Here is a 57,671-nt window from a genome sequence, read left to right on the forward strand (position 1 = left end):
AGAAAATAAAGCATTGAATTATTTGTGGACGATGACGAGTGTTTCAATTTCAGCTCAATTAGCCACATTTCCGCTTTCTATCTATTATTTCCATCAATTTCCTAATTACTTTCTGATCGCCAACATTCTTGTCATTCCAATTGCTTCAATAATTTTATTTGGGGGAATCTTACTTCTTGGGGTTTCGTTTATTCCCAGTTTAGCTGGATTAATAGGATTGTGCTTAACAAATATTATCGATCTTATGAACTGGATTTTGCTAAAGCTTAGCCACCTGCCTTTTGCAACTTTCAATGGAATATGGATAAACAATTATACCTTATTACTCTTAACCTTAATTGTCTTTAGCATTGGCTATCGTTTATCTGAAAAATCAAAAACTGCACTGAACCTAAGCTTTATTTTGATCATCTTTTTTATCATTTCTTTTAGTTTCGAAAACCTGATGAAATTTAAGGAAAATGAATTGGTAATATTTTCTGTCAAAGGGAAAACAGTCATTGCTTGTAAGGATCAAAACCGATTGCAACTAATTGCTGATCCAGAAAATCTTAGCAAGAGCTACGCCTTTTCAATTAAACCTTATATCGAACATTCAAACTCACAGGTTAGTATCGACTCATTGGGCAGTAATTTAAAATCGGCACATCTTGTTAAACATAAAAATTATCTACAGTTTTATGATATTAGAATCGGTATTGTAGATGAGGGTTTTATTGTTCCTGAGTCTTCCCAAAAATTAAAAGTTGATTATTTACTCATTTCAGGAAAAAAACGTGTGGATGTTAAGACACTACTCAACATATTTGAATTTAACACTTTACTGATCGATAAGTCTATTTCTGAATACAACGCAAATAAAATTATGGCTCAGTGTCAAATGCTTGGGATAAACAGTATTAACATTTATCAATCAAACGCATTAAGAATATCTATTTAAATGGAAGAGCTGGTAAAATTTAATGTTGAAGATCGGATTGCCTATATAACGCTAAATCGGCCTGAGAAACGAAACGCGCTTAATGAAGAATTAATTAAGCAGTTAAAGCAAGCTGTTTACAAGGCGGAGAAAAATGAAAACATAAAAATCATTGTTTTAGCAGCCGAAGGTGATGTTTTTAGTGCAGGAGCTGATTTGGCTTATCTCCAAAAACTACAGCAAAATTCGGTTAATGAAAATATTGCCGATAGTCATCAATTACGTGAATTATTTAGTGCTATCTATTTTTCGAGTAAAATAACCATTGCCAAAGTTCAGGGGCATGCTATTGCCGGAGGTTGTGGATTGGCTACTGTTTGTGATTTTGTATTTGCTGCGCATGAAGCTCAGTTTGGATATACCGAAGTTAAAATTGGCTTTGTTCCGGCTATTGTTGCGTTGTTTTTGATCAGAAAAATTGGCGAAGGAAAGGCTAAAGATCTTCTGCTAAGTGGACGTTTAATTTCATCAATAGAAGCAAAAGAAATAGGACTGATCAATGAAATGGTGGACCATAATGAACTTGATGAAGTAGTAAAAACCTTTGCTTTAAAAATGTGTAATGAAACATCAGCAAATTCTATAGCCATTACCAAAGATCTGATTCAAAAGGTTCAATCTATGAAAACTGAAGAAGCCTTAATATTTGCAGCTGAGACAAATGCAAATGTTAGAAGTACTGAAGATTTTAAAAAAGGAGTAGATTCGTTTTTAACGAAAACCAAGCTGAAGTGGTAAAGGAAATTGTTTTATTGTTTTATTGCTTTATTGTTTTATTGTTTTTACCAAAACCCTTAATTGCTCATCCAAAGGTTCTTCGCCATTTATCCAATTGATCGTCAATCCATCTTTTTCCATCTTCCGAAAATAGGTCATTTGGCGTTTGGCAAATTGGTGAATAGCTGTTTCCAGCCGTTCCAGCATCGTTTCATAATCTAGTTCAGCATTTAAATACTGGGCAATAAACTTATATTCGAGGCCATAATAAACAAGGGTTTCCATCGAAACTCCTTTTGCTAAAAGTTGTTGTACCTCCTCGATCATACCCTCACTTATTCGTTTAAGTAAACGTTCCGAAATACGCTCACGGCGTAGTTCTCTGGAAATATCAATTCCAAAGATGAATGCATTAACCTGAGGTAACGAATGAAAATCATGTGCGTTTTTATTTAGATATGTACTAATCTCTATTGCCCTGATCAGCCGTTTTATTGTTGATGTATCAGCCAAGCCTGAATAGGAAGAGGTTAATTGTTGATGAATAGTAGTAAGTTCTTCCTTCGATTTAAAGGCTAATTCGACCCTTAAATTCTCATCAATAGGAACAGATGTGTATTGAAAATCTTTTAAAACTGATTCGATATATAAGCCTGTACCACCACATAAAACCGCAACCTTTCCTTTTGCTTTTATTGATGTGTATGCACGTTCAAAATCCTGTTGAAATTCGAAAATATTGTACTTCTCTCCTGCTTCGCGAATATTTATTAAATGGTGAGGAATAGATGTTCCATTAATTTCGAACTCATGTAAATCTTTACCGGTGCCAATGTTCATATCCTTATAAACCTGGCGTGAATCCGCGCTGATAATTTCTCCGTTAAGCTCATAGGCCAGCCTAACCGCTAACCGCGTTTTACCCGAGGCTGTGGGACCTAAAATCACTATTAAATCTGTTTCGCCCATTACTTTATCACTAAACGGAATTTTAAATTACCCTGATTTTTTATGCGAACATAACCCAAGCGTATCATGAGTTGCTCTTCTGATTCATTGGACTCGGCCATCGACAAAATAGACAGCGGAAGCTTATGAGCATAATAGCGTAACCATTCACCTTCTTTCACCCAAAACTGCTGCGATTCTGTTATCCCCTCTTTTTTAAATCCCAATTTCACATAACCTTCGCCGTTAGACCATTCCAGATCGGCATACGTCATGATATCACTTGGTTTCACTTCCTCAATAAAAAACTTAATAAGCTTGCTTAACCCTCCAACCACTGTATGATCTTTTAAATTTGCAAAGCGGATCAATTCATACGATCGATAATTTTCACCTCTTGAAGGCATTGGCTTTCCGGCACTGAAAGAAGCCACTGCCACCAGTTCATCTTTAAAAAAAAGGCCATATTTATACTTAGCAGTGGTTATGACATTTAAATGGTGGGTGGCTAGAAAGTTATTGAGCTGATGAATATCTATGCGTTTAACTTTTGTGGCTCGACCGTGAATTCGTATAGTTTGACCTAACAGTGAACTAATTCTTGATCGAATAACCTCATTGCTTTGAATCCATTGATCTTCCCAAACTGAGATCAACTGAAAACCTTCATTTGAAGAGTAAAACAAGTCGATCATTTTTGAAACGATCTCATTGTCCTTTAATTTGATAAAAGCAAAAGAAATGGCCTTTTCTGGTATTATTACAATTGAAACACCCTCAATTTGAGAAAGCTTAAGGCTGAAATTATTTTCAGCAGCAAGGTGAGATATCCAATCGAAAAAGTTGGTTGAGATCAAATTATGCATTATTGATCCTCAAAAATAAAAAAGAAGTTCGAATCAATACTGACCGGTTAAATTCAACAACTCTTAAAAGCTTTAAATAAACCTAAAATGATTCTCCCGCATTTAAATAGAATGCTTTTGAGCGGTTTGCCCAAGCATAATTAAATATCAAATTGGTTCGGGTTGCCTTATCCAGTAAAATCCTGAAACCAACACCTACGGCAGGTTGTATGGTTTCAAAAAGCTTTACACCCCTATCTTTATCACTTGCAGTGGTAAAATCACCAAAAACGGTTCCGCTGAAAAGTTGATTTTTACTGATCGGAAAGCGGTATTCAGTTTCTAAATAAAGCATATTATCTCCACGGAACACGCCTTGTGTATATCCTTTACCACTTCGGCTCCGTTGATCCCAGCCAATTGAAGGTAAATTCAGATAAGGAACTTTTCCTGAAGTAACAAACTGACCAAAGGCCCAAATACCCCAAACATGTTGCAAATTGCGTTTGCTTAATGGCCTGAAGTAGCGCATCTCAGCAAATAACACATTACTGGAAGCCTGGTTTTTACCCAATTTCGGATTAATTCTAAAGTTAACATTCCCATACCATCCGCGATTGGGGTTGATCTGATTGTCGCGCGAATCATAGAGCAAGTTTAGACTAGCACCATTCACTGAATAATTTTCCGGATCAAACCCGTATTTTACATTATAATTATAATGAGCCGTATAGATATGATTAGCCGTATCTAATTTTTTATCATCAATGCTTGAATACCCGTCGAAATGCACACCTGCTCCCACATAAAAATGCTCACTTACTAACCACGATGCCGTTTGATGGAATTTTAAATAGTTATAATCCATCGGTTCAGACAAATCATCCAGACTGAAATCCGGGTCTTCATCCCTTGGAGGAATAATATCGGTACCTAAGCCGTAATTGGGCTGCGAAAAAATATAGAACCGCCAGTCGCCGCTTAAAAAAATCTTGTTGTTTGAAAGCAACACATTATTTTTCATATTAATAAGCAACTGATTTTTAGTGGTATAGGTAGCGCTTAAATTTACTGTAGAGTATTTATCGTCAGGTTTGGGTCCTTTAAATGTGTATTGCCCGGTAAGGCCAAACATAAAGCCAGTTGCAGGCTGTGAGCCAATAACTGGAATCGCAAGGAAAAAACTGTTTTTTTGAGGCTTCGGATTCTTTCCTTTTTTCTTTTTAAATAATACGTCTCCAATATCTTTCACTTGGTATTCGGCTGAATCTGTTGCAAGTTTGATTGAATCTGTTTTCAATTTGACGGAATCTGCTCCTAATCTAGTTGAATCTGTTTTTGACTGGGCCAAACCTGTCGCACAGTTAAGACAGACCACAGCAATCACTACTGCAATAATTTTAAACAAGTATTTATTGAATATTTTTATCATGAGCGTATTAGTAAATATTGTTACATATGATTACCATTTAGATTTTAAGCAATTGTTTAAACTATAAACGGTGAATTACAATTTAAGGGCATCTTTTGAAGCCACATAAATTTCCAATCTTGCCTCATTCCCCTTTTCTGAAAATATTTTCATAGCAAAAGCCAATTACAAAATCAGACATTCATCTGATAATCAATACACTTATGAACATTAAGCATATTCGTTATTGGTATAAAAAATAATCCTGAAAAAATAACTTGTAGTAAATACCAGGCAAATGGTGGTGAATTGAGAGGTTTTCATTGAGCGTATATAGATTGGGGTTTCAACTATTAATTTAAAGTTTTAATACTTGAAATACAATTTGTTAAAGCTATTCTATTAAGAAAAAATGAAAACATGAATCAATAGGTTAAAGCAATTGAACACCAAAATTCTAAGTAAATCCTGTTATTTTTGCCGCTCAAACTTTAAGCATGATTGAAATATTTACCGATGGCGCATCAAGTGGAAATCCTGGACCGGGTGGTTACGGAGTTCTATTAAGGTCGGGAAAACATTATAAAGAACTTTCGGCCGGATTTCGCCGAACCACCAACAATCGGATGGAATTGCTTGCCGTCATTGTTGGCTTGGAGGCTTTAAAAGCCGATAATCAACAGGTTTTGATTTATTCAGATTCGAAATATGTAGTTGATGCTGTAGAAAAAGGTTGGGTGTTTGGTTGGCAGAAAAAAGGCTACAAAGACAAAAAAAACCCTGATCTATGGGAACGTTTTCTAAAAATTTACCGTAAACATCAGGTTAAATTTCAATGGATACGGGGTCATGCTGGCCATCCGGAAAATGAACGATGTGATGAATTGGCCGTTGCCGCTTCTAAAAATCATCAATTTGTAGACACAGCTTTTGAACGCGAAGAAAGTTTAAATAAATAGTTTGGAAGCCACCTTTACTGATAAAATTAGCTTTAGAGAAATCAACCGATTGGCAATACCCGCTTTACTGGCTGGCGTTGTTGAACCTGTTATTTCACTTACCGACCTTGTGATTGTGGGTCGAATTCCGTTCGACAAAACCGAAATTATTGCCGCAGTAGGTATTGCTGCCTCGTTAATATCAGCCATCACCTGGATCTTGGCCCAAACCAGTTCGGCCATTTCTTCGATCGTATCGCGCTACCTCGGTTCAAAACGTCTTCATGAACTCGATAGTTTGGTGATACAAACGTTCATTTTCAGCTTAATGATGAGTTCAGTGGTAGTTATTGCAACTCGCTACTTTTCTGTGGAAATATTTAAACTCTATAATGCCAATGGAAAAATACTGAGTTACGCGGTTGATTATTTCAGGATTCGCATTTGGGGCTTCCCTTTTAGCTTGATTACGTTTACGCTTTACGGAGTTTTTCGGGGTTTACAGAATACCATTTGGTCAATGTATATTGGATTGATTGGTGGTTTCCTGCATATTTTCCTTGATATTTTATTGGTTTTTGGAGTTCCGGGGATCATTCCGGCAATGAACATAGAAGGGGCTGCTTACGCCAGTTTAGTTACGCAGGTACTTATGTGTATGGTAGCCATTTATTTTTTCATTAAAAAAACACCATTTAAACTCAATCCAGGCAAATCAATTAATCCTGAATTATATAACCTGATCAGCCTGAGTGTCAATCTATTTCTAAGAGCTGCTGCCCTAAACTTCTCATTCTATTTAGCTAATCGTTATGCTACCGGATACGGAAAAGAACAAATTGCTGCCCATGCCATTATTGCCAATATCTTTTTACTCATTGCTTTTGTAATCGATGGATATGGAAATGCAGGTAATGCCATTTCGGGTAAATTACTGGGATCAAAAGATTTTAAAAAGCTATGGCTATTAGGTATTGACCTGTCAAAAATAGTGCTTGTAGTAGCGCTGGTTATTATGGTCTTTTGTGGTGCGGGCTATTTTTACATTGGAAAGATGTTTACTTCGGATGTTCATGTGTTAAAATTCTTCTACCAAACTTTTTGGATATTAATTCTGATGCTGCCGATAAACGCCCTAACCTTTTCGTTTGATGCAATTTACAAAGGGCTCGGGGAAGCGGTCTTCTTACGCAACTTATTGATCGGCTCAACTTTTCTGGCCTTTATTCCATCCCTTTGGTTTTTCGATCATTTAAACATGCAGCTTTATGGTATTTGGACGGCCTTTACCATCTTTATGCTTTATCGTTGCATTGGTTCCATCTGGAAATTTAAAGCTAAATACCAGTAAAGTACGAAGTACGATTTTAGATGTACGATTTTAGATGTACGAATAAATAATCAATGACCAAATGGCCAAAACATCCAAACTCGTATCTGAAATCCGAAATCAACAATCTTAAATCTCAAATTTTTAGACTTCTCTAAATTTTATTTTCAATATGGCTAATAAAATTTTACATTTGATCAAACATTACTCAAATGATCAGATCTATCTACTTTTTAGCTACTCTAACTTTTATATTTCTTGCAACCTCTACCTATGCACAAACAGGAACAATTAAAGGTAAAATCAGTTCAGAAAAAAAACCTTTAGAAAATGTACAGATTAGCTATAACGGGACTAAAAAAGCTTTTTTCTCTTCGGCTGATGGTTCTTATTTAATAGATAGCTTGCCAATTGGTAAAATCAAACTGTACTATAGCTTATTTGGATATAGTGATGCGTTTAAAATTGTAGAGGTAAAAGCGAATGATACAGTAATTGCCAACATCAGTTTAGTGGCTGAAACTACTCATCAACTAAACGAAGTGGTGGTGAGCGGAACCATGAAAGAAGTTTCGAAGTTAAACTCACCTATCCCTGTTGAAGTTTATACTCCTACATTGTTTAAGAAAAACCCAAGTCCTAGCTTATTTGAATCGTTGGGGATGATAAATGGTGTTCAACCGCAATTAAACTGCAATGTGTGCAATACTGGCGATATTCATATTAATGGCATGGAAGGCCCCTACACCATGATTTTAATCGACGGAATGCCCATTGTAAGTAGCCTTGCAACAGTTTACGGTTTATCAGGAATTCCTAACAGTATGGTTAAACGTATTGAAGTGGTAAAAGGCCCAGCTTCTACCCTTTATGGCTCCGAAGCTGTTGGTGGTTTGGTAAATATTATTACCAAAGAACCCGCATCTTCTCCCCGATTAAACACTGATTTATCAGGCACCGGTTATGGAGAGTACAATGCGGACATTGCCGGAAAACTAAAGGTAGGAAGATCGAGCACCTTGGTTGGTATTAATTATTTCAATTATTCAGGCAGATACGACAAAAATCAGGATGATTTTACAGATGTGACCTTGCAAAATCGAGCTTCGATATTTAATAAATGGAGCATTCCATTAGCACAGAACCGAATGGCGAGTTTGGCAACCCGTTACGTATTTGAAAATCGCTGGGGCGGCCAGGTGAATTGGGACCAAAACTTTCGTGGTAGCGACAGCATTTATGGCGAATCAATAAAAACCAATCGATTTGAATTATTAGGAAATTTTGAGCTGCCAAAACAGTTTGTGATCGATTATTCTTATAACTACCATTTACAAGATTCTTATTATGGTATAACCAAGTTTTATGCGAACCAACAGGTTGCCTTTTTGCAATTACGCTGGACAAAAACATTAGGAAAACATGAGTTACTTTCGGGTTTGCCTCTACGATATACCTATTACGATGACAATACCACCGGAACAAAGAATATCGATGGTGCTAATGCTCCTGCCAAAACATTTTTGCCCGGAATTTTTCTTCAGGATGAATGGAAAAGTAGCGAAATGCTTAGCGTTTTAGCCGGCTTAAGATACGACCACCACAATGAACATGGTAGTATTTTTACTCCCCGGCTGAGCTTTAAATATTCACCGAATAAGCGCAATACGTTTCGCTTAAGTACGGGAAATGGATACCGTGTTGTGAATCTGTTTACGGAAGATCACGCTGCCTTAACCGGTGCAAGAGAGGTAGTTATCAACAATGATCTGTTGCCGGAACGGTCATGGAATGCAAATTTTAATTACTCTACCCTCATTAGTCATCGAAACGGTTTTATTAGTTTGGATGGAACTATATTTTACACATACTTTACTAACAAAATCACTGGCGACTTTTTAACGGATCCACAAAAAATTATTTATGATAATTTGTCGGGGTATGCCATTTCCAAAGGGCTTACTTTGAATACCGACTTCAGTTTTACTAATGGTTTTAAGGTAATGATTGGCGCCACCTATATGGATGTTTATCAAAAAGACAAGGATGCCGAAGGTAACCGGAAAACCACTCCTCAATTATTTGCTCCAAAACTATCGGGAACCTATGCGGTGAGTTATACCATTAATCCATGGAAATTATCAATTGATGTAACCGGAAAGGTAAACGGTCCAATGTATCTACCAGTGGTACCTAATGATTATAGAACCGAAAAATCACCTTGGTATAACCTGATGAATTTACAACTTACCAAGAAATTGGAGAACGGCTTAGAGATTTACGGGGGATGTAAAAACCTGTTGAATTTTCTTCCTAAAAATCCAATTCTTCACCCCGACGATCCATTCAATAAATCAGGTGGTAAATATTTCTTGTCAGACGGAAGTCCTAACCCAAGCACCAATCCGTATAATTACACCTTTGACCCATCATACAATTATGCTCCAATGCAGGGCATTAAAGGTTTTTTAGGCGTTCGGTACAATTTGAAATAAAGTAGATGATATGACACTCTTTGAATTTGTAAATAATTAATATAAAAAACGTATAGTCCTATCTATTTAAAATATTGTGCATGCTTGTAATCCATTATGAATTTAAACTTATCTTGAGCAATGGAAAAATCTGACCCTATCATTTCGAGAATTAGCACAACTGATGGAGAAGAACTTTCGGTAGCTAAAGGAAAATACAGAATACTAATAGGTGGAGAACAAACAAATGGCAGTTACGCAGTAATTGAAATGAGGGTACCTCCCAATGGTGGCCCAGCCCCACATTCACACAATCAGATTCAAGAAAGCTTTTATGTTGCCGAAGGTGAAATAGAGTTTAGTACAGAATCAGGAAAGTTATTGGCTGGGAAAGGAGATTTTATAAATATTCCGTTGGATGGTGGTGCCCATGCATTTAAAAATATTTCGGATACTGATGCACTATTAATTTGCACCGTTATACCGGCTGGACTGGATAGTATGTTTAAAGAAATAAGCAAAGTTGCTAGTCCAGAGGACGCAAGATCCATTGGTGAGAAAAAGTATGGTATCCGGTTTTATCCACCAAATTTCCTTGATTAACTAAATTTATTTCTTCTTACCAGGCTTAGGCAATTTAATTCCCTGGGCAATATTATTAATTGCATTTGCCATTCGTTGAATTTGAATTTCCTCTGATGCAGATGAAAATATCCATTGAACATATTGAGATCGCTCATCAATAGTAAACTGTTGAAATTTGGACCAGGCAACAGGGTCGTCTTCTAAACATTCCAAAAAAGTATCAGTGGACACATCGTTATCCAAGAACTTATAAAGCACAAGCTTTACCCAATCTCCTACTTCCTTCTTGATCTTCTTTCTGATTTCAGCTTTAACCGGCAGAAACAATTTACCATTACCTAGGGGCATTATATGGCTTTCTACAATCTCAAAATCATCAATAAAGCCCTTTACCTTTAAATAATTAAAAGGTTTGGTATTAATCACTTCAAGTTCAATTGGGGCAAAGGTCCAACCGCCCTTCGTCGGAAACTTTTGAAGCTGAACATTGGTATCAATTATAGGGTTGAAATGCGCCATCAGAATTTCATTGTTATAGATCTTAAATCTAACTAGATGTTTGTCCTTCTTTATTCAATCTTCAGCCTACTACAATCGTAAATCTAAAATCTAAAATCAAACTTTATTTCACTTCCCCACCTGTACTATATGCTTTTTGATACCAAACTTGGTTAAAATCACTGATCATTACTCCTTTGCTGGTTGAAGCATGTACAAATCGGCCATTTTTTAGGTATACACCCACGTGTGAATTCTTCTTACCATCGTAATTCATAAACACTACATCTCCTTCTTTTAAACTGGTGTAAGGTTTTACATCGAGTTCCTTGTAAATTTCTCCGGTTGTTCTTGGAATCACAATATGATACACATTTTTATAAAGCAAGTTCGTAAAGCCAGAACAATCAATACCTGATTTCGTATTTCCACCAATTCTGTACGGCACTCCGATCCATTCATCAATAAAGCGAAACAGCAACACATTGTTTAAATCTCTTTCCTTTACGCCCAATTCCTGAGCGTAATAGCCAATAATGTATTTGTCTTTAACACTTGAGTAATTAGAGGCATTCAGTTCGGTTACATATTGATTACCGCCATTTTTCAAATAGGCATTGGTCACATTTTTTTTTGTAGAGCAGGCAGAAAAAGAAACAAGGCAAATAAATACGTACAGTTTGGTTTTTACGTTTTTCATTCTAGATCTAATTAATATTTTTGATTCATGAGTAAAATCAACGTGAAAATAGCGCAGTTCAGTTTAATTTCTTGCCTTTTAATTTCCACATTTCAACTTAAGGCACAAAAAGCAGAACCCAAAACCTTGGTAGATATCCCCTTAGAAGCCGATAAAACCTTGTTTTATAGTTCGAATAAAACCGGTACTTATCAGATCTATAAGAAAAACGATTCGGCAGAAGTTAGAATTACCCAAGATGATGCCTTTAACTATTGGGGTGTTAAGGTTGCGCCTGACAAGAAAAAGTTCATTTGTTACCGAGCACCACAAGGTTTAATTGTTAAAGACAATAATTCGCGTAATTCAGAGCTTTGGTTATTTAATATAGATGGCAGTAAAGGGCAAAAACTGATTAGTTTGAGTGACTATAAATGGCGCTCGCAAGGTTCGGCAAGTTGGTCTCCGGATGGGAAACACCTTATAATGGCAGCCGAAGTTAGTGACAAGGATAATTTCAACCGCAACCATTGGCATTTATTCTTGACTGACTCCATGGGAAAAAAACCGGTTCAGCTTAGCACTCGCTCAACTTCGTTTTCAGATCCTGTATTTTCTCCAAATGGTAAATACATTACCTATTCGGCCCTACCAACAGGAACGCCGTACAGTTTATGTCCGACAAAGTTTATGGAGATTTATGTAGCTCAAATTGATTCGGCAAGTCAAAAGATTAAAAACGAGCGTAAATTAACTTCTAATGAATACCTTGATGGAAGGCCAAGTTTTTTAAATGATAATGAGCACATTGCTTATAGCATTTCGCCAGGCTGTGTAAATGAGGTTGAATACGTTGATTTGCAATTGGTAAGTATAAATGGAAAATCATACGATTTAAAAACCGATAAATCAGTTAAAACAAATGCGATGTGTGGTGAAGATGGCTTTATCTATTTTCAATACCGCCCAGGCTTAACCGGTAATTCTTGTATAGCTCGTATAAAATCAGATGGTACCGGCTTTACAATCGTTTATCAGGGTAGCAATTTCAGCATTATTAATCCACAAATGATTGTTGAATAATATCCAAGCTGATACTGAAGAATATACTATAAAACAAAAGCCCGTGAAAACTATTATTTTCATGGGCTTTTTATTAAGGTCTTTTACCTACCATTTTTCTCTTTTTTAATCTTAAACTCCGTTAACTAAACTTTTTTCCGGGATGTTGCCGAACATCAAAAAAAGTTAAAACTATAATTTTATTTTTTCCAACTCTATAAAGTATCCTTGTTTGTGGTGATAATTGGAATCCTCTAATGTCTTCCTGCTCTATTTGGCCAATTGAAGGAAAACTCTTTAAAAGTTTGAAAACCTGATCTGTCTTTTGAATAAATTCGTTCGCTGTCTTTTCACCCCATTTATTTTTGAGGTAAGTTACAATAGAATAGAAGTTGCGTTCGGCTCTTGCAGTAAGAAAAACCTGCATCAATATTTTTTCTTAATATCATCCCAATTTAAGAGCTTACTTTCGTCTTCCGACTCCTCATAAGATAAATACACTTCCTTCTTTTGCTCTTCCGTTAATGTCTTCCAGATCTGCCCCTCTTCCGTATTCTCACCATGTTTCAGAAAGTCATAAATTGTTCGAAGCAATTGTTCATTATCTATTCTTTCTACTATTTTATGCAAGTTCAATTTTAGTTCAGCGGTTCCCATATCATTTTTCTTTGTATCAAATTTAATTATTTATTGGAGCTTTGTTTTTTACAAATTGAATGAAGTCAAAAGTGTTTTTGATTTTTAACTTAACGGACCAATCGTCAATACTTTTATTATGCTCTTTAAATTTTTCACTAACATTATCTTCAGTTTTTGTAAAACCATCATTTATAGGATGGGATAACCAATTAATCACATATTCACTCTTGTATTCAACCTTGCCTTCACTTGTTTTATACGGTGTTTTATATTTAACTATCAATTTATCATTAATACACTCTTCCACACTTTTTTATTGGGCTACTACAGCTTTCTGTTTGAGAGTTTTTAGTGTAAAAATCAGCTTTACTTTCAATTACACAACCCGACCATTCTTGCTTGCCTTCAAGATTATGAGCATCAACAATAACATTACCTATTATTACTTGATTTGTAAACTTTTCATCACCAATCGAATTTCTTTCAAATGAAATCACATCCATTTCTCCATAAGAAATTGCTCCCCGCAATGGGATCCCAAAATTATAGCTGATAGCTAATAAAGCCCTTATTCCCATTAATAAATCAATAAAACTTGAACATGCCTCTTTTTCGGTCCAACAAATAACACTATCTGAAATACTTATAAAATTATACTTTTTGTTGTTGAGATTCGCTTTGATTTGAGGGATTCCTTCAGAATTGATAGGATCTAACGCTCCGCCCGTTTGACCTAATCCAAAAGCAAGGTTAAATACATTTGTATAAAGATCTAGCAAAATACTATGACTGTTATTTTCAGGTTTAACAATCTGTTTAAATCCTAAAATATCTAAGGAAAGCAACATATCTATTCATTAGGCATTTATTTTAAGTGATATTTAAATATATTCATTTTGTTACTTAAGCTTTCTTGCAATCTTACTAAGTTTAATTTCTATAATCCACAACTATAATAATATGAAGAGAGTTTACAAATTAACATTATTTCTGTTCGTTGCCGGTTTATCCACGGCATTTGCGCAGGATGAGAAAGTCGACCTGGAGGTAATCGACAAGATCAGAAATGAAGGCATGAACAATTCGAAAGTAATGGACATTGCCTTTTACCTTACCGATGTTTCGGGGCCCCGTCTATCGAATTCAACTGGTTTAAAAAATGCTCAAAACTGGGCTGTAGAATCATTTAAGCAATGGGGGTTAACCAATCCGCATAAAGAAGAATGGGGTGAATTTGGCCGTGGCTGGGAGATTGAAAAATCATACATCGCCATGACTAAGCCTTATTACCAGGTAATGATTGGTTCTCCAAAAGCCTGGACCACTGGAACCAATAAGCAAATTAAGGGTAACGTAATGTTGGTTAAAATCAAATCGGATAGTGATTTTGTAAAATATGCCGGACAACTGAAGGGTAAGATTGTGATGATGGATGTGCCTAGCACTATTAAAATTGGTTTTGAAGCTGATGCAAAACGTTATACAGATGAAGACCTGGCGAAAATGGCTTCTTATTCTGATGAAAACCCAGCGGCAAAAGACACCTATTCTCCTAAGATGATCCAAGAATATCGTGCTCGTGCAGCAATGGCCAACAAGTTTAGAGAGTTTTGTTTGAATGAAAAAGCAGCCTTGATCATCAGCTATGGCCGTGGAAATACCGGAACTTATTTTACGAGCAATGGAGCATCATATGCAGTTGATGCCAAACCTACTCTACCGGAAATGGAAGTTTCGGCCGAGCACTACCAACGAATGATCCGTTTATTAAACGCTAATATTCCTGTAGAGCTGGAGATCGATACTAAAACCCGCTTTGTTCAAGACGATTTAAAAGGCTATAATGTTATTGCAGAAATCCCAGGTACTGATCCAGTGTTGAAAGATGAGGTTGTAATGTTGGGAGCTCACTTAGATTCATGGTTTGCAGCGACCGGAGCTACAGATAACGCCGCAGGAAGTGCAGTTGTTATGGAAGCTGTTCGTATCATCAAATCATTGGATCTGAAACCTAAAAGAACAATCCGGATTGCTTTATGGTCATCGGAAGAACAAGGTTTGTTTGGTTCAAGAGGTTACGTCAAACAACATTTTGGAGATAAAACAACCATGGCTCTTTTACCCGAACATGAAAAACTGTCGGCATATTATAACCTGGATAATGGTACTGGAAAAATTCGTGGTATTTACACTCAAGGAAACAAAACCATTGTGCCAATCTTTACTAAATGGCTTGAACCATTTGCCAATTTAGGCGCAAGCACCGTTACGTTGAGCAACACCGGCGGGACCGATCACTTATCGTATGATGCCCTTGGATTACCTGGTTTCCAGTTCATCCAAGATGAGATGGATTACAATACCCGCACTCACCATACCAATATGGATACATACGACCGCTTGTCGGCTGAAGACTTAAAACAAGCTTCGATCATTATGGCAGCGTTTGTTTACAACACGGCTGTTCGCGAGGCGAAAATACCAAGAAAGGAATTGCCGAAAGCTCAAGAAAAAGCTACTGGTAGTAAGTAAAAAAGAAAAAGTGGGTATTCCTCTATGGAAAAACCCACTTTTTAATACTTTAAATAGCGTCAGTAAGCCTTCAAACTCTAACTTTACTGCATTATATACGGATAAGGATATAATAGAGTTTTCCAAGTTGTCCCTCCATCATTAGTTAAATATAAACTATTACCACCATATGCTATACCTTGTTTTTCATTTATAAATGAAATCTTGTCTGTATACCTTGGTGTGTTTTTCGAACTTTTAAGCTCCCATGAACCTCCACCGTTATTACTTTCAAACAAACCGACATCATTCAGGGTTAAAAGATGCATACTATCAAATCCAACGACATTGTATATACTCATCGGGCTAAGTTTCCAGGTTTCACCGTAATTATTTGAGTAAAAAGTTTTTTCACCATTAAAAATAAAAATGGTTCCATATTTGGTCACAATCAAGTTCTTATAGGGAGCTGATCCATCAACAAATACAGGTTCACTCCAGGTTTTTCCGCCATCTTTTGTTCTTGCAATAAATGCATTTCTATCTGTTACTTGGTAATTATTCAATGGAACAACTTTATTAAGGAGCACCCATCCATTGTTTTCATCAATAAATTCAATGATTATTGGGTAATAATCTTCAATTTTTGACAATAATTCGGCTTTACCAGTACCTAAATCTATTTTGTGTAATAAAGCACTTCTAGTTCCTTCGATACTGTAGGGTTTACTTTTTCCTTCTAAATAATATATTAAATTTTGATCATGAAATTTAATACTTACCGCACGGTACTCGTAATTATAGATATTTTCATCCCTTTCTAATTGAGGCACTAAATGTTCCCAAGATTGTCCTTTGTTTAATGAATAAATAATCTGCTGAGGTTGAGTATAATAAGTCGACTTCCCCAAAAAATTATTGCCTTGTATATCTGTTATTTGAAGTTCATAAGGTTTGCTATAGGTTAAATAGTTAAAAGATTGAAAATAATCATCAGTATCAAACAAAAGTGATTCTGAGACTCCTTCTATTCTATTGCTTTCAAATAACTCAGCTTTTAGGAAATAGCCTGATTTAACAATGACCTTGCTATTTGGATTAACAATTGGAGTAATTTCCAATTTATCGATTAATAAACTTTCCTTATCACCACAGCTACTTAATAATATAAAAGATACTATTGCGGGTAGGTGTTTTTTAACTATGTTTTTCATTATAAAATATTAGTAAGGTTAATTCCTACGCTTAACGTTAAACTATTGAAGTTAAAATATTGGTTATTGTTTACAATAAACCCTTGTTCTGCCATTTCATTAACATACTTATCCGTCAATTTCAAATTTGGGCTATAAATCAAATAGCTTGCTTTTATATATGTTTTATTAAACTTAAAAATCAATCCTAAATCATAGGAAATATCCTTTCCGGTTAAAAGAGTTGAAGATGATGTTGTATTTGTTGTCTCTCCAAAGACATTAGTTTCATCAGCGGTGAAATAGTTACTGCTCCAATTGTAATCTATGCGTGCGAATGGAGAAAAAGTAAACCTTGTTTCCTTTGAATGAAATAAATCGTACTGAAATTCCATTCCAGCCTTAAGAATCCTGAACTTTTCACTTACACCATCTTCCATTGGCTTAATATACCATAACCCTCCAATTGATGGTTTCATGCCCAACTTAGCTTGTTTTAAAATTTTAATTTTGGGACCAGCACTTGCTGAAATTCCTCCTTTGAAAATTTCGTTAATACTACTATTAGTCGTTAAGGCTCCTCCAATATCAATATCAAAACTTAGTCGATCAGAAAATGTAAGGTTAGTTTTTCCTTGTCCAAATGAGGATAAAGTCATTAAGACTAAAATCATAGTTTTAAAGACTTTCCAATAAGCTTTATAGCTTAATTGATTTAATAAAAACATATAGGTAAAAATTTAATATAGCTAGCAACAAAATAGGTAGAGTGATTTATTCTAATTATTTAGCTCATTGCTGGTTACTTGATCAACTTCTGAATCTCATTCAATTTAATCAGCGCCTCCACCGGAGTCAACACGTTTACATCCAAATCAGCCAACGAATCCCTGATCTTTATCAAAATCGGGTCATCCAGCGAGAAGATGTTCAACTGCATTTGGTCTGATTTCTTTATTTTCTTCACTCCATTTCTGATACTTGCGGCACCTTCACCGGAACTGCGTTCGTCTTCCAGTTTCTTCAACACTTCTTCAGCCTTACGAACTACCTTAGGTGGCATACCAGCCATACGGGCCACATGAATACCAAAACTGTGTTCACTGCCTCCAGGAACCAGTTTACGCAGGAAAATCACTTTATTGTCGATCTCTTTTATAGAAACATTAAAGTTCTTTATCCGCTCAAATTCCCCCTCCATCTCATTTAATTCATGATAATGGGTAGCAAATAAGGTTTTAGCTCTCGATTTAGGATCGTTATGAATATACTCGGCAATTGACCAGGCTATAGAAATACCATCATAGGTACTAGTACCACGGCCGATCTCATCCAGCAACACTAAACTTCTGTTAGAAAGGTTATTTAGAATACTAGCCGTTTCATTCATCTCAACCATGAAAGTCGATTCTCCAGAAGATAAATTATCAGAAGCGCCTACCCTGGTAAATATTTTATCAGTGATCCCTAATCGAGCCGCCTTAGCAGGAACAAAACTTCCTATTTGCGACATTAATACAATCAAAGCTGTTTGACGCAGCAACGCTGATTTACCCGCCATATTCGGACCGGTGATCATAATGATTTGCTGGTTTTCATCATCCAACAACACATCATTAGGAATATACTGCTCACCTATTGGCAAACTTTTTTCAATAACCGGATGGCGGCCAAGTTTTATATCGATAACATTATCATCCACCATTTCCGGGCGACAATAGTTATTTTTTACTGCAGTAAGTGCAAAGCTTAATAAAACATCCAATTGGGCAATTGCTAAAGCGTTTACCTGAATTGGTCGGATATATTCCGACATGCTCATCAATAAATCCGAATACAGCTTATTTTCAAGAGCAAAGATCTTTTCTTCCGCCCCTAATATTTTTTCTTCGTACTCTTTTAATTCAGGAGTGATGTAACGCTCGGCATTAACCAATGTTTGCTTGCGGATCCACTCACCTGGAACTTTGTCTTTGTGTGTATGGGTTACTTCTAAATAATATCCAAAGACATTATTAAAGGCTATTTTCAAAGATGGAATGCCTGTATTCTCACTTTCACGGCGCTGCATATCGAGAAGATAATCCTTTCCGCTAAAGGCTATCTTACGCAATTGATCCAATTCCTCATGAACGCCAGGTGCGATCACTCCTCCTTTTTGAATCAACACAGGTGGTTCCTGATTCAACTCCTGCTCAATTTTTTCCTTGATGAATTTGCAAGGGTTAAGCTGATCGGCAATCTTGCAAAGACTATCCTGCCCTGTACTTTCCGCAACAGTCTTTACCTCAGCAATTGCAGCCAAGGCCCTTCCCAACTGAACCAGTTCACGGGGATTTGCCTTTTGCAAGGCTACTTTAGATATTAATCGTTCTAAATCGCCAATTGGCTTTAATTTCGATTGAAGATCTGCAGATAAGGCCGCATCATCCGTTAAATGCTGAACAACATTCAATCGTTCTTCAATCAATACTTTTTCTTTCAATGGCATCACCATCCATTTACGAAGCAAACGGGCACCCATTGGAGTATTAGTTTGATCGAGGATTGAAATTAATGGTGTTGCGCCTTCATTGGGCGAATAGATCAATTCGAGATTACGAATGGTGAATCGATCGAGCCAAACGTATCGGTCTTCTTCTATTCTCGAAATTTGAGCAATGTGCTGCACGTTGCGATGTTCCGCTTCGAAAATATAATGCAAACAGGCTCCAGCTGCGATAATGCCCTGAGGCAGATTCTCAATTCCAAAACCTTTTAATGATACGGTTCCAAAATGTTTTAACAGAGTCTCATGAGCATAATCAAATCCGAAAACCCAATCATCAATGTTAAAGGTGTAAAACTTATCGCCAAACTGACTTACAAAATCACGTGATTTTGACTTTGAAAAGATAACTTCCGAAGGTCTGAAGCTTTGAAGCAATTTATCGATATAATCGACTTCGCCTTGCGCAGTTAAAAATTCTCCCGTAGAAATATCGAGCAAGGCAATTCCCAAAATCTCTTTATCAAAATGGACAGCCGCAAGGTAATTATTGGTCTTATTGTTAAGTATATTCTCGTTATAAGCCACACCCGGAGAAACCATCTCAGTAACACCCCTCTTTACAATGGTTTTTACCGTTTTCGGGTCTTCAAGCTGATCACAAATAGCCACTCTTTGTCCTGCGCGAACCAATTTTGGCAAATAGGTATCGAGCGAATGATGTGGAAAGCCGGCTAATTCAATGTGAGAAGCCGAACCATTGGCACGTTTGGTAAGCGTAATACCCAATATCTCTGAAGCCTTTATTGCGTCTTCGCCGAAGGTTTCGTAAAAATCGCCTACACGAAACAATAAAATTGCACCCGGATATTTACCTTTTATCTGGTTGTATTGCGCCATTAGAGGCGTTTCCTTACCGTCTTTTCCTTTTGCCAAGTGATTTTAATTTAAGACAGCGAAAATAAGCAGGTTTAACTGCTTAGACAACATTGAGTTTTTCACAATTTGTTATAAACGGTTGAGAGTAGGCAGTAGACAGTCTGCAGTAGGCAGTCTGCTATAGCAGTTAGCAAGGTCGTTGGCAGTCTCCAGTGGGATGAAATGCGTAGAAACAAGTAAATTATTAGGTTTTATGATTAGAAATCTTGAAAAATTCTCTTAAAAATTTATCAATTATAGACCAGGGACTGTCGACTGGGGACTGCCAACTGCAGACTGGAGACTGTCGACTATTTCTCGGAAATTACTATTTTCGGCCCCATGAAAAATTTCCGTTTAGCGCTCATACTTATTTCATTATATACTGTTGCTTGCACTTCGAAGAATGAAGAGAAGGAAACTGCTTTCAGGAAAATGTTGAATAACAACTGGACGGAGATTAAACGCTGCAATTTAACCGGAGGCTTATTTAGCACTTATGGCGAACGCTACAAAGCTGATTGGTTAATGTTTATTGACGATAAAGGCTTTGCTACGGTAAAAACACCTAAAGATTACTACCGCAATATTTTTGTACGCCCTGATTCAATTATGAAATGGGATAAGTACAAGTATCGCATCGTTAAACTTAAAACCGATACACTGGTATTAGAATATATTCCTAATAAAGGAGATACCATTAACAGGCCACATCATTTGCTTTTTGTAACGGACAAGCTTTACAAGACGCTAAACAAGCAGACTCTCGACGATCTTCAAAAACTTACTCATAATGATACTTTGTTTTTGAAGAAACTAAGCGACTCATGTAAAAAAGCTCCAGAGTACTTTTTCACTGCCGACAAACTCCCAACCGCAAAAGCCTTAGATGGATTTACCAAAATTGATACTGCAACTTCAGCAGATGGAAGAGTTGAGTTTAAAATAACAGAGTTTAATGCTGATATTAAAAATGAGCATTTATACTCCGGAAAGTTTATTCTTCGGGAGAACGGGCGCATCGGTTCTTTTGATGTTGGACTAATGGCCTGGGGTGGTGAAGAAATTTTGCCAGCAACTTATAAATACATTAAGCACTTTGTTGAAAATAAAATAAAGTTTGAACCGGGAACAACTTTAGGCTCCAAAATCAATACTTACGTTTATTTCACATTTAAAAGAACACCCGACCTCCCTTAATAGTTCAGATAGGGAGAATAGCTATTTTTTTAATTGAATAATACCGATCTCATTGAAATTGAACCAAGATCTAAACCTTCAATAGGAAATGAAACTTGTTCGTTTTCGTTTTTTAAAGCCATGGTATAAATCAACGGAATGTAATGCTCCGTAGTTGGAATAGAAAGCAACGCCTCTTTACCTAGTTTTTCAAACTGGATCAATTCCTGATGCTTATTCTCTAACAATAGTTTTTTTGCAGATTCGTCAAAATCTTCCGCCCAATCATATCCCCCTTTTCCATGGAAATCTACCAGTCGGAGGTTATGTACAATATTGCCGCTTCCCATTATTAAAACGCCTTTCGATCGGAGAAAAGCCAATTCCTTTGCAAGTTCATAATGCCACTGCAGCGATTTTGAAAAATCGATGCTTAACTGAAATACTGGAATATCGGCATTGGGAAACATTTTGATCAAAACAGACCAGGTACCATGGTCTAAGCCCCATTCATGATCAAGCTGGATTTGAGCCAATTTTATCTGACTCCTTGTTTCTTCCGCCAATTCCGGAGACCCTGGCGCTGGATATTCAACTTCAAACAGCTGACGTGGAAAACCACCAAAATCATGAATAGTTCTTGGTTTTTCCATTGCTGTAACATAAGTACCACGAGTTAACCAATGTGCAGAAACTACCAAAATTGCCTTTGGCTTTTCGATCTCCCTGCCTATTTTACTCCAAGCCCGTGTGTATTCATTGTCACTTAATGCGTTCATCGGGTTGCCATGCCCAACAAATAAAGCCGGCATTATCAACTTATCGTTATTCTCTAAAAAAGGCTTAGCCCAGTTCCTTAAGCTTTCCATATTGACCTCAAATTTTAACAAAAATACAAATTATATGTTACAACATATAATCTAAGCCTCGCCACTTCTAACTTCTAACTTCTAACTTCTAACTTCTAACTTCTAACTTCTAACTTCTAACTTCTAACTTCTAACTTCTAACTTCTTTTTACCTTTGCGCAAACCATAAAAAATTAAAATGCGTAAACTAAAGCTGGATGAGCTAAACCGGGTAAGTGTGGAAGAGTTTAAGGAGCAGGAAAAACTACCTATTGTAGTTGTATTGGATAATGTGAGGAGTATGAATAACATTGGTTCTATTTTCAGAACCTCGGATGCATTTGCATTAGAAGGGATTTATTTATGTGGAATAACAGCTCAACCACCTCATCGCGAAATTGAAAAAACAGCTCTTGGAGCTACCCAATCCGTTGATTGGTATTATTTTCAATCTACCGAAGAAGCTGTGGCTGATTTGCATGCAGAAGGCTACGAAGTTTTGGCAATTGAACAAGCTGAAAACAGTGTTATGCTACAAGAGTTTGAGCCATCAAAAGACAAAAAATATGCATTGATTTTTGGAAATGAGGTAAATGGTGTGGGTGATGAAGTAATGAAAATGGTTGATAAATGTATTGAAATCCCTCAGTTCGGAACCAAACATTCATTTAATATTGTGGTAAGCATGGGTATTGTTGGATGGGATTTTTGCATTAAATTGAAGTACTAGAATTTGATATGCCACAAAATCCACTTCACCAAAAACTACAGATTAAAGAGGGTTCGGCAGTATTGCTGATAAATGCACCTACAGATTACAATGCAGTCATTGGGCCTCTACCTGAAAACGCTTCACTATTTTTTGAACCTACAAGTGCAGCCGATGTAATTCAACTGTTTATTAAAAACAAAGCTGAATTAGTGGAAGAACTTAAAAAGGTTACCAAAGTCTTAAAGCCAACCACCGTATTTTGGATTTGTTACCCCAAGAAAAGCTCAGGAATTGCATCAGATTTAAATATGATGGATAGCTGGTCAGAACTTGATCAGTACGGTTTACAAGGTGTGTCCGCAGCGGCCATAAACGAAACCTGGACTGCCCTACGTTTTAAACCTATCGATCAGGTGAAAAAGTCGGAAGTACGCAACGAGGAATTAGAAAAGAATGATTATTCAGCCTACATTGATGTACAAAACAAATTAATTACGCTACCTGCGGATTTAAAATCAGCCATGGAGGCCAGCCCAGCATCCGTTAATCATTATGAGAAACTGTCATACACTAATAAAAAAGAATACGTATTATGGGTACTTACTGCGAAACAGGATAAAACTCGCGTTGACAGGATTCAGAAAACTGTTGAAAAACTACTACTTGGGAAGAAAAATCCATCTGAAAAATAAATAGTTAAACAATTTACACTCGCTCATGCAATCAGAAAGCTTAACAATTCGAAGAGTTTTACCAGAAGAAGTCGATGAACTGGTAACTATCTCCCGCCAAACGTTTTTTGAATCATTTTCTTCCATGAATACTGAAGAGGATATGAAAAACTATCTCGACGAGGCTTATAGCTCAGAAAAACTAAGCAAAGAGTTAAGTGATCCGAATTCTGAATTTTACTTTGCCATTTTTGAAAGCCAACCTGTTGGTTATTTAAAGATCAACTTTGGTAATGCACAAACAGAACTAAAAGAAGATAACGGACTTGAAATTGAACGGATCTATGTTTATGCAGATTTTCAGGGAAAAAAAATTGGGCAGCAACTTTTTAACTACGCGATTGAAACGGCTAAGAGTCATCACCTTAACTATGTTTGGTTAGGGGTTTGGGAGAAAAATCAAAAAGCAATTCAGTTCTATCAGAAGAATGGCTTTAAACAATTTAGTACTCATATTTTTGTTATAGGTGATGATCCTCAAACCGATTTGATGCTAAAACTGGAACTTTAGCTAGCTGCTGGTCACCTAGTTTTCAAGTAAAACCCAACAAACCAAAATCGCACCAAACTGAAAATCAATTAGTTGAATAAATTTTAAAATTTATTAGCAGAATTAGTAAAAAAACGTACTTTTGTGCCGGGTAAGTCTTGTACGACCAGCTCCCGTTGAACTCCCCCAGGTTCGGAAGGAAGCAAGGGTAGATGGTTGTAGCGGTGCGATATAAGGTGCTTACCCATTTTTTTATTTTAGGGCAAGTCAAAAATCCTCCGCTCAACAATTCTTAAACTCTATTTTGCAAATCTCATATCTTAAATAAATAATGAAATTTTTCATCGATACCGCCAATCTGGCACAAATCAAAGAAGCTCAGGATTTAGGAGTATTAGACGGTGTAACCACCAATCCTTCGTTAATGGCTAAAGAAGGCATTACTGGCGACGATAACGTGATGGCACATTACAAAGCTATTTGTGATTTGGTTGACGATAACGTAAGTGCTGAAGTAATTGCTACTGATTTCGAAGGCATGATTGAAGAAGGTGAGCGCTTAGCTGCAATCGACAAAAAAATTGTAGTGAAAGTTCCTATGATTGCTGATGGTGTTAAAGCATTAAAATACTTCTCTAAAAAAGGCATCCGTACCAATTGTACTTTAGTTTTCTCTGCTGGCCAGGCTTTATTGGCTGCCAAAGCAGGTGCAACTTATGTATCTCCTTTCTTAGGTCGTTTAGATGATATTTCAACTGACGGTTTACTGTTAATTGAAGATATCCGTTTGATTTACGATAACTACGGTTTCGAAACTCAAATTTTATCAGCTTCGGTTCGTCACCCAATGCACATTATTGAGTGTGCTAAAATTGGTTCTGATGTTATGACCGGACCTCTTTCTGCTATCAAAGCATTATTGAAACACCCATTAACCGATATCGGTTTGCAACAGTTCTTAGCTGATCATGCTAAAGCCGCTGCAACAGTTAAATAAGCCTGTTTTAATTATAGTTTAGCATATTTAAAAAGGTCGATTCGTAATGAATCGACCTTTTCTTCTTTTGATAACATATTAGTTTGTATCTGAAAAGCTCAAAATTCTCCTAATCACAAATGTTCCGTAACAGTCGTTTTCTCTTATAGTTTTTCATTAATAAGTTTTATCCACTCAGTTCCAAACACCCTTAATTCATAAATCCAAATGAATTGAGTCTTATTATCTATATACCAATATTCCTGAAAAAGGTCAATCCATAGCCCATTTTTATAGTTATGATCGTAAAGAGAGAATGTGTCATTATCTAACTTAATAATGTCTTCAAAATTGTCAATTACAAAATCCGTCTTTATATTAAAAACAGCAATATCCGAAAAGTTACTCAATGAAAAATAATTAGTCAGGGAAAGCTTTTCCTTAATCGTAAGTAGTCTTTTTAATAGGTCTGTTGATTTGTCTACTGGAAAGCTAATATTCAAAAAGTTAAAGTCGAAATCTGAACTGTTAAGTTGAATTTGATGTTCGTCAATTTGTTCAATTGACAACACGTCATCGTCAGAAAATTGTTTATTGGCAATTGCAGATAGATTTTCAAGCAAACCAGGAAGACGTTTCTTTCTGTCCTCTTGTCTGAGTAACATTTTAATTCTCTCTTGTCGTGGTTCAATTGTCATTGTAAGATCACTCTAACTATTTATTTTGAGCCATACTCTTCTGATCGTAATATCCTACCAATAAGTTCACAAACTCATTATAGCTTCTAATTCCTTTAGGCTGATTATTAGTTTTCAAAAACCAGTCGTAATACCATTCGAAATAAGGCTCAATAGCACTCGAATAACTCATCCAAAACTTTCTATACTCTTTGATATCCTCTTTAACGCCTTTATTTAAGCTCCGATAGCATTGTTTTCGCGCCACTGAATCCATCCTACCCAATTCACCCGCCGTATACATGAAGGCTTCGAGTTCTGCGGAGTAAATAAAAAAGGTATTATTGGTTTTCAGTGCGGTTAAATAACCTACAAAATTGGCTTCCTGCTCAGCTGAAATACCACTTTGATGGGCCATTTCGTGACAAATGGTGAAAGGCAAGCTAAATTTTGGAGGATCGGTATTTACCTGTGCCTCGCCAGAAAAAGGATTATAATAACCACCTATTCCCGAATAGTTCATCAGTTTTTTATACAAGGATGTTTTAGTAGAATAAAACTTGAAATTAAATGATGGATATTCCTTATAGCCTGTTTTAGCAATCTCGTACAAATCTGTAGTTGAGAGTGTGGACTTATATTGCTTCAGCGAATCATTGGTGAGCTTTAAATGTGTTTCGTTTACTCTTTTAGCCAAGAATAAGGCTAGCTGAGTCAGTTGTTCTTTTTCAACTTTTTCAGTAGAAATATTCATTTGTTCACTTAATGGTTCTCTGAAATAATTAAATCCCCAGCAAATCTGAAAAATCAAATAAGCTCCAATAAATAAATACCCCGCTTTAACCAATCCTGAAAGAAGTCTTGTCCATCTCTTTTCTTTTGTTTTGATCAGTGTTCGTACAAACTTTATAGTATTTAACAACACCAATAAAATAACAATGGAATAGAAAACATCACCCAAACTAAAAGGCAACCACCCAGTAATTAGTCGAAGAGCACCTGAAATAAATTTGTAAACGTAGCCGAAATAAACATTTTCAATAAGAAGTGTGTAGTCACCAATCAGCCTAAAAACAAACAGTAAAAGAAGCAAAGTTGCTAGCCAATAAACATTTATTTTAAGCTGTTTATCCATAAACTAAGCAGTAATTAAATGAAGAATTTCAGAAATTGGTTGGTCGCTATCAATCAATATACCGGTTACTCCTGCCTTCTCCCCCGCTTCCACATCTCGCTCCCGGTCTCCAATAAAGTAAGACTTGGTTTTGTCAATATCAAAACGAGCAATCGCTTTTTCTAAAAGCAAAGAACCTGGCTTTCGGCAAAAGCAATTGCTGGTATATTCTGGATGATGATTGCAATAATATATTTCGGTAAATTCTACACCATGCTCTGCATATTGCCGACGCATTTCACCATGCATTGCCTGCAAAGTTTCTTCGGTATACCAGCCTTTAGCCAAACCACCCTGATTAGTTACTACTATTAATAAGAATCCTCTTTCCTGCAGTTCCTTTAAAGGTTTGAAATTATGCTCCAGAACTTGAAAATCTTGAAGGGTGCATACATAGTCACCTAATTCCTTATTTAAAACACCATCACGGTCGAGGAAAACAGCTTTGTTCATATTATTCTTGGGCTTCAGATACCTTTAGGTTGAAATTTCAATCAAATTTTACAATCTATCGTATCTGTTTTGCAAATATGTATAATTAAATATCTTTACTAAAACACAAAAACAATAAACCTTAAACAATCTAATGGATTTAAATTTCACTGATCAGGTAAACTATCTGGCTGTCATTGTGGCTTCTGTGCTCTATTTTTTTCTAGGAGCTATGTGGTATTCTCCGATGCTTTTTGGCAATAAATGGATGGCGGCATTGGGAAAAACGAAAGAAGACCTTATCAGACATAGCATAGGTATCACCTACATATTAACCTTTGTAGGGATTTTTTTGGCAGTATTAACCCTATCCTTTATTTTTCATGCTTTGCATATTAGCAACGGTATCGAGGGATTAAAAGTAGGTTTATTATTAACCCTTGCATTTGGCGGAACCACCTCCTTAATAAATTCGCTGTTTGCCGACCGTCCGCAGGCTTTATTTTATATCAACTTAGGATACCATGCTGTTGGTCTTTCTTTGTCTGGTTTTATTATCGGTATTTGGCAATAAATAAATTTCTCAATAGCAATTTCATGCAAGAATCTACTCATCAATTTAAACCTTATGTTTCGGCCGATACCAAAATGGCTGAATTTACCATTAAATCGGTCATATTAGGTGGTATCTTCGGAATCATCTTTGGCGCGGCCAATGTGTATTTGGCACTTAAAGCAGGCTTAACTGTTTCGGCTTCTATACCGATCTCAGTAATGGCAATTTCATTGGGCCGAAAGCTGTTTAAAACCACCATTTTAGAGAACAATATTATCCAAACGGCAGGTTCTGCCGGAGAATCCATAGCTTCCGGTGTGGCCTTTACGTTGCCCGCATTTTTATTTCTTTCGATCGCTGAAGGAGGCAAAAGCGTTGGCGCAGATTATTTCAACTATTTGACCATCTTCACTCTAGCAGCTATGGGTGGAATTTTGGGAACATTAATGATGATTCCGCTTAGAAGATCATTGATTGTAAAGGAACATGGCAACTTACCTTATCCTGAAGGAACAGCCTGTGCATCGGTTCTAATTGCCGGTGAAAAAGGTGGTGACTTTTCAAAAACAGCTTATCAGGGTTTAGGGTTCGCTATTTTATATGCCATTTTTCAAAAAATCTTCAATCTGATTGCAGCTGTACCAGCATGGACAACCCAGCAAACTAATAAATATTTCCCATCAGCAACTGTTAGCGGTGAGATTACACCCGAGTACTTAGGTGTGGGATATATTATCGGCCCTCGAATTGCCGGTGTATTAGTGGCTGGTGGAGTATTGGCATCATTAGCTCTGATCCCCCTTTTAGCCTTTTTAGTTCCAGGAGAGACTGTTGCCACCCAATTGATCAAGCTGGGCTACATGAAAGATCTGGTAACTGCTGGAGGAGATTTAGGCTGGAATCCAATCACAAAAACTTTTGAAGACACTGCATCGGCTATATACTATGCTTACGTAAGGCAAATTGGTGCTGGAGCCGTAGCTATTGGTGGTTTAATGACCCTTTTAAAAAGCATCCCGACCATTGTACGATCGTTTAAAGAAAGTTTAGGCTCTTTAAATGACCGCCAAACGGATGCAAATGTTTCCAGAACCGAACGCGACCTTTCTTTCCGGGTAGTAATTATCGGAAGTGTAATTTTAGTTTTATTAATTCTATTTATGCCTCAAATACCAAGTAGTACCTTACTCGGTAAACTACTGATAGGTATTTTGGTAATTGTGTTTGGCTTTTTCTTTGTCACGGTTTCAAGCAGAATTGTAGGTTTGATTGGATCTAGTTCAAACCCCATTTCAGGTATGACCATTGCAACATTAATGGGAACCTGTTTAATTTTTATAAGTGTAGGATGGACTGGTAAACTTTTTGAGCCGATGGCTTTAGTAGTTGGAGCAATCATTTGTATTGCTGCCGCAAACGCCGGAGCTACCTCTCAGGATTTGAAAACCGGTTACATTATAGGAGCAACACCCAAATACCAACAATTAGCTTTATTTATTGGAGCTGTTGTCTCTTCTGTTGTTATTGGTGCAACAATCAAAATGTTAGATACCCCTACCGAAGCCGCCTTGAGGGAAGGTATTACACATACCATTGGAACGAAAGCGTTTCCTGCTCCTCAGGGAACCTTAATGGCAACCTTAATCAGGGGATTATTATCCTTTAACCTCGATTGGCAGTTCGTATTGGTTGGAGCATTTTTGTCCATTACTATCGAATTGTGTGGAGTAAATGCACTTTCTTTCGCGGTGGGAGCTTACCTTCCACTGTCCACTACCCTTCCGATTTTTGTTGGTGGTGCAATAAAAGGTTTGGTTGATTGGAAGATGAAAAAGCAAGGTCGTCATGAAGATGATGAACTTGGCAAAGGAAGTTTATTCGCAACGGGTTTAGTTGCCGGAGGTGCCGTTGCCGGAGTATTAATTGCCTTTGCAGCAGTATTGTTTGAGAAGCAGCTACAGGCAATCAGCTGGCAAACTTCTCTTGAAAAAGCACTTGGTCACGGCGGTTATCAGTTACTTGGAACAGCGCTGTTTGCCTTCATGGGCCTGGTATTATATCGTATAGCCATGAAAAAAGAATAAAATTAATTTAAAATTTGAGGATGTGAAGATTTAAAATATTTTACCACATCCTCAAATTATTCATTTTAGAAAACAGGCTCGTAATTATTAAATTCTCAAATTACTCTTGCTTTATATTTTCGAAATCCTTTTCTTTGCGTTCGTAAAAGTTCTTTAATATTCTTATCCAGAAAGACGGAGGGACAGGCCCTGTGAAGTCTTAGCAACCTTAATGATCTTGCATTAAAAGGTGCTAATTCCTGTGACACGTAAATTGTTGTCATGAAGATAAGCTAGTAGAAATTCAATTCGATATTTTTCCTCCACCTTTTCTTCCTGAACACACATTTAAACAGTCATAGATAAAATCGACTTTTAACTTATTTACCTGCTATTTGTTCTGGCATCAGAATTCAGCCTTTTACATTTTATTTATCGCTGAAAAAATAATATGAGCACAAAAATTAAATTAGGTTTATTTGGATTTGGCTGTGTGGGCCAGGGTTTGTACAATGTGTTAAACCAAACTGAGGGTATCAAAGCGGAGATTGTAAAAATCTGTATCAAAAACCCAAACAAAAAAAGAAGCTTATCTGCAGATTACTTCACTCTTGAAAAAGATGAAATTCTTTTCAATGAAGATATTAATGTAGTTGTTGAGATGATTGATGATGCAGAGGCTGCGTTTCAAATTGTAAAAACGGCCTTACAAAATGGAAAGGCTGTAGTTTCAGCAAATAAAAAAATGATTGCCGATCATTTTGACGAGCTTTATCAATTACAAAAACAATACAATGCCCCGTTATTGTACGAAGCATCTGCTTGTGCAAGTATTCCAATCATCAGAAATCTGGAAGAATATTATGACAATGACCTTTTAGGCGCAGTTGAAGGCATTTTCAACGGTTCTACGAATTATATTCTTACCAAAATTTTTAAAGACAACATTGATTTTGATACCGCTTTAAAACAGGCGCAAGAAATTGGCTTTGCTGAAACAGACCCTACTCTTGATGTTGAGGCGTATGATCCTAAATATAAACTATGCATTATTTTAGCTCATACATTCGGTCTTTTCGTTAAGCCTGAAGAAGTATTTAACTACGGAATTCAAAACTTGTCGACTTTTGACATCCAATATGCAAATGAAAAAGGTTACAAGATCAAACTAATAGCTTTTTGCCGTAAGGTGGATAATAAAATCGTTGCAGGTGTTTTACCTCGTTTTATTAAACCTGATAATAAGCTCTACAATATCGAAAATGAGTACAATGGTATTTTGGTTGAGAGTGCATTTACTGAATCACAATTCTTTGCTGGTAAAGGCGCGGGAAGTAACCCAACAGGATCTGCAGTGCTTTCTGATATTTCAGCACTAACCTATAGCTACAAATACGAGTACAAAAAGCATAACCGTGGAGCTAAGGTTGAACTTACCGATGATTTTTCTATTGATCTATATGTTCGCTATTCAACGGCTAACCCTATTGATACAAAATTGTTCACCAACATTAAAGAGTCATATGCCAATCATGAGTCGGCTTACATTGTTGGGAGCATTAATTTTGCTGCTTTGCGTCAATCAGATTTAATCAAACGAAAAGACATTAACCTGATTGTAGCAGCCGACACAAAATTTGAAAAACTTCAAAATAGTATACAAAGTTTGGAGGAAGAAACCGTAGCTCTGTAATTTAGAAAGTTTTATAAATAAGAAAATGCCTGTTGAACTTTTTTGTTACACGGGCATTTTTATTTATATTCATCTCTCTAACAATATTTTACGCTAACTCTAACACTAATTAATAATGGAAGCAACAGCAGAATTAATCAAGGCTATTGAAACCAATGAAAAAACAACTGTTGAACGTTTAATTAGCTTAAGCCCCGAACTCGCCAATTCGACACTATCATCCGGCTTATCAACTTTATTACTAGCTTCCTACTACCGTCATCAGGAAATGATCGACCTGCTTCTAAAAAACCGCGATCAAATTGATCTTCATGAAGCTTCAGCAATAGGCCAAACCAGCTTAGTAGATGAGTTACTTGAATGCAACCCTTTTTCAGTGAATTCATACTCTGTTGATGGATTTACCCCATTGGGCTACGCCTGCTACTTTGATCATTATGATACTGCCAAATTATTGATTGAATGTGGAGCAAATGTAAATCAACCTTCTAATAATGATTTTAAGGTGGCTCCTATTCATTCAGCTGTTGCATGCGGAAGTTTTGACATTACCAAACTTCTTATTGATAATCATGCAAATGTAAATGCGGTACAGGTACGTGGTGTTACCCCCTTACATACGGCAGCTCATAATGGGAATCAGCTGTTAGTAGCAATTCTTTTAAAGGCCGGAGCCGACAAAAATTTACGTATGGAGGATGGCAGAACACCTTTAGAAATGGCGCTTGAAAAAAAATACACAGAATTGGAAACGTTTCTGGCTTAACTACATTTCCCAAATATTACTTTTCCTCTTTTGCTTTAGATATAATCTTACATCGAGCACCAATGCTGCCAAAAGATAAAAGATTATAGGGAACCCTACTGCAATAAACGAGGAGTAAATAAAAAATAATCGAAGCTTGGAAGTGGAAATATTAAATCGTTCGGCTAAATAATTACAAACGCCGAAAGATCGATGTTCAAAAAAACAAATTATTCGTTGTAGCATTTCTTTAATAGTTTTACTCCGATAGCGCAATTTAAACATTTTTTCTTATCGCAATAAGTTGATTTTAAATGAATGAGGGCTTGAGAATCAGCCGCACTTTTGCTTTTAATTCCAGCCAGAGCAAATTGCTTAACAATAAGATTTTGCTCTGTTTTGATATTTTCCAGCAACATTAATGCCTTAATTGCAAGCTGTTCATCCCCCAATTTTTTGCCATAAATAAACAAGAACGGAATAACGGCATTAATCAATATAACAGCTATCGATTCTTTTCCCAATATTTTCTCTTTGGCAAACGATGATTTTCCAAACAGATAATGTTGCTGCCAATAACTTGCTGTTTCAACCTTAAATAAACTTTCTAATTGCTTAAGATCCTCGCTTTCAATAATCTTTGAAAACAAATGACTCGATTTAAAAACCAGCATAGCAAATTGTGAGATACGAATAGTAGGAAAATTAGTTGGTCTTAATCGCAAGAACTTCCATAAATAACCATCAATTGGCTTTAATGAATACTTCGATCTTAAAAAATCATACTCTATTTTCATGGAAGAATAATATTCATCGTTCAAATCATCATTTAAAAACCCTCCTTGACCGAACAATAATGCTTCGAGTTGCAGATAATTGTGTTTGTGCTTTGCCAAAACCAATGATTGCAATGATCGGGCTAAAAGCAGAAAAGGTTCAGCATTTACATGGAATCCAAAACTTCGTGCCAATATCCGGTAAAATGTTTCTTCCCAGTTTTGGGTTGTCAGGTTTAACTCTGCTTCAATAATTGCTGTTTTCTCTTCCAAACGTTCAATCACGAGCCGCTGCAACCAATTATTCAAGGTAAACTCATCAATCGATTTAATTAAAGATGCACATGGTAGTTCATTTTCGTTTTGCAATAAACGTTGATATTGATTTAAAAGCTCAGGTTTAATGTAATTCGATAAATCTAAAGTTGGAATGTTATACCCTGCTGTACTCTTAATTTGTTCATCATTTATATGAACCACATGAAGAATTACATTATCATAAGACTTATCGGCCGAATGCAGATGCTTATGCCAATCAGAGGCACGACGATGAATTTCAACATTACCAGCCCAAATTGTATCACCAATTTTTATCCGGGAGTTAAAAAAATCAGGACCTGCATGAGTATTATGCACCCCAGCATTTATAATTTCAACCAATTCTCCGGTAGTTGTTCGCAAATTACCAATCTGAAATAGTTTATACTTCCAGATAAAATGTAAAAGTTCTTCTGTCATAGATAGGGTGTTAACTAAAGTTAATAATCATTATTAAAAGAAATAAATGGTAGCTCTTATTTATCTTCAACTCTCCTATCTTTGAGTTTAACACTCCCAATTATGCAAAGACCCTTAAAAACAGAGTACAACCCGTATTATCAGCATTATATTGATTTAGCTCCGGAAGAAGATTTCAAAACTACGTTTCAGTTAAACTTTGAAGAGACCATTGAATTTTTTGAATCCATTTCAGCAGAAAAGCATGACTACCGCTATGCTGAAGGGAAATGGTCGGTAAAGGAAGTATTGATGCACATTATCGATACAGAAAGAGTTATGGCATACCGGGCATTTGTGGCTACACGATTAGATAACGTTACTCCATTACCCAGTTTTGACGAAGATTCATACGCCAATAATGTAAAGGTTGATAACAGAACTTTGGCTGAACTTGTAGAAGAGTTTAAGACAGTCAGGAAATCGACTCAAACAATTTATAGCCACATTACCGAAGAGCAAAGTATGTTTGAGGCAAATGCGGTTACTCACCCAATTACTGCTAGGGCGTTAGGGTTTATAATGATCGGCCACATTCGCCATCATATTAATGTGATAAAGGAGAGGTATTTATAAACAAAAAACCTGCATTATTAGCATAGTGCAGGTTTTTTATCGTTTCAAATGAGAATATTATCCCAGGTATTTATCCAATAAAACATCCATTTCGTCACGCAGTTTCTTCGCTTCCGAACGGGCCTTTTCAGCAAAATCTTCTCCGTTTGAGGCATAAATAATACCTCTAGAAGAATTTACCAGTAATCCACAAGTGGCATTCATCCCAAATTGAGCTACTTCTTGTAAACTTCCTCCCTGTGCACCAACTCCGGGTACTAATAAAAAATTATCGGGTGCTAACTTTCGAATTATTTCCAGTTCGCTCGCTCTTGTTGCTCCCACTACAAACATCAATCTATCGGCATTTGCCCATGTATGCGCCTGCTTAATTACTTTTTCATAAAGACGCTCATCACCATCCAATAATGAAAATTGAAAATCTTTGCTGCCATTATTTGAGGTTAGTGCTAACAAAATAACCCATTTATCTTCAAAACCTAAGAAAGGGCTTACGCTGTCGACACCCATATACGGAGCAACTGTAACAGAATCGAAATCAAACCCAGACTCTTTCTTGTTAAAGAAAGCTCGTGCATACATTTCGGAGGTATTACCTATATCACCACGTTTTGCATCTGCAATGGTAAAAATATCAGATGGAATAAGTTCCATAGTTTGTTCAAGATCTTGCCAACCCTTTACACCACGGCTTTCATAAAATGCAGTATTGGGTTTAAAAGAAACACAGTATTCAGCGGTTGCTTCAATTATCTGCTTATTGAACTCTACTACGGGATTATCCAGTTTTAATAAGTGTTTCGGAAGCTTTGTTATATCCGTATCAAGTCCTACACACAAAAAAGACCTTTTCTTCAGAATGTTTTCAAAAAGCTGTTGCTTAGTCATTTTAAAAAATTTGGACAAATTTAGGATATTTTTTAGTTTAGGTTGGCTAACCAATAATCGTTTTGAAAGACGTTGATAAAAGGAAATTATGTGGCACAAACCAAGTTATTAAGCCGAATTAAAAAAGTTCAAACAAATCACACAAAAAATTTGATTAATAAAATTTAATAGCTACTATTGCAATGTTATCTCTTTCTTAACTCTATTTGAGAGAAAAAAATCAACAACTTTTCTGATAAAATTCAAATATCAAAATTCATACTACTATTTACTTTTAGTTATATTCCTATCACAACAAAACAATCTAAACTGATTCCTAATTTTTTTTTATATTGATGTACGACATTATTGAACTGAACGACAAGCTTGTTTCGGAGCTTAGAGAAATTGCTAAAGGGCTTGAAATTCCTGATTATGACGAATTAAGGAAGCAGGAGTTAATTTACCGTATTCTTGACACTCAGGCTATTTCAGGCATCAGCACCAATGAATCTTCACCAGAAGAGTTTACTGTCTCTGATGTTGATACAGATGGAGACGAGCCAATTTTTGATGATGATTCACTTAAAGAAGTTTCCAAACGCAAACGCATTACCCGAAAAGTTTCAAAAGAACCTGAGAAAGTAGTTTACAGTGGAAAACCTGCAAACGAAACAGAGCCAGAAACTGCACCTACCGAAACTCCTTCAGCTGCTACTACTCCGAAAGAAGAACTACAAGTCGAAAACAGAACTCTAACTCCACGTCGTCGTACTGAACAAACTAACGAAAGAAGTCCTCGCCAGGAACGTCAGCCTTCTAACCAACCATTGCAAAGAACAAGTACTGAATCATCAGCTTTGTCAACTGTTGATTTTGAAAACGTTATTGTAAATGAGGGCGTTTTAGAAATTATGCCTGATGGGTATGGATTCTTGCGTTCTGCCGATTATAACTATTTAACTTCTCCTGATGATATTTATGTATCTCAGTCACAAATAAAATTATTTGGTTTAAAAACTGGTGACACCGTTCGTGGTAGCATCCGTCCCCCAAAAGAAGGTGAAAAATATTTCCCATTGGTTCGCGTTGAGTCAATCAATGGACGTGTACCAGCTGAAGTTCGTGACCGTGTTCCATTTGATTATCTAACTCCACTTTTCCCTTACGAGCGATTGAACCTATTTACTAATACTGGTAACCATTCTACTCGTATTATGGACATGTTCACTCCTATTGGTAAAGGACAACGCGGTATGATTGTGGCACAGCCTAAAACTGGTAAAACCTCATTACTTAAAGATGTTGCCAATGCAATTGCGGCCAACCACCCTGAAGTTTACCTGATCATTTTATTGATTGATGAACGTCCGGAAGAGGTTACTGATATGGCCCGCAACGTTAGAGCAGAGGTAATTTCATCAACTTTTGATGAACCAGCTGAACGACACGTTAAAATTGCCAATATTGTTTTGGAAAAAGCAAAACGTATGGTTGAGTGTGGTCATGATGTGGTTATTCTACTCGATTCAATTACCCGTTTAGCTCGGGCTTACAACACTGTTCAGCCTGCTTCAGGTAAAATTTTATCAGGTGGTGTAGATGCTAACGCATTACACAAACCTAAACGTTTCTTTGGTGCTGCCCGCAAAATTGAAAATGGGGGTTCATTAACCATCTTAGCAACAGCATTGATTGATACAGGATCTAAAATGGACGAGGTAATTTTTGAGGAATTTAAAGGTACAGGTAACATGGAGCTTCAATTAGATCGTAAGCTTTCGAACAAACGTGTTTACCCTGCTATTGATCTTACCGCCTCAAGTACTCGTCGTGAGGATCTGTTATTAGATAAAGATATGCTTCAACGTATCTGGATTTTACGTAATCACTTAGCCGATATGACTTCGCAAGAGGCCATGGAATTCATGCTATCGCGCATAAAAGGAACGAAATCAAATGAAGAGTTCCTTGTATCAATGAACGGATAAGTAACCGAAGTTTAGAAATGAGATAAAGAGACATAAGGTTAAGAATGGAAACATTCAAAATCTTATGTCTCTTTTCTTAAATCTGTCTCTATTAATGAAAAAACACATTCCAAATTTTATTACTTGCCTAAATCTTTTTTGCGGGTGTATAGCAGCTGTTTACGCTGTTAACGCAACTGAAATTACGGATTTAAGAATAGTAACTTACCTAATGCTGTTAGCCGCTTTTTTTGACTTTATTGATGGTTTTGCAGCCCGATTGTTAAATGCGCCTTCAGCAATTGGAAAAGATCTTGATTCATTGGCTGATATGGTAAGTTTCGGATTTGTCCCAGGTACCATTTTATATACCATTCTAAAACTCTCGTTATTACCCGAATATGATTACCTGGCCTATGCCGGATACATTGTTACAGTATTTTCAGCACTCCGATTAGCAAAGTTTAACAACGACGAACGCCAATCAGATATGTTTATTGGAGTGCCTACACCAATAAACGCTCTTTTTATTGGTTCACTGGCATTTATCCTGGATAGTTACCCTATCATAAACTGGGTGGTACAAAATCCTCCTTATTTTATCTTTATGCTAATAATTGTTCAGAGTTACTTGTTAGTTTCTGAGTTACCTTTAATAGCACTTAAATTCAAGTCGTTTAACTGGAACTCAAATAAACTTCGGTATATTTTGATCATCTCTTCGGTGGTATTCATCATTTTATTTAAATTTGCCGCCGTTCCCTTGATACTATTTGTTTACATATTGTTATCACTGGTTCAATATAAACTTTCATCATAAACGTTGTTAATTGATTATCTGTTAACAACCTCAAATTAAATTAACTATAACTCATGAAATTTATTGCTGAAATCGACGTAATGCCTCTAAAGGAAATCCTTGACCCTCAGGGAAAAGCTGTAACCGGAAGTATGAAAAACTTAGGTTTAAGTGAAATTCATAATGTACGTATCGGAAAGCACATTACTTTAGAAATTGATGCTGAAACAGAAGCCGCAGCCAAAGAAAAAGTTGATTTAGCTTGTCAAAAATTATTGGCAAACTTAATTATGGAGCAATACCATTTCACTTTGCATCAAGCTTAACTGATAAAGACATCAGATATAGATTAAAACCATTAAATGTATACTTTAATGGTTAAGATAACATGCCGATATAAAATGACTATATCGGCATGTTTCTTTATAGCTATTCCTTTCTTCTTACTTCCAACGAATCAATACACAGCACTAATAATTCGCTGATTGTTTTTTTTAAAACAGGATGAACTACATCGGAAGCAATGTCATTTAGTGGAATGAGAGCGAATTTTCGATGCTGTAATTGCGGATGTGGTATGGTTAATCGTTGAGAGTTAACAATTTCATCACCCAACAGCAGAATATCAATATCTATCACTCGTGCTCCCCAATGTTCAATACGTTGTCGCCCCAAATCAAGCTCAATTTGTAGTATATCTGTTAAAATATTGATAGGTTCGGTTTTATAAGGTTTAATTTTTACAGCCTGATTCAAAAAATCTGGTTGGTCAGTCTTTCCCCATGCAGCTGTTTCATAAGTAAACGACAAATCCTCAATAGTTCCTACCTTTTCTCTCAACATGCTGATGGCATTAGCCAGGTTTTCTTCTCTATTGCCTAAATTCCCTCCCAATAAAACGTATAAATCATTCATTCAATCAATGTTAAATATAAAATACAGAGCAATTTTAATAATAATTTATTTAGTATACTTGTGTAACTGATTGTATAAAACTAACATCAACCTACTTAAATTTGACTTTAAAAATATATACGCTTTTATTTTAGATAGTACGCTATGGCTCAATTCTTTAAATTTGTTTTTGCTTCTATGCTGGGTACCTTTCTTACCCTTGTAATAGCTTGTATCTTGCTTGTTTCAATCATTGTCGGAATTGTAAATTCTGCCAGCAAAGAAAAAAATGTCCAAGTGAGTGACAATTCAATCTTAATGCTCAATTTCGATTACGAAATTCCTGAACGTACACCTTCTGACCCCTTCGCTGATTATAATTATAATGATTTGCAAAGCAAGAACACTGTAGGTTTAAATGATATACTTAGCGGAATCAAAAAAGCTAAGGACGATCCTAAAATCAGTGGTATTTATATCAACACTTCATCAGTAGGGGGAGGATTTGCCACCACCGAAGAAATTAGAAATGCTTTGCTTGATTTTAAAGAATCGAAAAAATTCATTGTCGCTTACAGCGAATACTACACACAAAAAGGATATTATATCGCCTCAACCGCCGATAAAATTTATTTGAACCCAGTTGGTGAAATTGAATTTAAAGGCTTCGGAAGTCAAATTATGTTCTTGAAAGGTGCTTTGGAAAAATTAGAGATCGAACCTCAGGTTATTAAGGTTGGAACCTATAAAAGCGCTGTTGAGCCTTTGTTATTAGACAAAATGAGTGATGCCAATCGTTTGCAAACCACCTCATTCTTAGGCTCTATGTACACACATTTTCTTACAAGAATTGGCCAATCTCGTAATATACAATCTGATTCATTGCGAACCATCGCTAACAAATTATTGATCCAAAAAGCCGATGATGCCATAAAATATAACTTAGCTGACGATTTAAAATATAAAGACGAGGTAATTACTGATTTAAAAGCACGTACTGACACTAAACCTGAAGATGATTTAAATGTAATTACACTCAAAAAATATAAAAGTGCTGATATAGAAATTAAAGAAGATTTACCAAACGATCGTGTTGCCATTGTGTATGCTTCAGGGGAAATTAATGGTGGTGAAGGCGATGATAACTCCATTGGATCTGAACGTATTTCGAGGGCTATCCGGGAAGTAAGGGAAGATAAAAAGGTGAAAGCCATTGTATTTCGTGTTAATTCTCCTGGTGGAAGTGCTTTAGCATCTGATGTGATTTGGAGGGAAATTGCTTTAGCGAAGAAAGTTAAGCCGGTTGTAGTATCTATGGGCGACTATGCTGCTTCGGGAGGATATTACATTTCTTGTGCAGCTACAAAGATATATGCTGAACCTAATACCATTACAGGTTCGATTGGTGTTTTTGGTGTTATTCCAAATGCCCAAAAATTCTTTAACAACAAATTAGGAGTTACTTTTGATGGTGTAAAAACAGGAGAATACGCCGATATGGGAACAATTAGTCGGCCATTAACCGAATCGGAACGAGTAATTTTACAACAACAGGTTAACAATACTTACGGAACATTTACAAAAAAAGTGGCCGATGGACGTAAAAAAACTGCAATCGGAGTTGACAGCATTGGACAAGGAAGAGTTTGGAGTGGTATTGAAGCTCTTGAAATAGGATTAATTGATAAACTTGGCGGGTTAAATGAAGCCATTATCGACGCGGCCAAACTTGCCAATACTAAAAATTACCGTATAGTTAGTTACCCATCGCAGAAATCTATTTTGGATAGTTTTCTCGGTAATGTTACCGATGACATTCAAACCTCTATTCTGAAAAAAGAACTGGGAGAAGAGTACAAGATTTATCAACAAATTAAAAAGATCTCCAAGCTTAACGGAATTCAGGCTCGCTTACCGTTCGAAATTTCAATTAATTAAAATAATCTATAACTCTAAATCAACAAGTCGCTCATGAAACGCACAGCAACTGCTATTTGGAAAGGATCAGGCAAAGAAGGCCAAGGAGTCCTTTCAACTCAAAGTTCCGTTTTAAATAATACTCAGTATTCATTTAACAGTAGGTTTGCCGAAGGTATAGGCACTAATCCAGAAGAATTAGTGGCAGCAGCACATGCAGGTTGTTTTAGTATGAAATTAAGCTTTTCATTGAACGAAGCAGGATTTACCGCCGAAGAAATCCATACCGACTGTGCAATTTCATTTGAAAATGGCGCAATTGTAGAAAGTCATTTAACTCTAAGAGCTAAAGTTCCTGGCATCGATGCCGGTAAATTTGCCGAATGTGCGGAAGATGCAGAGAAAAACTGCCCGATTTCTAAACTATTAAATACGAAAATTACTTTAGACGCTCAATTGGTTTAAAATAAGATTGACTCCAATAAAATTTGATGGCCAGAAGTTTCTGGCCATTTCTGTTTTCAATCTTTTGTAGTCATTCAGAAATAGTCTTGATCTTAAACATCGGGTTCATGCTTTAGTTTTAGGAATTAATCTATTTTTGCTATATGGAAAACAAGATGATAGCCCGGACATTCCGTCTTCTTTCACAATTGATGGAACTTCAGGAAGAAAACGCCTTTAAAATAAAATCAATTGCCAATGCCGCTTTCAAAATTGATAAATCAGCTGTAAAAATTAGTGATCTCAATCTGGAGCAGCTTGAAAAAGTGGATGGAATAGGCAAAAGCATCGCTATAAAAGTTGATGAACTAAATCGTACGGGTACTATTGATGAACTAGCAAAATTACTAGCCATTACCCCTACTGGAATTGTTGATATGCTTACGATAAAAGGTTTGGGACCTAAAAAAGTTCAGATAATATGGAAACAACTTAATATTGAAAGCATTGGAGAACTTTATTACGCTTGTAATGAAAATCGTTTAATTGAAGCAAAAGGTTTTGGATTAAAAACTCAGGAAGAAATTAAAAAGGTTATTGAGTTTACCATGTCAAATGTGGGTAAATTGCTTTATTCACAGGCCGAAATCTTAAATGATGGAATTATCACATTTTTAGAAACCATTCCGCAGGTAACTCAAGTAGTTCCAGTCGGTCAATTTGCCCGTAAATGTGATATTATCGATAATCTCATTTTGGTGGTAGAAACTATTAATCCCGCCCAAGTTGTTTCAGCTTTGCAAACAAATGATAATTTTTCAGGCAATACGACCGAAAATGACCATTGGGTTGGAACTTTTAATCATTTCTCAGTTGAATTAAAGTTCACCACTAAGGCAGATTTTGCATGGAATACATTTTTATTAACCGGCAGTGAAGCTCATTTAAATGAAGTAGCATCAATAACATCTTTAGAGTCGCTCAAATCTTATTCAAACGAAAATGAAATTTATCAGGCCTTAAACTGGCCATACATAGTTCCCGAGTTACGAGAAGATTGGAATCTGGATAAATTAAAAACAATCGATCAGGATAATCTAATAAAACTCGAAGACATTAAAGGCACTATTCATAATCATAGTACCTATAGCGACGGTATCCATACCTTGAAAGAAATGGCTGTTTACTGCAAACAATTAGGTTATGAATATCTTGGCATCTGCGATCACTCAAAATCAGCATTTTATGCAAATGGTTTAACCGAAGATCGATTACTGTTACAGCATCAGGAAATAGATAAACTAAATCAGGAATTAGCCCCCTTTCGTATTTTTAAAGGTATTGAATCGGATATTTTGTACGATGGCTCCTTAGATTATTCAGACGAGGTATTAGCAAGTTTTGATTTGGTAGTTGCCTCGGTTCACTCATTGTTAAAAATGACCAAAGAAAAAGCCAATGAACGCTTATTAAAGGCTATCGAAAATCCATTTACAACTGTGCTTGGCCACCCTACTGGCCGATTATTACTTGCGCGTGAAGGCTACCCAATTGATCACCAGTTAATAATTGATGCATGTGCAGCTAACAATGTGATAATTGAGCTCAATGCAAATCCCCTACGATTAGATTTAGATTGGCGCTGGATTGATTACGCACTAAGTAAAAATGTAATGATTTCCATTAACCCAGATGCTCACCGTAAAGAAGGTTATCATGATATGAAATATGGTGTAAATGTGGCTCGAAAAGGAGGGTTAACCAAAAATATGTGCTTTAATGCCTTATCAGCAGTGGAAATTGCCGAAAAATTTGTAGCAAAAAAATCGCTAATTAAAGCTTTATAATTAGAGATGATTTTCATAGAATCAGCTGTTCTTTAGCAATTGCAAATCATATAAACGAGTTAGCACTTAATCATTGATGAAAACACTATACCTGATTAGACATGCAAAGTCTGATAAATCGATTTCTAATGTATCAGATTTTGACCGTCCATTGAATGAGCGAGGAATAAAAGATGCACCATCAATGGGTAAAATACTGGCAAAAAAAATTACACAACCAGAATTGATCATTTCCAGTCCTGCCCTGCGGGCCATTACTACGGCCAAATTATTTGCCGAGCAACTTGATTACCCAGAAGAACGAATTCGTTTGTGTAATGAAATTTATGAAGCTAGTGTCTCCACTTTGCTAAAATTAGTTAATGAACTCGGGGATGAAACCAGTATTGTAATTATGTTTGGTCATAATCCTGGATTAACAGACTTCTTCAATTATCTAACTGACAACGACTTGCTTAATTTGCCTACTTGTGGTATTGTAAAAATCGATTTTGATTTAGAGAGCTGGACATTGATAAGTCATGGATCTGGGGAATCTACTTATATTGATTATCCTAAGAATAACTATTAAAAAAATAAGCCCTAATCCAACGGGCGTTGGTATTAGGGCTTCGACCAATTTATCAATAAACCTTAGGGTTGAGGAACAAATACATTACGACGACTCGAATATGTTTCGTCGTGTTGGCTAAGATCAAGGCCAATATTCTCATTCTCAGCATCTACACGTAAGCCAATTAAAGCATTCGCGATTTTAAAAATTACCCATGAAACACAGAAGCTGTAAACAACTACAATTAACAGTGCAATCAGATGCTTGTTAAATAAATCAATGCCACCATAAAACAAACCGTTAGCACCTGCAGGGTTAATAGTCTTATTGGCAAAAACTCCGGTCAACAACATACCCACAATACCTCCTAATCCATGACAAGGAAATACATCCAAAGTATCATCAATAGATGTTTTTGATTTCCAGTGAACAGCCAGATTTGAAATAATGCTGGTAACTGCTCCAATAAAGATACTTGGGCCAATGGCTACAAATCCGGCTCCTGGAGTTATGGCTACCAACCCTACCACTGCTCCGATGCAGGCTCCCAAGGCAGAAGGTTTCCGGCCTCGGGCAGCATCGAAGAAAATCCAACTTAACGCAGCTGAAGCAGAAGCAACAGCGGTGGTGGCAAAAGCATACACAGCCAGTGATGATGCCGATAATGCGGAACCGGCATTAAATCCAAACCAACCGAACCACAACATTCCGGTTCCAAGTATTACATAAGGTATATTAGCTGGAAAAATACTGTTACCCTTTAAGAGATCCTGACGGGGCTTTAATACTAATGCACCTGCTAAAGCCGCGCATCCGGCAGAAATATGCACCACAGTTCCACCCGCGAAATCAAGAACTCCCATTTTAAACAAAAAGCCTTCAGGATGCCATGTCCAATGAGCTAATGGAGCATAAACAAGCAGGCTGAACAAAATCATCACGACTAAATAGCCGGCAAATTTTATACGTTCGGCAACTGCACCCACAACGATAGCAGGAGTAATAACCGCAAATTTTAATTGAAAAACAGCGAAAAGAAGCAATGGAATTGTTGGAGCGAGTTTCCATGGCCCACTACTAAAAACATTGTTAAACATGAAAAATGTTTTCGGGTTTCCAATAAACCCACCTATATCATCGCCAAAAGCCAGACTAAAACCTACTACTACCCAAAGCACGGTTATTACGCCTAAAGCAATAAAACTTGACAACATTGTTGAAATAATGTTCTTTTTATTAACCATACCACCGTAAAAAAAGGCTAAACCTGGAGTCATAAAGAAAACCAAGGCAGATGCGGTTAAAATCCAGGCAACATCAGCAGGAACAATAGAAGATTTATCAGCAGTATCTCCAGAAATTGGAGCAAACAGACCAACTACAGAAATCAGTAGAAGAATTGTTAAAAAGAAGGACCATTTTTTCGACATAACCATTTTATTTCTGTTTTGCTCCGTAAAAATAGTACAAAATTTCATTTTTTAAGAAAAAACAAAATAAAAATTCAAAAAAATTTAAGAAAACTTTATAAAATGGAATAAATTTTCCCTGGAAGCTGCTTAACCAAAGCGTTAAACTCAAGATTTAGAAGTATTTTAGAAATATTACTTGAAGAAAATCGACTTTTAATAAGTAAATCATCAATAGAAATAGTGTTTTCAGAATTAATTAGCTCCAAAACAATTTTTTCTTCATCATTTAGATCATAAAACAATTCCCGCATTCCTTTTCTATTTATCTTTTCACTATTCCATCCCATAAAAAACTCAAAATCCTTGGCTGAAGTGATCAATTGAGCGCTGTTACTTTTTATTAAATGATTGCATCCTACAGAAAACTCATCAAAAGCCCGGCCTGGAACTGCAAATACATCCCTGTTATAACTATTGGCAATATCGGCAGTTATTAATGCCCCTCCTTTCTCCCCGGCTTCCACCACTACAGTTGCATCACACATCCCGGCTACAATTCGATTACGTTTAGGAAAGTTTTCCCGATCGGGTTTTGACTGAGATATAAACTCAGTAATTAAAGCACCATTTTGAATCATTTTAGATGCAACTGATCGATGCGCTGCCGGATAAATCTTATCCAAACCATGAGCTAACACACCAATTGTGGCTAATTCATGTTTTAAAGCTACCTTATGAGCAATTATATCAATACCATAAGCCAATCCGCTTACGATAATCGGATTATGATGCTGAAGATCTTCAATAAACTTGCGGGTGAATTCTTTTCCGTAATCGGAGGCATTGCGTGTACCAACAATACTGATTACTTTTTGTTGATTAAAGTCGCAATTGCCCTTAGTATATAGTAAAATGGGAGCGTCATCGCAATTTTTTAGTCGTTTGGGATATTGCGAAGAAGTGAAAAAATAAGTGTTAATTTTAAACTTACTGATAAACTCTAGTTCTTCTTCTGCTCTTCTTAAATGGGAGGCATTGTGTATGGCATTGGCGACCTTGTTCCCTATACCAGGAATTTTAACAAGAGAAGATATCTTTGATTTAAAAATTTCTTCTTCGGAGCCGCAATAACTCAGGAGATTTCGGCCATTAACATTTCCAACACCAGGAACTAATGTTAAAGCAATTTGATGTAATAATGACAAGGTAGAATATGTTTATGCATATGGAATATGCAAAACATATTTGGTTTCAAAAAATTCTTCTTCAAAAAAATCTGAGATCGGAAATTGCACTACTTGCCTTTCAATTTCTGCTATTTCTTCTTCCAGATCACCACCCTTTAAATACAGAATACCATTAGCAAAATCGTTCTTAGGTTCTTTTAGAAATTTACCATTAACCCAAGGGCAAAAATTACTCAGACGAGTAACAGCTCTTGATACCACAAAATCATATTTATCCTTAATGGTTTCGGCCCGAGCGTGCTCTGCTTTAACGTTTTTCAGTCCTAAAGCTTTTGCCACTTCAGTTACTACCTTTATTTTTTTTCCAATTGAATCAACTAAGTGAAACGATACCTCTGGAAATAAAATGGCAAGTGGTATACCCGGAAAACCTCCTCCAGTTCCAATATCCAATACTTTGGAGCCTGGCTTAAAAGACATCACTTTAGCAATTGCCAGCGAATGAAGTACGTGCCGCTCATAAAGTTCTTCCACATCTTTGCGAGAAATAACATTAATTTTCTCATTCCAATCTGAATACAACTCATACAGTTGAGCTAATTGCGCTTTCTGTGGTTCTGTAAGTTCAGGAAAATATTTAAGGATGATTTCCACTAGATAGTATTTTTCGTATTTCTAAGTGTATTAAAAAGAAGATCACGGGCACGTAGCAATTGAGCTTTTACAGTTCCTAAAGGAAGATCTAACTCACGCGCAATTTCTTCATAAGAGTATTCTTCGAAATAACGCAAAATAACCAATCGCTTATAACGCACAGGTAAGCCTTCTACCACGGTTTTTAACAATGCGGCCTTTTGCTTACGAATAATACTTTCTTCGGGAGTTGGAGTATAACCAGCCACATCGAAACTTTTGCCCGAATCTTCATCCTCATCCATTGGCTCGTCAATCGACAAGGTGGCTATACGTTTCTTTTTTAAGAAATCGATACAGTTATTGGTTGCGATCTTAAACAACCATGTACTAAAGGCGAATGTTGGCTGATATTTATCGAGATTTCGAAATGCTTTGGCAAATGTTTCAATAGTCAGATCATTAGCATCTTCCTTATTGTTTACCATTTTAAGTAACATAAAATAAATCGAATCTCGGTAACGCGACATTAAAGATCCATAAGCCTTCTGATCGCCTCCCATTGCCTGTTTTACTAAATTTAGATCATTAACCGCATTACTTGAAAAGTTCGGGTTTACTTCCATCTTACTTTACTTGCTGAAGGTTTTACCAGCGATATTAACGCCAGATACAAATTATACACAAAATCATACAAAAAAGAGAAGAACCATAAATCATGTACTTGCAGCTTTTTCATGGCTTTTTTGTAGGTAATTGTTAAGCATATTAAATATAGCAGTAAAACCCCAAGAATTAGTTGGTGATTAACCTTTAATATTAAACTTGCAATTACTACACCATAAAAAATCAACGTTGTTATGGTTCTGATGGAAAGCATTATTTTATGATAAGGCTTGTATAGTTTACCTACACTCATGTGACGACGTTTTTGACGCCAAAAGTCACTAAAGTTGCGCTTAGGTTCACTTAACATTGAAGCCTCTTCAGAAATTTCAATACGAGTATTTACTGCATTTGCGTGAGCATTTACAAACAGATCATCATCACCTGATGGTAAGTGCATATGTGAAGCAAATCCTTTATTTTTAAAGAATAACTCTTTACGATAAGAAAGATTACGTCCTACACCCATGTATGGCTTGCCTGCAATTGCAAAAGAAAAATAGTTTAAGGCCGTCATGAATGTTTCGAAACGGATAAACTTATTTAAAAACCCAGATTGGCGTGCATAAGGTGAATACCCTAACACAATCTCGGTTTGTCCGTTATAATTTTCCATCATTTTGGAAATCCAACGGTTGCTGTTAGGCAAGCAATCAGCATCGGTTAAAAGCAACAGTTCATGTTTTGAGGCCTTTATACCCAATGTAAGTGCGAATTTTTTTCCATGCTTATACTTATCATCCTCTTCAAGATGAACAATTCGAAGGTTTTTGTATTTAAGCTGGAATTCTTCTAATATATCTTTAGAATTATCGTATGAACAATCATTTACAACCACTACTTCAAAATCAGGGTAATCCTGCTCTAAAATAGCTGGTAAATTTTTTTGAAGGTTTTCAGATTCATTTCGAGCACAGATTATAATACTTACCGGCCCTTTTGAAGCAACAGTTTCTTCCGGCCCCACTTCATTAAACGCAAACTTATTATACAATAAGAACAAATACGCACAATTAATGATAAAGCTAACTGCTAAAACCGACATTAAAATGATTGACAACGGCGTAAATTCTACTGGCATGGTTTAGAAAAAAATTATCGGCAAAGAAAACATTTTTAATTATCTATTTAAGCATTGTTGATAAAATAATAATCACAAGGCTACTAAACAGAACTTCCTATATTTGCGGGTTCATAAAACCCATCTGAAATGGATTTTAATTAATGCCATAAAGTTCGATAAGATACTTTAAGATGGGTAATTAACAAATAAACTTTTATAAAAACATAAATGAAGTTTGAACTAATAGCAACTGATAGCAGTTCAAGTGCTCGGGCTGGTTTAATGCAAACCGATCATGGTACCATTGAAACTCCTATTTTCATGCCTGTAGGCACTGCCGGAACAGTGAAAGCTGTTCATCAAAGAGAATTAAAAGATGATATTCAAGCCCAGATCATTTTAGGAAATACTTACCATTTATACCTACGCCCAGGTTTAGATACTATTCAGAAAGCCGGTGGTTTACATAAATTCAACGGTTGGGAACGCCCTATATTAACTGATAGCGGAGGTTACCAGGTTTATTCTTTATCTGATATACGAAAGATAAAAGAAGATGGAGCTACTTTTCAGTCGCATATTGATGGATCAAAGCATTTATTTACTCCTGAAAATGTAATGGACATCCAGCGTGTAATTGGTGCCGATATTATCATGGCATTTGACGAGTGTACTCCTTATCCATGTGATTATACCTATGCTCGCAAGTCGATGGAGATGACTCATAGGTGGTTAAAGCGTTGCTGTGATCGCTTCGATAGCACTGAAGGTTTATACGGCTATAATCAAACCCTTTTTCCAATTGTTCAAGGTAGTACTTATAAAGATCTGCGTATACGTTCGGCCGAAACTATTGCATCTTTTGAACGTGAGGGCAATGCCATAGGTGGTTTATCGGTTGGTGAACCAGCACCCGAAATGTATGAAATGACTGAGGTAGTGACCAACATTTTGCCAAAAAGCAAACCAAGGTATTTAATGGGTGTAGGTACACCAATGAACATACTAGAGTGTATTGCTTTAGGGATCGATATGTTTGACTGTGTAATGCCTACACGTAATGCTCGCAACGGAATGTTGTTTACAAAACATGGTATCATCAATATCAAGAATGAAAAGTGGAAAAACGATTTTTCTCCGATTGATGAAACCAGTGATTTATACGCTGATCAGGTTTATACCAAAGCCTATCTGAGACATCTATTGCAATCAAAAGAGATATTAGGGGCTCAAATTGCTTCTTTACATAATTTGCATTTTTATTTATGGTTGGTTAAGGAAGCTCGTAAGCATATTATTCAAGGTGATTTTATTCAATGGAAGAATAATATGGTTGTGGATATGGCAAAAAGATTATAAATTTGAATATTCAAATACTGAATCAACTAGTTTCAATATTTGAATATTCAATATATGAATACAGAATTTGATTTTAGTTATTTAAAAGTTGCTAGGGAGCAATTAGGATTAACGCAAAAAGAGGCTGCTAATGCCTCAGGAATAAGCCAAAGGGATATTTCTCAGCTCGAATCTGGGCTTAAGAAGTTCTTTCCTTTGGCTTATATTCTTTTTTTGAATGTTAATGGAGTAAATTTGAATATTCTGTTTTCGAATACTTTGAATATTCAAAATTTGATACCCAATCGTTTGGGCAAAATCCGTTCTATTGATGCTGAATCAATTCAATTTAATTATTCAATATTCAAAATAGTGCGAGAACGGGCCGGTTTTACTCAAAAACAGGCTTCAGAACGTTCAGGGCTTTCTCAACGTGATATTTCGCAATTGGAAGCAGGTTTAAAGAAATTCATTCCTTTCCAGTTTATTCAATACCTGAGCCTGATAAAAGCCGATTTAAACGAAGTATTCAAGTATGAATCTACGGCTATATCTCCTATTCGTACTAATTCAACTATCAGCCCAACCACCCCGAAAAAGCCTGATTTTTCAACTCAAAATAGAGCCCCTGAGAATCGAATATTTGACAATCAGCTGACCATTGATACGGATTATTCAAGGCTAAAAGCCTCTGAAATTTCACCTGAAATAACGCTTAAAGTAGATGGTGTAAGTATTAAATCTAGCAATGAATTAACAGCTCCAACTATTGATTTTAAACCGGAGCCAAAAGAACCTTCAAAACCAGCCGTAAACCCTTCAACAGAAAAGACACCTCTCCCTTCTTCTACCAGGAAAACAGTTGCCGGTAATGGAATAGCATTGGTGAAAACAATCGGAGGTAAAAGCTATATAGATCAAATAGATCAAGCCTCTTATATTAACTCTTTACCCGTGGTATCTATTCCAGGACTTGAAACAGGGATGTTCAGAGCCTTTGAGATCAGTGGAAGAGAAATGGAGCCACTATTTTTTGAAGGAGATATCGCACTTGGCTTGAAAACAGATGATTTACAAACTATCAAGAATAACCGACTATATATTATCGTTAGTGAAAAAAGAATAATAATAAGACGAATTATCAATTGTATTAAAGCGTCAAATGAATTAATTCTTTTAACCGACAACGAATCAGTAGCTAATGAAGTAATAAAAGCTGATTCTATTAAAGAAGCGTGGGAGTTTAGCGTAAAAATTACATCATCTGTTGATCAGCTTAAAAACAGCTTTAATGAGCTCTATTTTCAGCTTTTGAAAATTCAGAAGGACCTGGATCTGATAAAAAGTAAACTATAATGCCGTGTAACGGATAATCATCTGAAATCGTGATTTGCAATTCAGTATTTACTCTTAAATTTGCCATTCGCCAAAAATCTGTTTGCTTTTGAAAAATTTGATCCAAAAACTTAAGAAACTCCTGAATATTACCCAACTGGATGAATTTATTATCAAAAAATTCTTAACCACTTTTTTTTTCGGGTTAACTATTTTTATCATCATAATTGTCATTTTCGACATTTCTGAAAAGCTGGATAATTTTTTAAAGAGCACAGCAACCATGCATGAGATTGTGGTCAACTATTACCTCAATTTCACTTTGTTTTATGTAAGCATGCTAAGTCCATTGGTTATTTTTTTGGCAGTAATATTTTTTACTGCTAAAATGGCCAACAACACGGAAATAGTACCCATTTTAAGTAGTGGTGTAAGTTATTTCCGTTTCCTCTACCCTTACTTTATCACTGGGGCATTTTTAGCAGTACTTAGTTTTGTTGCCAACGCTTATATTATTCCACCTTCAACCCGAGCTAAACTCGATTTCGAGCATAGATACATTGATACCAAATATGAGTTTAAAGGTCAGAATAAGCATTTTAAACTTGATAACACCACCTACGCTTATATTCAGAGCTATAGTATCAAAGAAAATAGTGGATATAAGTTTTCCTTAGAAAAGTTTAAAGGTGACTCGTTATACTACAAGTTAGTTGCATATAAAATTTCGTGGGATAGCCTTAAAAAAGTATGGAAGATTGAAAATTACACCATACGGCATACAAACGGGCTTCAAGAAAGAATGGAATCAGGTTCTACGATAAACATGAAACTAAATTTGAGCCCTCGTGATTTTGAAAAACAGGATGACGATCGTGGATCAATGACTCTTCCTCAGTTAAACAAACAAATAAAGTTAGAAGCAATAAGAGGTACAGGTAATATTTCACGATACGAGATGGACCGTTGGAGAATCATTACCACACCGGTTTCAGTTTTTATCCTGGTTGTAATAGCAGTAACTTTATCCTCTAAAAAAGTACGAGGAGGCGTGGGTTTACCATTAGGAATTGGTATCGGATGCTCCTTTGCTTATATTTTATTAATGCAATTCGCATTGATCTTCTCAACCAAAGGAGGAATGCCTCCATTTATTGCGGCATGGATTCCACATATAGTTTTTGGCTCACTAGCCGTATATCTTTATAAAATTGCACCGAAATAATAATTTATTCAGACTTCATCTAACAGTTCTTATTTGGGGTTTTACTGCCATTTTAGGAAAGCTAATTTCCGTATCAGCTTTAACATTAGTTTGGTACAGGGTAATCATTGCTGCCATAGCATTGTTTATCTTTTTAAAGCTTAAAAAAAGCAGCTTTAGAGTAAGCAAACTAGATTTGTTTCAATTGATTGGCATTGGCCTATTAGTTACAATCCATTGGATTTGCTTCTTTCATTCCATTAAAATTTCAACAGTGTCGGTAGCGCTGGTGTGCTTATCCTCTCAAACCTTATTTACAGGGATTCTGGAACCTTTATTTACCAGAAGCCGAATTTCCAAACTCGATATTCTTACCGGAATACTGATCGTCATTGGTATAACATGTATTTTCCATTTTGAAAGCAAATATACCTGGGGAATTATTACAGGCTTGACAGCCTCATTATTAGCCTGTTTGTTTAATATATTTAATGCGAAGCTGGTTAAACGGGAAGATCCGGTGTTAATCAGTTTTTATGAACTTGGTGGCGGCTGGCTGGCTCTCACACTATTTCTTGCTGTTTCAGGGCACTTTAGTAATATTCAAAACTTGGTATTAACCCCATCAGACGTTATTTACCTGCTAACATTAGGCATTATTTGTACTGCAGTGGCTTATGTTGTAGGCATTGCTGTTATGAAAGAGCTTACTGCTTATACAGTAGCCCTGGTTACCAACTTAGAACCTGTTTACGGAGTTATACTGGCCTTAATCATCTTTAAAGACAGTGAGAAAATGACAACTGGGTTTTACATTGGCGCTGCCATTGTAATTCTTTCAGTGGCTCTATATCCTCTCGCTAAACGAAAAAGCCAATCTTATAAACAAGTAACTGGGTAATCTGCATATTGAACTATTGTTAGATTAGTTGATTGTAAGAAAAGAAATGCGTTAGCATCTCTACTTTAAACAATTATTAATCTAACAATTACTCTTTCTCTCCCCCTATTCTTCTCTCATTTACATTCATTTACTCAAGTCTGCCTTTTAGTAATCTGAACTCTGAGGTATTATAATTCAATACGGTATTATAACTCAATATACTATTCAACGATCTTATTCTTTTCCCAAAGGATTTGTAAAAACTATTCTTCTAATAAATCTATAATTTACCGTTCCACCCTATTTTGTCATTTTACAGCTTATAGTGTCAAAACATTAACTCACAACCGTTGATTAATAAATCTTTTAAATCGATAAAAATGGATTATTTTAGTCTGATTATAGCTTCTATTTATGTTTATTTCAATACAATAAAAATCATATAATCAGATATTTATGCAAATTATTTATATATAAACTTTACATAAAAAGTAAGCAAAAACCATTTTTTTTAGCAAAACCCTTAAAATGAGGCATTTACAAAATTTTAAAATTCTATTTATCAGCACATTAACACTAGTTACTTTAACTATAAATTCATATTCAATTTTTGCACAGGTTTTCAATAACGGACAGAACCCTTCCAGCTTGAAATGGAAACAAATTAACTCCGAAAACTTTCAGGTTATCTTCCCTACCGGATTTGAAATAGAAGCAGAGCGTACGGCAAACGTGTTAGAACATTTGTATGGCTATGTTGGAAAATCATTAAATACAAAACCAAGGAAAATTTCGATCATACTCCAGAACCAACCGATAGAATCCAATGGTTTTGTAACACTGGCTCCTCGTCATTCAGAGTTTTATACTACTCCTCCACAAGACAACGAGCCTAATGATTGGATCAACAGCTTAGCAGTTCATGAATTAAGGCATGTGGTGCAAATGGATAAAACTACTTCGGGCATTAACATTCCGTTAATTGAGGAAATTCAGTTTGCAGTTTTTGGAGGTGTTTTCCCAATTTGGTTTATTGAGGGAGATGCCGTGATTAATGAAACCGCGTTAAGTAATTCGGGGCGGGGACGACTGTCCGACTGGGAAAAGGAGATCAGGGCTAACACCCTGGCCAATGCGAAATACAGTTATTCTAAATATTATTTTGGCTCACTAAAAGACAACATTCCGGATTATTACCGATTGGGCTACTTTATGACCGCTAAAATGCGTCGTGATTTAGGCGATTCAACATATAATCAATTATTTAACCGTGCTAAGAATAAATTTTATATCCCTTGGCCGTTTTCAAACTCATTGAAACATTATTCAGGTTATTCAACCAACCAGCTATTTCATAAAACTATTGAAGACCTGAAGCAGAGATGGCTACAGCAACAAAAAGCCTTAAATACTGTAACATATTCACCAATTAATAAACAAACCAATAGCATAACCACAAATTATTTCCTTCCCAAAGCATTAAACAAAGATGAAATGATTTGTATAAAATCAGGATTGGGGGACCTTTCTTCATTCTACAAAATCAGAAAAGATGGAACAGAGATCAAGGTTTTCAATATCGGTCCTCAACTCACACCTCATTTTGATGTAAAAAATGATTTAATTGTTTGGGATGAAATCCGGTTCGATCCCCGTTTTCAATACCGAACCTATTCTGTGATATGTACTTACAATCTTAAAACAAAAAAATTCAAGCAGCTTACTAAAGAATCCCGTTATTTCTCCCCTAATCTTTCTCCTGACGGAAAAAGTATTGCAGTTGTAAAGGTATCGAACAGTAATAGTTTCAATCTCGTTTTACTCGATTCTTCGACCGGAAATGAAGTAAAAATGCTTCCAAACGCTGAAAATTCATTTATTCAAACTCCGTCTTTTAATGAGGAGGGAACCAAATTGGTCTACGCAATTTCTAACAATCAAGGGCGAAATATTGCCTTATTCGACTTTAACACCGAAAAAGAAACGCTGTTACTTAAGTGGGATTTTAAACAGTCGCTAAGGCCTTCATTTTATGGAAATCAAATCATCTATAATTCTACCTATAATGGGATGGATAATATTTATGCCCTAAATACTGAAACAGGTAAAATTTTTCAACTTACAAATTCAGATCAGGGAGCATTTAATGGAGCTATCGATAGATTTAATGAACAGCTTTTGTTTAATGATTTCTCTCAACACGGACAAAATATTGCTTCAATACAAATCAATTCCATTAAAGAGATTGAAGTACGAAATGATACTTCTACGTTTATTAAATTTTATCAACCATTTGTAAACAGAGAACAAGGAAAATCTGTTCTAGACAGCTTTCCCACTTTAAGCTACACTGCAAAGCCATTTAAAGAAGGTACTCATTTAATAAATTTTCACAGCATAAGTCCTTATGCCACTATTCCTGAAGATGATCGTTACATGGCAGGGATAACTCTTAAGTCGAATAACCTATTAAACACCATGGCCATAAGTTTGGATTATGCTTTTGATAACGCGGTAAAATCGGGTCGATATTCGGCATCCATCGCCTACAAAAAGTTCTATCCTATCTTTAGCTTTGACTATAAAAACAGCAAAAAAACAGCGGTATTTGATACAGTAATTAATAATCAACCTCAATTACAGGAGTTTTCGTTCCGACAAAATGAATTTGACTTTACTGTTTCGGTCCCATTAAGCTTTTATAAGAACAACTATAATTATAATATTAGCGTCTCTTCAGAGATAAGTTATATCTCGCGCTACAATGTTGAGAACGGTCCCAAAAACTTGCTTAAACATATTGATTTCCCCATAGACAACACCCTTTATTTTTCACGAACATCAAGGAGAGCGGCGAGGGATATTAATCCTAAATGGGGACAGCAAATTAGTTTCAGGTATAGTTCATTACCATTTGATAATCAACTTGATGGTTCGATTTTTACCATGGAAAGTGTTTTTCTGTTTCCTGGTCTATTTAAACATCATTCAATGGTTGCCTCTTTTAATTATCAGAACAATACCGGAATATTTAAAAATGCAATTGAGATTCCTGAGGCTAGTGGATCTGCATATACTTCAAGGACCTCGCTACTGGAAAACTCATTATTGCTGAGATACCGATTCCCATTGTTTTACCCTGATTGGGAACTTGGCAGATTTGCCTATATAAAGCGATTTAAAGGAGGATTTTTTGCCGATTATGAAAATATTGCCAACAACGGAGATTTAAAGTCATATGGTCTCGAATTACGCGCAGATTGCAACTTATTTCGATTTTACCTGCCCAATTACGATATTGGAACTAGAATGATCTTTTTAACGGATAAAACGGTTAAGTCCCCGTTTTTTGAATTAGTATTTAATTTTACCCTTTAATTGGGATATTATTTATCTTAATATTTTAAACAACGTCTATTAATACAAAACAACACTATGAGCTTCAAAACAATATTTATAATTACTGTGACCATTTTGCTTACAGTGATATTTATGCAAAACACCAGTGAAGTAAATGTTAGGCTTTTGATCTGGGATGTTAGGGTTTCATTTGTTTTGCTGATGTTTTCGATTGCAATTTTATGTTTTTTGATAGGATATTTTGCGGCTTTTCGCCAGAAAAGGGCTGCAAAAGCTGCCATGCCAAATTCACCAGGAAATGACAAAGATTTGAGCGATGAAGATAAGAACTATCTACAATAATACTCAAAAAGGCTTCAGATTGACACCTGAAGCCTTTTCATAAACTGAATCTATTGTTTAATTTTCTTTGGGCTGAACAGCCAGGTCATTTTCTCTTTTGATAATATCCGCAATACTGGTTTCTAATAAAATTTTCAGCGTTGCATCCCGAACATCTTTCGCCACATCTCTAATTCCACAAGTAATCTCATCTTTACATTCTTCACAACGTTCGTAAAAATTAAGACTTACACATGGTAACATGGCTATCGGTCCGTCTACTATCCTGATAATTGCAGAGAGACTGATTTCTTCAGCAGATTTAAGCATGTAATAGCCTCCTCCTGCTCCCTTCTTG

The 57,671-nt window shown here is 36.1% G+C and carries 57 protein-coding genes, 1 other RNA gene and 1 riboswitch (2 of these 59 cut by a window edge); of the genes, 32 read left to right on the forward strand and 26 right to left on the reverse strand.

Features of this window, described 5'->3' with window-relative positions:
* Together NF867_RS00630 and NF867_RS00635 are read left to right on the forward strand one after the other, a co-directional pair.
* Positions 1 to 940, forward strand: the end of a protein-coding gene (locus tag NF867_RS00630) for a ComEC/Rec2 family competence protein (RefSeq protein WP_252585561.1). 1,151 nt of this gene lie to the left of the window's left edge; only the last 940 of its 2,091 coding nucleotides appear in the window; the start codon falls outside the window, past its left edge; the stop codon is at positions 938 to 940.
* Positions 941 to 1,717, forward strand: a complete 777-nt coding sequence (locus NF867_RS00635) for an enoyl-CoA hydratase/isomerase family protein (RefSeq protein ID WP_252585563.1) — start codon at positions 941 to 943, stop codon at positions 1,715 to 1,717.
* A 27-nt stretch (positions 1,718 to 1,744) separates the two neighbouring features.
* Here NF867_RS00635 and miaA read toward each other — a convergent pair whose 3' ends face one another.
* The 3 genes from miaA to NF867_RS00650 form a co-directional block, all read right to left on the reverse strand.
* Positions 1,745 to 2,665 (reverse strand): tRNA (adenosine(37)-N6)-dimethylallyltransferase MiaA, encoded by a 921-nt coding sequence (miaA, locus tag NF867_RS00640; protein WP_252585565.1) that lies wholly within the window; start codon positions 2,663 to 2,665, stop codon positions 1,745 to 1,747.
* A complete protein-coding gene (locus NF867_RS00645) occupies positions 2,665 to 3,510 on the reverse strand; it encodes a hypothetical protein (protein WP_252585567.1) in 846 nt (281 codons plus the stop codon). Before NF867_RS00645 ends, miaA begins: the two co-directional genes overlap by 1 nt.
* 82 nt (positions 3,511 to 3,592) lie before the next feature.
* Positions 3,593 to 4,921 carry a BamA/TamA family outer membrane protein gene (locus NF867_RS00650; protein ID WP_252585569.1) on the reverse strand — a complete coding sequence of 443 codons (1,329 nt, stop codon included), beginning with the start codon at positions 4,919 to 4,921 and terminating at the stop codon, positions 3,593 to 3,595.
* A 476-nt stretch (positions 4,922 to 5,397) separates the two neighbouring features.
* Here NF867_RS00650 and rnhA point away from each other — a divergent pair, with 476 nt between their 5' ends.
* From rnhA to NF867_RS00670, 4 genes are all read left to right on the forward strand, one after another.
* Positions 5,398 to 5,859, forward strand: coding sequence for a ribonuclease HI (gene rnhA, locus NF867_RS00655; RefSeq protein ID WP_252585573.1), 462 nt, complete (start codon positions 5,398 to 5,400; stop codon positions 5,857 to 5,859).
* A 1-nt stretch (position 5,860) separates the two neighbouring features.
* Positions 5,861 to 7,189 carry an MATE family efflux transporter gene (locus tag NF867_RS00660; protein WP_252585574.1) on the forward strand — a complete coding sequence of 443 codons (1,329 nt, stop codon included), beginning with the start codon at positions 5,861 to 5,863 and terminating at the stop codon, positions 7,187 to 7,189.
* A 191-nt stretch (positions 7,190 to 7,380) separates the two neighbouring features.
* The gene (locus NF867_RS00665; RefSeq protein WP_252585575.1) at positions 7,381 to 9,663 is read left to right on the forward strand and encodes a TonB-dependent receptor; all 2,283 of its coding nucleotides are present in this window, start codon (positions 7,381 to 7,383) and stop codon (positions 9,661 to 9,663) included.
* Between the two features lie 120 nt (positions 9,664 to 9,783).
* Complete coding sequence (locus NF867_RS00670) at positions 9,784 to 10,245, forward strand: cupin domain-containing protein (RefSeq protein WP_252585577.1); 462 nt, start codon at positions 9,784 to 9,786, stop codon at positions 10,243 to 10,245.
* A 6-nt stretch (positions 10,246 to 10,251) separates the two neighbouring features.
* Here the strand turns inward: NF867_RS00670 and NF867_RS00675 are convergent, their stop codons facing one another.
* Together NF867_RS00675 and NF867_RS00680 are read right to left on the reverse strand one after the other, a co-directional pair.
* On the reverse strand, positions 10,252 to 10,746 hold the full coding sequence (locus NF867_RS00675) for a YdeI/OmpD-associated family protein (protein WP_252585579.1): 495 nt from the start codon (positions 10,744 to 10,746) through the stop codon (positions 10,252 to 10,254).
* A 103-nt stretch (positions 10,747 to 10,849) separates the two neighbouring features.
* Positions 10,850 to 11,425 (reverse strand): C40 family peptidase, encoded by a 576-nt coding sequence (locus NF867_RS00680; RefSeq protein WP_252585581.1) that lies wholly within the window; start codon positions 11,423 to 11,425, stop codon positions 10,850 to 10,852.
* 27 nt (positions 11,426 to 11,452) lie between these two features.
* Between NF867_RS00680 and NF867_RS00685 the strand changes: the two genes are divergently transcribed.
* Entirely contained in the window at positions 11,453 to 12,487 is a 1,035-nt protein-coding gene (locus NF867_RS00685; protein WP_252585582.1) for a TolB family protein, read from the forward strand.
* Between the two features lie 121 nt (positions 12,488 to 12,608).
* Here the strand turns inward: NF867_RS00685 and NF867_RS00690 are convergent, their stop codons facing one another.
* The 4 genes from NF867_RS00690 to NF867_RS00705 are packed head-to-tail and all read right to left on the reverse strand — an operon-like array spanning position 12,609 to position 13,953.
* Positions 12,609 to 12,893: a type II toxin-antitoxin system RelE/ParE family toxin gene (locus NF867_RS00690; RefSeq protein ID WP_252585583.1), complete on the reverse strand. Its 285-nt coding sequence runs from the start codon at positions 12,891 to 12,893 to the stop codon at positions 12,609 to 12,611.
* The gene (locus NF867_RS00695) at positions 12,893 to 13,123 is read right to left on the reverse strand and encodes a hypothetical protein (protein WP_252585585.1); all 231 of its coding nucleotides are present in this window, start codon (positions 13,121 to 13,123) and stop codon (positions 12,893 to 12,895) included. The genes NF867_RS00690 and NF867_RS00695 overlap by 1 nt, the downstream gene beginning before the upstream one ends.
* 22 nt (positions 13,124 to 13,145) lie before the next feature.
* On the reverse strand, positions 13,146 to 13,412 hold the full coding sequence (locus tag NF867_RS00700; protein WP_252585587.1) for a hypothetical protein: 267 nt from the start codon (positions 13,410 to 13,412) through the stop codon (positions 13,146 to 13,148).
* Positions 13,396 to 13,953: a hypothetical protein gene (locus NF867_RS00705; RefSeq protein WP_252585588.1), complete on the reverse strand. Its 558-nt coding sequence runs from the start codon at positions 13,951 to 13,953 to the stop codon at positions 13,396 to 13,398. Before NF867_RS00705 ends, NF867_RS00700 begins: the two co-directional genes overlap by 17 nt.
* A 112-nt stretch (positions 13,954 to 14,065) precedes the next feature.
* Here NF867_RS00705 and NF867_RS00710 point away from each other — a divergent pair, with 112 nt between their 5' ends.
* Positions 14,066 to 15,637: a M28 family metallopeptidase gene (locus tag NF867_RS00710; protein ID WP_252585591.1), complete on the forward strand. Its 1,572-nt coding sequence runs from the start codon at positions 14,066 to 14,068 to the stop codon at positions 15,635 to 15,637.
* 83 nt (positions 15,638 to 15,720) lie between these two features.
* Here the strand turns inward: NF867_RS00710 and NF867_RS00715 are convergent, their stop codons facing one another.
* The 3 genes from NF867_RS00715 to mutS all read right to left on the reverse strand — a co-directional run bounded on the left by NF867_RS00715 (position 15,721) and on the right by mutS (position 20,233).
* Positions 15,721 to 16,830: a WD40/YVTN/BNR-like repeat-containing protein gene (locus tag NF867_RS00715; protein WP_252585593.1), complete on the reverse strand. Its 1,110-nt coding sequence runs from the start codon at positions 16,828 to 16,830 to the stop codon at positions 15,721 to 15,723.
* Positions 16,830 to 17,537 carry a hypothetical protein gene (locus NF867_RS00720; RefSeq protein ID WP_252585595.1) on the reverse strand — a complete coding sequence of 236 codons (708 nt, stop codon included), beginning with the start codon at positions 17,535 to 17,537 and terminating at the stop codon, positions 16,830 to 16,832. The genes NF867_RS00715 and NF867_RS00720 overlap by 1 nt, the downstream gene beginning before the upstream one ends.
* Before the next feature lie 74 nt (positions 17,538 to 17,611).
* Positions 17,612 to 20,233 (reverse strand): DNA mismatch repair protein MutS, encoded by a 2,622-nt coding sequence (gene mutS / locus NF867_RS00725; protein WP_380724094.1) that lies wholly within the window; start codon positions 20,231 to 20,233, stop codon positions 17,612 to 17,614.
* A 324-nt stretch (positions 20,234 to 20,557) separates the two neighbouring features.
* On the opposite strand from mutS, the gene NF867_RS00730 reads away from it, so the two are divergent.
* Positions 20,558 to 21,415 (forward strand): hypothetical protein, encoded by an 858-nt coding sequence (locus tag NF867_RS00730; protein ID WP_252585597.1) that lies wholly within the window; start codon positions 20,558 to 20,560, stop codon positions 21,413 to 21,415.
* A 29-nt stretch (positions 21,416 to 21,444) separates the two neighbouring features.
* Here NF867_RS00730 and ygiD read toward each other — a convergent pair whose 3' ends face one another.
* Positions 21,445 to 22,263, reverse strand: coding sequence for a 4,5-DOPA-extradiol-dioxygenase (ygiD, locus tag NF867_RS00735; protein ID WP_252585600.1), 819 nt, complete (start codon positions 22,261 to 22,263; stop codon positions 21,445 to 21,447).
* 178 nt (positions 22,264 to 22,441) lie between these two features.
* On the opposite strand from ygiD, the gene NF867_RS00740 reads away from it, so the two are divergent.
* The 5 genes from NF867_RS00740 to fsa all read left to right on the forward strand — a co-directional run bounded on the left by NF867_RS00740 (position 22,442) and on the right by fsa (position 25,172).
* Positions 22,442 to 22,972, forward strand: coding sequence for an RNA methyltransferase (locus NF867_RS00740; RefSeq protein WP_252585601.1), 531 nt, complete (start codon positions 22,442 to 22,444; stop codon positions 22,970 to 22,972).
* Positions 22,973 to 22,980: 8 nt separating this feature from the next.
* Positions 22,981 to 23,646, forward strand: coding sequence for a YdeI/OmpD-associated family protein (locus NF867_RS00745; RefSeq protein WP_252585603.1), 666 nt, complete (start codon positions 22,981 to 22,983; stop codon positions 23,644 to 23,646).
* A 25-nt stretch (positions 23,647 to 23,671) separates the two neighbouring features.
* The gene (locus tag NF867_RS00750) at positions 23,672 to 24,196 is read left to right on the forward strand and encodes a GNAT family N-acetyltransferase (protein WP_252585605.1); all 525 of its coding nucleotides are present in this window, start codon (positions 23,672 to 23,674) and stop codon (positions 24,194 to 24,196) included.
* Between the two features lie 128 nt (positions 24,197 to 24,324).
* An RNA gene (gene ffs / locus NF867_RS00755) (signal recognition particle sRNA small type) lies at positions 24,325 to 24,418 on the forward strand.
* An 88-nt stretch (positions 24,419 to 24,506) separates the two neighbouring features.
* Positions 24,507 to 25,172 carry a fructose-6-phosphate aldolase gene (gene fsa, locus NF867_RS00760; protein WP_252585606.1) on the forward strand — a complete coding sequence of 222 codons (666 nt, stop codon included), beginning with the start codon at positions 24,507 to 24,509 and terminating at the stop codon, positions 25,170 to 25,172.
* A 143-nt stretch (positions 25,173 to 25,315) separates the two neighbouring features.
* On the opposite strand, the gene NF867_RS00765 is transcribed toward fsa, so the two are convergent.
* The 3 genes from NF867_RS00765 to NF867_RS00775 are packed head-to-tail and all read right to left on the reverse strand — an operon-like array spanning position 25,316 to position 27,455.
* Positions 25,316 to 25,816: a hypothetical protein gene (locus tag NF867_RS00765; RefSeq protein ID WP_252585608.1), complete on the reverse strand. Its 501-nt coding sequence runs from the start codon at positions 25,814 to 25,816 to the stop codon at positions 25,316 to 25,318.
* Between the two features lie 49 nt (positions 25,817 to 25,865).
* Positions 25,866 to 26,963 carry a DUF3810 domain-containing protein gene (locus NF867_RS00770; protein ID WP_252585612.1) on the reverse strand — a complete coding sequence of 366 codons (1,098 nt, stop codon included), beginning with the start codon at positions 26,961 to 26,963 and terminating at the stop codon, positions 25,866 to 25,868.
* 3 nt (positions 26,964 to 26,966) lie between these two features.
* The gene (locus NF867_RS00775; RefSeq protein ID WP_252585613.1) at positions 26,967 to 27,455 is read right to left on the reverse strand and encodes a D-glycero-alpha-D-manno-heptose-1,7-bisphosphate 7-phosphatase; all 489 of its coding nucleotides are present in this window, start codon (positions 27,453 to 27,455) and stop codon (positions 26,967 to 26,969) included.
* Between the two features lie 133 nt (positions 27,456 to 27,588).
* Between NF867_RS00775 and NF867_RS00780 the strand changes: the two genes are divergently transcribed.
* The 4 genes from NF867_RS00780 (at position 27,589) to NF867_RS00795 (ending at position 32,512) form a co-directional block, all read left to right on the forward strand.
* Positions 27,589 to 28,008 carry a DUF1761 domain-containing protein gene (locus tag NF867_RS00780; protein ID WP_252585614.1) on the forward strand — a complete coding sequence of 140 codons (420 nt, stop codon included), beginning with the start codon at positions 27,589 to 27,591 and terminating at the stop codon, positions 28,006 to 28,008.
* 23 nt (positions 28,009 to 28,031) lie between these two features.
* On the forward strand, positions 28,032 to 30,074 hold the full coding sequence (locus NF867_RS00785; RefSeq protein WP_252585615.1) for an OPT family oligopeptide transporter: 2,043 nt from the start codon (positions 28,032 to 28,034) through the stop codon (positions 30,072 to 30,074).
* Between the two features lie 159 nt (positions 30,075 to 30,233).
* Positions 30,234 to 30,348, forward strand: a riboswitch (SAM riboswitch).
* A gap of 156 nt (positions 30,349 to 30,504) precedes the next feature.
* Positions 30,505 to 31,746: a homoserine dehydrogenase gene (locus tag NF867_RS00790; protein ID WP_252585617.1), complete on the forward strand. Its 1,242-nt coding sequence runs from the start codon at positions 30,505 to 30,507 to the stop codon at positions 31,744 to 31,746.
* Positions 31,747 to 31,861: 115 nt separating this feature from the next.
* Entirely contained in the window at positions 31,862 to 32,512 is a 651-nt protein-coding gene (locus NF867_RS00795) for an ankyrin repeat domain-containing protein (RefSeq protein ID WP_252585618.1), read from the forward strand.
* Here NF867_RS00795 and NF867_RS00800 read toward each other — a convergent pair whose 3' ends face one another.
* Both NF867_RS00800 and NF867_RS00805 read right to left on the reverse strand, forming a co-directional pair.
* On the reverse strand, positions 32,513 to 32,737 hold the full coding sequence (locus tag NF867_RS00800) for a PspC domain-containing protein (protein ID WP_252585620.1): 225 nt from the start codon (positions 32,735 to 32,737) through the stop codon (positions 32,513 to 32,515).
* Positions 32,722 to 34,005: a DUF2851 family protein gene (locus NF867_RS00805; protein WP_252585623.1), complete on the reverse strand. Its 1,284-nt coding sequence runs from the start codon at positions 34,003 to 34,005 to the stop codon at positions 32,722 to 32,724. The genes NF867_RS00800 and NF867_RS00805 overlap by 16 nt, the downstream gene beginning before the upstream one ends.
* 102 nt (positions 34,006 to 34,107) lie before the next feature.
* Here NF867_RS00805 and NF867_RS00810 point away from each other — a divergent pair, with 102 nt between their 5' ends.
* On the forward strand, positions 34,108 to 34,620 hold the full coding sequence (locus NF867_RS00810; RefSeq protein WP_252585624.1) for a DinB family protein: 513 nt from the start codon (positions 34,108 to 34,110) through the stop codon (positions 34,618 to 34,620).
* Positions 34,621 to 34,677: 57 nt separating this feature from the next.
* Here the strand turns inward: NF867_RS00810 and pyrF are convergent, their stop codons facing one another.
* Positions 34,678 to 35,508, reverse strand: a complete 831-nt coding sequence (pyrF, locus tag NF867_RS00815) for an orotidine-5'-phosphate decarboxylase (protein WP_252585625.1) — start codon at positions 35,506 to 35,508, stop codon at positions 34,678 to 34,680.
* Positions 35,509 to 35,843: 335 nt separating this feature from the next.
* Here pyrF and rho point away from each other — a divergent pair, with 335 nt between their 5' ends.
* The 3 genes from rho to purS all read left to right on the forward strand — a co-directional run bounded on the left by rho (position 35,844) and on the right by purS (position 38,582).
* Positions 35,844 to 37,478, forward strand: a complete 1,635-nt coding sequence (gene rho / locus NF867_RS00820; protein ID WP_252585626.1) for a transcription termination factor Rho — start codon at positions 35,844 to 35,846, stop codon at positions 37,476 to 37,478.
* A 94-nt stretch (positions 37,479 to 37,572) separates the two neighbouring features.
* Positions 37,573 to 38,277 carry a CDP-alcohol phosphatidyltransferase family protein gene (locus NF867_RS00825; protein WP_252585629.1) on the forward strand — a complete coding sequence of 235 codons (705 nt, stop codon included), beginning with the start codon at positions 37,573 to 37,575 and terminating at the stop codon, positions 38,275 to 38,277.
* A gap of 53 nt (positions 38,278 to 38,330) precedes the next feature.
* Positions 38,331 to 38,582: a phosphoribosylformylglycinamidine synthase subunit PurS gene (purS, locus tag NF867_RS00830; RefSeq protein ID WP_103789504.1), complete on the forward strand. Its 252-nt coding sequence runs from the start codon at positions 38,331 to 38,333 to the stop codon at positions 38,580 to 38,582.
* 103 nt (positions 38,583 to 38,685) lie between these two features.
* On the opposite strand, the gene folK is transcribed toward purS, so the two are convergent.
* Complete coding sequence (gene folK / locus NF867_RS00835; protein ID WP_252585630.1) at positions 38,686 to 39,171, reverse strand: 2-amino-4-hydroxy-6-hydroxymethyldihydropteridine diphosphokinase; 486 nt, start codon at positions 39,169 to 39,171, stop codon at positions 38,686 to 38,688.
* Between the two features lie 144 nt (positions 39,172 to 39,315).
* Between folK and sppA the strand changes: the two genes are divergently transcribed.
* From sppA to NF867_RS00855, 4 genes are all read left to right on the forward strand, one after another.
* Positions 39,316 to 41,088, forward strand: a complete 1,773-nt coding sequence (gene sppA, locus NF867_RS00840) for a signal peptide peptidase SppA (protein ID WP_252585632.1) — start codon at positions 39,316 to 39,318, stop codon at positions 41,086 to 41,088.
* A gap of 33 nt (positions 41,089 to 41,121) precedes the next feature.
* The gene (locus NF867_RS00845; protein WP_252585634.1) at positions 41,122 to 41,532 is read left to right on the forward strand and encodes an OsmC family protein; all 411 of its coding nucleotides are present in this window, start codon (positions 41,122 to 41,124) and stop codon (positions 41,530 to 41,532) included.
* A 143-nt stretch (positions 41,533 to 41,675) separates the two neighbouring features.
* Entirely contained in the window at positions 41,676 to 43,358 is a 1,683-nt protein-coding gene (locus NF867_RS00850) for a DNA polymerase/3'-5' exonuclease PolX (RefSeq protein WP_252585635.1), read from the forward strand.
* 76 nt (positions 43,359 to 43,434) lie between these two features.
* The gene (locus NF867_RS00855) at positions 43,435 to 43,929 is read left to right on the forward strand and encodes a SixA phosphatase family protein (RefSeq protein ID WP_252585637.1); all 495 of its coding nucleotides are present in this window, start codon (positions 43,435 to 43,437) and stop codon (positions 43,927 to 43,929) included.
* Positions 43,930 to 43,991: 62 nt separating this feature from the next.
* Here the strand turns inward: NF867_RS00855 and NF867_RS00860 are convergent, their stop codons facing one another.
* The 5 genes from NF867_RS00860 to NF867_RS00880 all read right to left on the reverse strand — a co-directional run bounded on the left by NF867_RS00860 (position 43,992) and on the right by NF867_RS00880 (position 48,890).
* Complete coding sequence (locus NF867_RS00860; protein WP_252585741.1) at positions 43,992 to 45,341, reverse strand: ammonium transporter; 1,350 nt, start codon at positions 45,339 to 45,341, stop codon at positions 43,992 to 43,994.
* 95 nt (positions 45,342 to 45,436) lie between these two features.
* A complete protein-coding gene (gene dprA / locus NF867_RS00865) occupies positions 45,437 to 46,528 on the reverse strand; it encodes a DNA-processing protein DprA (RefSeq protein ID WP_252585639.1) in 1,092 nt (363 codons plus the stop codon).
* A 12-nt stretch (positions 46,529 to 46,540) separates the two neighbouring features.
* Positions 46,541 to 47,164 (reverse strand): 16S rRNA (guanine(527)-N(7))-methyltransferase RsmG, encoded by a 624-nt coding sequence (gene rsmG, locus NF867_RS00870; protein ID WP_252585640.1) that lies wholly within the window; start codon positions 47,162 to 47,164, stop codon positions 46,541 to 46,543.
* Entirely contained in the window at positions 47,164 to 47,769 is a 606-nt protein-coding gene (locus NF867_RS00875; protein WP_252585642.1) for an RNA polymerase sigma factor, read from the reverse strand. The genes rsmG and NF867_RS00875 overlap by 1 nt, the downstream gene beginning before the upstream one ends.
* The gene (locus NF867_RS00880) at positions 47,760 to 48,890 is read right to left on the reverse strand and encodes a glycosyltransferase (protein WP_252585643.1); all 1,131 of its coding nucleotides are present in this window, start codon (positions 48,888 to 48,890) and stop codon (positions 47,760 to 47,762) included. The genes NF867_RS00875 and NF867_RS00880 overlap by 10 nt, the downstream gene beginning before the upstream one ends.
* A 210-nt stretch (positions 48,891 to 49,100) precedes the next feature.
* Between NF867_RS00880 and tgt the strand changes: the two genes are divergently transcribed.
* The 6 genes from tgt to NF867_RS00910 all read left to right on the forward strand — a co-directional run bounded on the left by tgt (position 49,101) and on the right by NF867_RS00910 (position 57,334).
* The gene (tgt, locus tag NF867_RS00885) at positions 49,101 to 50,231 is read left to right on the forward strand and encodes a tRNA guanosine(34) transglycosylase Tgt (RefSeq protein WP_252585645.1); all 1,131 of its coding nucleotides are present in this window, start codon (positions 49,101 to 49,103) and stop codon (positions 50,229 to 50,231) included.
* A 54-nt stretch (positions 50,232 to 50,285) separates the two neighbouring features.
* Positions 50,286 to 51,566 (forward strand): XRE family transcriptional regulator, encoded by a 1,281-nt coding sequence (locus NF867_RS00890; protein ID WP_252585646.1) that lies wholly within the window; start codon positions 50,286 to 50,288, stop codon positions 51,564 to 51,566.
* A gap of 88 nt (positions 51,567 to 51,654) precedes the next feature.
* On the forward strand, positions 51,655 to 52,770 hold the full coding sequence (locus NF867_RS00895) for an LptF/LptG family permease (protein ID WP_252585647.1): 1,116 nt from the start codon (positions 51,655 to 51,657) through the stop codon (positions 52,768 to 52,770).
* Complete coding sequence (locus NF867_RS00900; protein ID WP_252585648.1) at positions 52,757 to 53,650, forward strand: DMT family transporter; 894 nt, start codon at positions 52,757 to 52,759, stop codon at positions 53,648 to 53,650. Before NF867_RS00895 ends, NF867_RS00900 begins: the two co-directional genes overlap by 14 nt.
* Before the next feature lie 630 nt (positions 53,651 to 54,280).
* Complete coding sequence (locus NF867_RS00905) at positions 54,281 to 57,010, forward strand: TolB family protein (RefSeq protein ID WP_252585649.1); 2,730 nt, start codon at positions 54,281 to 54,283, stop codon at positions 57,008 to 57,010.
* Between the two features lie 57 nt (positions 57,011 to 57,067).
* Complete coding sequence (locus tag NF867_RS00910) at positions 57,068 to 57,334, forward strand: LapA family protein (RefSeq protein ID WP_252585651.1); 267 nt, start codon at positions 57,068 to 57,070, stop codon at positions 57,332 to 57,334.
* A 57-nt stretch (positions 57,335 to 57,391) separates the two neighbouring features.
* Here the strand turns inward: NF867_RS00910 and NF867_RS00915 are convergent, their stop codons facing one another.
* Positions 57,392 to 57,671 carry the 3' portion of an RrF2 family transcriptional regulator gene (locus tag NF867_RS00915; RefSeq protein ID WP_252585652.1) on the reverse strand. The gene runs 167 nt beyond the window's last position, so 280 of the gene's 447 nt are visible here — the last part of the coding sequence; the start codon falls outside the window, past its right edge; its stop codon occupies positions 57,392 to 57,394.

Source organism: Solitalea agri, from assembly GCF_023914155.1.
Taxonomy (GTDB): domain Bacteria; phylum Bacteroidota; class Bacteroidia; order Sphingobacteriales; family Sphingobacteriaceae; genus Solitalea; species Solitalea agri.

Coding starts and splice junctions, on each gene's coding strand:
- NF867_RS00785 (WP_252585615.1), top strand. CDS start 28,032: ATGCAAGAATCTACTCATCAATTTAAACCTTATGTTTCGGCCGATACC.
- NF867_RS00825 (WP_252585629.1), top strand. CDS start 37,573: ATGAAAAAACACATTCCAAATTTTATTACTTGCCTAAATCTTTTTTGC.
- NF867_RS00765 (WP_252585608.1), bottom strand. CDS start 25,816: ATGTTACTCAGACAAGAGGACAGAAAGAAACGTCTTCCTGGTTTGCTT.
- folK (WP_252585630.1), bottom strand. CDS start 39,171: ATGAATGATTTATACGTTTTATTGGGAGGGAATTTAGGCAATAGAGAA.
- NF867_RS00860 (WP_252585741.1), bottom strand. CDS start 45,341: ATGTCGAAAAAATGGTCCTTCTTTTTAACAATTCTTCTACTGATTTCT.
- NF867_RS00690 (WP_252585583.1), bottom strand. CDS start 12,893: ATGCAGGTTTTTCTTACTGCAAGAGCCGAACGCAACTTCTATTCTATT.
- NF867_RS00880 (WP_252585643.1), bottom strand. CDS start 48,890: ATGCCAGTAGAATTTACGCCGTTGTCAATCATTTTAATGTCGGTTTTA.
- NF867_RS00750 (WP_252585605.1), top strand. CDS start 23,672: ATGCAATCAGAAAGCTTAACAATTCGAAGAGTTTTACCAGAAGAAGTC.
- NF867_RS00855 (WP_252585637.1), top strand. CDS start 43,435: ATGAAAACACTATACCTGATTAGACATGCAAAGTCTGATAAATCGATT.
- NF867_RS00665 (WP_252585575.1), top strand. CDS start 7,381: ATGATCAGATCTATCTACTTTTTAGCTACTCTAACTTTTATATTTCTT.
- pyrF (WP_252585625.1), bottom strand. CDS start 35,508: ATGACTAAGCAACAGCTTTTTGAAAACATTCTGAAGAAAAGGTCTTTT.
- NF867_RS00705 (WP_252585588.1), bottom strand. CDS start 13,953: ATGTTGCTTTCCTTAGATATTTTAGGATTTAAACAGATTGTTAAACCT.
- rnhA (WP_252585573.1), top strand. CDS start 5,398: ATGATTGAAATATTTACCGATGGCGCATCAAGTGGAAATCCTGGACCG.
- NF867_RS00875 (WP_252585642.1), bottom strand. CDS start 47,769: ATGGAAGTAAACCCGAACTTTTCAAGTAATGCGGTTAATGATCTAAAT.
- NF867_RS00715 (WP_252585593.1), bottom strand. CDS start 16,830: ATGAAAAACATAGTTAAAAAACACCTACCCGCAATAGTATCTTTTATA.
- NF867_RS00635 (WP_252585563.1), top strand. CDS start 941: ATGGAAGAGCTGGTAAAATTTAATGTTGAAGATCGGATTGCCTATATA.
- NF867_RS00720 (WP_252585595.1), bottom strand. CDS start 17,537: ATGTTTTTATTAAATCAATTAAGCTATAAAGCTTATTGGAAAGTCTTT.
- NF867_RS00910 (WP_252585651.1), top strand. CDS start 57,068: ATGAGCTTCAAAACAATATTTATAATTACTGTGACCATTTTGCTTACA.
- sppA (WP_252585632.1), top strand. CDS start 39,316: ATGGCTCAATTCTTTAAATTTGTTTTTGCTTCTATGCTGGGTACCTTT.
- NF867_RS00680 (WP_252585581.1), bottom strand. CDS start 11,425: ATGAAAAACGTAAAAACCAAACTGTACGTATTTATTTGCCTTGTTTCT.
- ygiD (WP_252585600.1), bottom strand. CDS start 22,263: ATGGAAAGCTTAAGGAACTGGGCTAAGCCTTTTTTAGAGAATAACGAT.
- NF867_RS00805 (WP_252585623.1), bottom strand. CDS start 34,005: ATGACAGAAGAACTTTTACATTTTATCTGGAAGTATAAACTATTTCAG.
- NF867_RS00890 (WP_252585646.1), top strand. CDS start 50,286: ATGAATACAGAATTTGATTTTAGTTATTTAAAAGTTGCTAGGGAGCAA.
- NF867_RS00845 (WP_252585634.1), top strand. CDS start 41,122: ATGAAACGCACAGCAACTGCTATTTGGAAAGGATCAGGCAAAGAAGGC.
- NF867_RS00795 (WP_252585618.1), top strand. CDS start 31,862: ATGGAAGCAACAGCAGAATTAATCAAGGCTATTGAAACCAATGAAAAA.
- NF867_RS00810 (WP_252585624.1), top strand. CDS start 34,108: ATGCAAAGACCCTTAAAAACAGAGTACAACCCGTATTATCAGCATTAT.
- NF867_RS00850 (WP_252585635.1), top strand. CDS start 41,676: ATGGAAAACAAGATGATAGCCCGGACATTCCGTCTTCTTTCACAATTG.
- NF867_RS00695 (WP_252585585.1), bottom strand. CDS start 13,123: ATGGGAACCGCTGAACTAAAATTGAACTTGCATAAAATAGTAGAAAGA.
- NF867_RS00650 (WP_252585569.1), bottom strand. CDS start 4,921: ATGATAAAAATATTCAATAAATACTTGTTTAAAATTATTGCAGTAGTG.
- NF867_RS00675 (WP_252585579.1), bottom strand. CDS start 10,746: ATGGCGCATTTCAACCCTATAATTGATACCAATGTTCAGCTTCAAAAG.
- NF867_RS00780 (WP_252585614.1), top strand. CDS start 27,589: ATGGATTTAAATTTCACTGATCAGGTAAACTATCTGGCTGTCATTGTG.
- NF867_RS00670 (WP_252585577.1), top strand. CDS start 9,784: ATGGAAAAATCTGACCCTATCATTTCGAGAATTAGCACAACTGATGGA.
- NF867_RS00645 (WP_252585567.1), bottom strand. CDS start 3,510: ATGCATAATTTGATCTCAACCAACTTTTTCGATTGGATATCTCACCTT.
- NF867_RS00685 (WP_252585582.1), top strand. CDS start 11,453: ATGAGTAAAATCAACGTGAAAATAGCGCAGTTCAGTTTAATTTCTTGC.
- NF867_RS00740 (WP_252585601.1), top strand. CDS start 22,442: ATGCGTAAACTAAAGCTGGATGAGCTAAACCGGGTAAGTGTGGAAGAG.
- NF867_RS00745 (WP_252585603.1), top strand. CDS start 22,981: ATGCCACAAAATCCACTTCACCAAAAACTACAGATTAAAGAGGGTTCG.
- miaA (WP_252585565.1), bottom strand. CDS start 2,665: ATGGGCGAAACAGATTTAATAGTGATTTTAGGTCCCACAGCCTCGGGT.
- purS (WP_103789504.1), top strand. CDS start 38,331: ATGAAATTTATTGCTGAAATCGACGTAATGCCTCTAAAGGAAATCCTT.
- tgt (WP_252585645.1), top strand. CDS start 49,101: ATGAAGTTTGAACTAATAGCAACTGATAGCAGTTCAAGTGCTCGGGCT.
- NF867_RS00770 (WP_252585612.1), bottom strand. CDS start 26,963: ATGGATAAACAGCTTAAAATAAATGTTTATTGGCTAGCAACTTTGCTT.
- NF867_RS00710 (WP_252585591.1), top strand. CDS start 14,066: ATGAAGAGAGTTTACAAATTAACATTATTTCTGTTCGTTGCCGGTTTA.
- NF867_RS00730 (WP_252585597.1), top strand. CDS start 20,558: ATGAAAAATTTCCGTTTAGCGCTCATACTTATTTCATTATATACTGTT.
- fsa (WP_252585606.1), top strand. CDS start 24,507: ATGAAATTTTTCATCGATACCGCCAATCTGGCACAAATCAAAGAAGCT.
- NF867_RS00775 (WP_252585613.1), bottom strand. CDS start 27,455: ATGAACAAAGCTGTTTTCCTCGACCGTGATGGTGTTTTAAATAAGGAA.
- NF867_RS00800 (WP_252585620.1), bottom strand. CDS start 32,737: ATGCTACAACGAATAATTTGTTTTTTTGAACATCGATCTTTCGGCGTT.
- rho (WP_252585626.1), top strand. CDS start 35,844: ATGTACGACATTATTGAACTGAACGACAAGCTTGTTTCGGAGCTTAGA.
- NF867_RS00790 (WP_252585617.1), top strand. CDS start 30,505: ATGAGCACAAAAATTAAATTAGGTTTATTTGGATTTGGCTGTGTGGGC.